Source organism: Pectobacterium carotovorum (genome assembly GCF_033898505.1).
Lineage (GTDB): Bacteria > Pseudomonadota > Gammaproteobacteria > Enterobacterales > Enterobacteriaceae > Pectobacterium > Pectobacterium carotovorum_J.
Window position 1 is genome coordinate 56,748 of the sequence record NZ_JAXAFK010000008.1, and the last position, 41,081, is coordinate 97,828.

Annotated in this window: 44 protein-coding genes (1 of these 44 only partly in view); 23 read left to right on the plus strand and 21 right to left on the minus strand. The window is 50.1% G+C overall.

The genetic code is table 11. The features are described 5' to 3' along the window. From R9X49_RS22220 to trbC, 20 genes are all read left to right on the plus strand, one after another. Positions 1–1,122 carry the 3' portion of an LPD7 domain-containing protein gene (locus R9X49_RS22220; RefSeq protein WP_319850441.1) on the plus strand. It extends 3,102 nt beyond the left edge of the window, so only the last 1,122 of its 4,224 coding nucleotides appear in the window; the start codon falls outside the window, past its left edge; its stop codon occupies positions 1,120–1,122. 7 nt (positions 1,123–1,129) lie between these two features. Then, positions 1,130–1,609 (plus strand): hypothetical protein, encoded by a 480-nt coding sequence (locus tag R9X49_RS22225; RefSeq protein WP_319850443.1) that lies wholly within the window; start codon positions 1,130–1,132, stop codon positions 1,607–1,609. A gap of 16 nt (positions 1,610–1,625) precedes the next feature. Further along, positions 1,626–2,342 carry a DotI/IcmL/TraM family protein gene (locus R9X49_RS22230; RefSeq protein WP_319850444.1) on the plus strand — a complete coding sequence of 239 codons (717 nt, stop codon included), beginning with the start codon at positions 1,626–1,628 and terminating at the stop codon, positions 2,340–2,342. 17 nt (positions 2,343–2,359) lie between these two features. Next, a complete protein-coding gene (locus R9X49_RS22235) occupies positions 2,360–3,364 on the plus strand; it encodes a DotH/IcmK family type IV secretion protein (RefSeq protein ID WP_319850445.1) in 1,005 nt (334 codons plus the stop codon). A gap of 2 nt (positions 3,365–3,366) precedes the next feature. Then, a complete protein-coding gene (traO, locus tag R9X49_RS22240) occupies positions 3,367–4,632 on the plus strand; it encodes a conjugal transfer protein TraO (protein ID WP_319850446.1) in 1,266 nt (421 codons plus the stop codon). Positions 4,633–4,641: 9 nt separating this feature from the next. Further along, positions 4,642–5,457, plus strand: a complete 816-nt coding sequence (locus R9X49_RS22245) for a hypothetical protein (RefSeq protein WP_319850447.1) — start codon at positions 4,642–4,644, stop codon at positions 5,455–5,457. Next, positions 5,457–5,984, plus strand: coding sequence for a conjugal transfer protein TraQ (traQ, locus tag R9X49_RS22250; protein WP_319850448.1), 528 nt, complete (start codon positions 5,457–5,459; stop codon positions 5,982–5,984). The genes R9X49_RS22245 and traQ overlap by 1 nt, the downstream gene beginning before the upstream one ends. 24 nt (positions 5,985–6,008) lie before the next feature. Continuing rightward, on the plus strand, positions 6,009–6,392 hold the full coding sequence (locus R9X49_RS22255; RefSeq protein ID WP_319850449.1) for a DUF6750 family protein: 384 nt from the start codon (positions 6,009–6,011) through the stop codon (positions 6,390–6,392). 68 nt (positions 6,393–6,460) lie between these two features. After that, positions 6,461–6,667 carry a hypothetical protein gene (locus tag R9X49_RS22260; protein ID WP_319850450.1) on the plus strand — a complete coding sequence of 69 codons (207 nt, stop codon included), beginning with the start codon at positions 6,461–6,463 and terminating at the stop codon, positions 6,665–6,667. Further along, positions 6,661–7,614 (plus strand): hypothetical protein, encoded by a 954-nt coding sequence (locus R9X49_RS22265; protein WP_319850451.1) that lies wholly within the window; start codon positions 6,661–6,663, stop codon positions 7,612–7,614. Before R9X49_RS22260 ends, R9X49_RS22265 begins: the two co-directional genes overlap by 7 nt. 22 nt (positions 7,615–7,636) lie before the next feature. Next, entirely contained in the window at positions 7,637–10,714 is a 3,078-nt protein-coding gene (locus tag R9X49_RS22270; RefSeq protein ID WP_319850452.1) for an ATP-binding protein, read from the plus strand. Positions 10,715–10,727: 13 nt separating this feature from the next. Continuing rightward, positions 10,728–11,924, plus strand: a complete 1,197-nt coding sequence (gene traW / locus R9X49_RS22275; protein ID WP_319850453.1) for a conjugal transfer protein TraW — start codon at positions 10,728–10,730, stop codon at positions 11,922–11,924. Then, entirely contained in the window at positions 11,921–12,433 is a 513-nt protein-coding gene (gene traX, locus R9X49_RS22280; protein ID WP_319850454.1) for a conjugal transfer protein TraX, read from the plus strand. The genes traW and traX overlap by 4 nt, the downstream gene beginning before the upstream one ends. A 53-nt stretch (positions 12,434–12,486) precedes the next feature. Beyond that, a complete protein-coding gene (locus tag R9X49_RS22285; protein WP_319850456.1) occupies positions 12,487–14,631 on the plus strand; it encodes a DotA/TraY family protein in 2,145 nt (714 codons plus the stop codon). A gap of 87 nt (positions 14,632–14,718) precedes the next feature. After that, the gene (locus R9X49_RS22290; RefSeq protein ID WP_319850458.1) at positions 14,719–14,970 is read left to right on the plus strand and encodes an antitoxin; all 252 of its coding nucleotides are present in this window, start codon (positions 14,719–14,721) and stop codon (positions 14,968–14,970) included. Continuing rightward, on the plus strand, positions 14,967–15,254 hold the full coding sequence (locus R9X49_RS22295; RefSeq protein WP_319850459.1) for a type II toxin-antitoxin system RelE/ParE family toxin: 288 nt from the start codon (positions 14,967–14,969) through the stop codon (positions 15,252–15,254). Before R9X49_RS22290 ends, R9X49_RS22295 begins: the two co-directional genes overlap by 4 nt. 17 nt (positions 15,255–15,271) lie before the next feature. Then, positions 15,272–15,952 carry a plasmid IncI1-type surface exclusion protein ExcA gene (excA, locus tag R9X49_RS22300; protein WP_319850460.1) on the plus strand — a complete coding sequence of 227 codons (681 nt, stop codon included), beginning with the start codon at positions 15,272–15,274 and terminating at the stop codon, positions 15,950–15,952. Positions 15,953–16,045: 93 nt separating this feature from the next. Further along, positions 16,046–17,308 (plus strand): conjugal transfer protein TrbA, encoded by a 1,263-nt coding sequence (locus R9X49_RS22305; RefSeq protein ID WP_319850461.1) that lies wholly within the window; start codon positions 16,046–16,048, stop codon positions 17,306–17,308. A gap of 4 nt (positions 17,309–17,312) precedes the next feature. Beyond that, positions 17,313–18,353, plus strand: a complete 1,041-nt coding sequence (locus R9X49_RS22310; protein WP_319850462.1) for a DsbC family protein — start codon at positions 17,313–17,315, stop codon at positions 18,351–18,353. A 10-nt stretch (positions 18,354–18,363) separates the two neighbouring features. Beyond that, a complete protein-coding gene (trbC, locus tag R9X49_RS22315) occupies positions 18,364–20,694 on the plus strand; it encodes an F-type conjugative transfer protein TrbC (protein ID WP_319850464.1) in 2,331 nt (776 codons plus the stop codon). 149 nt (positions 20,695–20,843) lie between these two features. Here the strand turns inward: trbC and R9X49_RS22320 are convergent, their stop codons facing one another. From R9X49_RS22320 to mobA, 3 genes are all read right to left on the minus strand, one after another. Next, positions 20,844–21,104, minus strand: a complete 261-nt coding sequence (locus R9X49_RS22320) for a hypothetical protein (RefSeq protein ID WP_319850465.1) — start codon at positions 21,102–21,104, stop codon at positions 20,844–20,846. Between the two features lie 108 nt (positions 21,105–21,212). Further along, positions 21,213–23,144 carry a TraI/MobA(P) family conjugative relaxase gene (gene traI, locus R9X49_RS22325; RefSeq protein WP_319850466.1) on the minus strand — a complete coding sequence of 644 codons (1,932 nt, stop codon included), beginning with the start codon at positions 23,142–23,144 and terminating at the stop codon, positions 21,213–21,215. Further along, positions 23,145–23,489: a plasmid mobilization protein MobA gene (gene mobA, locus R9X49_RS22330; RefSeq protein ID WP_043139551.1), complete on the minus strand. Its 345-nt coding sequence runs from the start codon at positions 23,487–23,489 to the stop codon at positions 23,145–23,147. A 279-nt stretch (positions 23,490–23,768) separates the two neighbouring features. Here mobA and R9X49_RS22335 point away from each other — a divergent pair, with 279 nt between their 5' ends. Next, a complete protein-coding gene (locus R9X49_RS22335) occupies positions 23,769–24,092 on the plus strand; it encodes a molybdopterin-guanine dinucleotide biosynthesis protein MobC (protein WP_319850467.1) in 324 nt (107 codons plus the stop codon). A 162-nt stretch (positions 24,093–24,254) separates the two neighbouring features. Here R9X49_RS22335 and R9X49_RS22340 read toward each other — a convergent pair whose 3' ends face one another. Both R9X49_RS22340 and R9X49_RS22345 read right to left on the minus strand, forming a co-directional pair. Next, positions 24,255–24,395, minus strand: a complete 141-nt coding sequence (locus tag R9X49_RS22340; RefSeq protein WP_319850468.1) for a hypothetical protein — start codon at positions 24,393–24,395, stop codon at positions 24,255–24,257. Between the two features lie 248 nt (positions 24,396–24,643). Continuing rightward, positions 24,644–25,066, minus strand: a complete 423-nt coding sequence (locus R9X49_RS22345) for a hypothetical protein (RefSeq protein ID WP_319850469.1) — start codon at positions 25,064–25,066, stop codon at positions 24,644–24,646. Positions 25,067–25,846: 780 nt separating this feature from the next. On the opposite strand from R9X49_RS22345, the gene R9X49_RS22350 reads away from it, so the two are divergent. Beyond that, complete coding sequence (locus tag R9X49_RS22350; RefSeq protein WP_413775909.1) at positions 25,847–26,227, plus strand: hypothetical protein; 381 nt, start codon at positions 25,847–25,849, stop codon at positions 26,225–26,227. 37 nt (positions 26,228–26,264) lie between these two features. On the opposite strand, the gene R9X49_RS22355 is transcribed toward R9X49_RS22350, so the two are convergent. The 10 genes from R9X49_RS22355 to R9X49_RS22400 form a co-directional block, all read right to left on the minus strand. Continuing rightward, complete coding sequence (locus R9X49_RS22355) at positions 26,265–26,501, minus strand: hypothetical protein (RefSeq protein ID WP_319850470.1); 237 nt, start codon at positions 26,499–26,501, stop codon at positions 26,265–26,267. A 33-nt stretch (positions 26,502–26,534) separates the two neighbouring features. Beyond that, positions 26,535–26,798: a hypothetical protein gene (locus tag R9X49_RS22360; protein ID WP_319850471.1), complete on the minus strand. Its 264-nt coding sequence runs from the start codon at positions 26,796–26,798 to the stop codon at positions 26,535–26,537. 487 nt (positions 26,799–27,285) lie between these two features. Further along, complete coding sequence (locus tag R9X49_RS22365; protein WP_319850472.1) at positions 27,286–27,588, minus strand: TrfB-related DNA-binding protein; 303 nt, start codon at positions 27,586–27,588, stop codon at positions 27,286–27,288. Between the two features lie 155 nt (positions 27,589–27,743). Then, a complete protein-coding gene (locus R9X49_RS22370; protein ID WP_319850473.1) occupies positions 27,744–28,832 on the minus strand; it encodes a phosphoadenosine phosphosulfate reductase family protein in 1,089 nt (362 codons plus the stop codon). Continuing rightward, on the minus strand, positions 28,832–29,347 hold the full coding sequence (locus R9X49_RS22375; protein ID WP_319850474.1) for a replication protein B: 516 nt from the start codon (positions 29,345–29,347) through the stop codon (positions 28,832–28,834). The genes R9X49_RS22370 and R9X49_RS22375 overlap by 1 nt, the downstream gene beginning before the upstream one ends. A 35-nt stretch (positions 29,348–29,382) precedes the next feature. Further along, positions 29,383–29,724, minus strand: coding sequence for a hypothetical protein (locus R9X49_RS22380; protein ID WP_319850476.1), 342 nt, complete (start codon positions 29,722–29,724; stop codon positions 29,383–29,385). 479 nt (positions 29,725–30,203) lie between these two features. Beyond that, positions 30,204–30,371 carry a hypothetical protein gene (locus tag R9X49_RS22385; protein ID WP_319850478.1) on the minus strand — a complete coding sequence of 56 codons (168 nt, stop codon included), beginning with the start codon at positions 30,369–30,371 and terminating at the stop codon, positions 30,204–30,206. A 407-nt stretch (positions 30,372–30,778) separates the two neighbouring features. After that, positions 30,779–31,675, minus strand: coding sequence for a DUF4942 domain-containing protein (locus tag R9X49_RS22390; RefSeq protein ID WP_319850479.1), 897 nt, complete (start codon positions 31,673–31,675; stop codon positions 30,779–30,781). Between the two features lie 646 nt (positions 31,676–32,321). Further along, a complete protein-coding gene (locus R9X49_RS22395) occupies positions 32,322–32,825 on the minus strand; it encodes an antirestriction protein ArdA (RefSeq protein ID WP_319850480.1) in 504 nt (167 codons plus the stop codon). A 573-nt stretch (positions 32,826–33,398) separates the two neighbouring features. Beyond that, positions 33,399–34,631 (minus strand): hypothetical protein, encoded by a 1,233-nt coding sequence (locus tag R9X49_RS22400; RefSeq protein WP_319850481.1) that lies wholly within the window; start codon positions 34,629–34,631, stop codon positions 33,399–33,401. Positions 34,632–35,026: 395 nt separating this feature from the next. Between R9X49_RS22400 and R9X49_RS22405 the strand changes: the two genes are divergently transcribed. Beyond that, positions 35,027–35,530: a hypothetical protein gene (locus tag R9X49_RS22405; RefSeq protein ID WP_319850482.1), complete on the plus strand. Its 504-nt coding sequence runs from the start codon at positions 35,027–35,029 to the stop codon at positions 35,528–35,530. Between the two features lie 44 nt (positions 35,531–35,574). Here the strand turns inward: R9X49_RS22405 and R9X49_RS22410 are convergent, their stop codons facing one another. The 6 genes from R9X49_RS22410 to R9X49_RS22435 form a co-directional block, all read right to left on the minus strand. Further along, positions 35,575–36,363 carry a hypothetical protein gene (locus R9X49_RS22410; protein ID WP_319850483.1) on the minus strand — a complete coding sequence of 263 codons (789 nt, stop codon included), beginning with the start codon at positions 36,361–36,363 and terminating at the stop codon, positions 35,575–35,577. Between the two features lie 298 nt (positions 36,364–36,661). Beyond that, positions 36,662–36,847, minus strand: coding sequence for a hypothetical protein (locus R9X49_RS22415; protein ID WP_319850484.1), 186 nt, complete (start codon positions 36,845–36,847; stop codon positions 36,662–36,664). Then, positions 36,840–37,577: a plasmid SOS inhibition protein A gene (locus R9X49_RS22420; RefSeq protein ID WP_319850485.1), complete on the minus strand. Its 738-nt coding sequence runs from the start codon at positions 37,575–37,577 to the stop codon at positions 36,840–36,842. Before R9X49_RS22420 ends, R9X49_RS22415 begins: the two co-directional genes overlap by 8 nt. Beyond that, a complete protein-coding gene (locus tag R9X49_RS22425) occupies positions 37,574–38,017 on the minus strand; it encodes a conjugation system SOS inhibitor PsiB family protein (protein WP_319850486.1) in 444 nt (147 codons plus the stop codon). Before R9X49_RS22425 ends, R9X49_RS22420 begins: the two co-directional genes overlap by 4 nt. A gap of 36 nt (positions 38,018–38,053) precedes the next feature. Further along, entirely contained in the window at positions 38,054–40,120 is a 2,067-nt protein-coding gene (locus R9X49_RS22430; RefSeq protein WP_319850487.1) for a ParB/RepB/Spo0J family partition protein, read from the minus strand. A 73-nt stretch (positions 40,121–40,193) separates the two neighbouring features. Then, the gene (locus tag R9X49_RS22435; RefSeq protein ID WP_319850488.1) at positions 40,194–40,550 is read right to left on the minus strand and encodes a hypothetical protein; all 357 of its coding nucleotides are present in this window, start codon (positions 40,548–40,550) and stop codon (positions 40,194–40,196) included. Positions 40,551–41,081: the final 531 nt, after the last annotated feature.

The window sequence follows — 41,081 nt, forward strand, 5'->3', positions numbered from 1 at the left end:
GAAGCATCGGTACCAGTATCTCCTGCACCTGCTTCTGGTGTAGCGGAACCAGCACTTCCTGATGCTACATCCAGGCCGAAAGAAGCACAGAATCAACCAGTCACACCGGAATTAAGTGTCCTAGATAAAGAAACCTTGCGCACCGGCCTGACTGGCAAACTGCTCGATGCCGGAACGGCACCGTACAAATTTGATAAATCAAACTCCGAAAGCTTTTACGTGCAGATGCGCACTAAAAGCGGCAACAAAACATACTGGGGCGTCGAGCTGGAACAGGCGTTAAAGGATAGCGGTAATCAGCCTGGCGATATGGTCAAACTACAGTATCTCGGGAAGAAGGCTGTCACCATCAATGTGCCGGTGAAAGATGCCGAGGGCAATATTCAAGGTTTTGAACGGCTTGATACGCATCGTAACCACTGGACAGTAACCCCTGCTCTCGACAACCAGCTCTTGGTAGCTGACAAGCATGCAGTGGCTCCGGCGGAACTGGCTGCTTACGACGGCAATGCGTTCTGGAAACTGCAGCAGCAGATTATTCAGAATAACAATCTACCACTTTCCTCTCCCGCCCCCAGCGGACACGGGTTGCTTTACACCAGTCCTGATGGAAAGGGTCAGGTTGCGCCTGAGGTACCGCCAGTAAACGCCCCCGTTCCGAATCATTCTAAAGCTGCAGGTTCTGTAGTTATGGCGGCGCTGGATGATAAGGGTGAATTACTGGCGCATCTGGTGAAAGGCCACGGGGATTATCTGCAGGGGGTTATTCGTCATGAAGGTGAATTGAAAAATGTCCTGGCACGAATCTGCACGACAGAGAAAGGCAATACGTATCTTGCCTTAAACAGCGTACAGGACAACGGCTTACTCCAGCTCATTGGCCACGCTTCAGCTGTTAACACGCTCAAGAACGCTGAAGTGAACCACGACACCTTTGCATTTCAGATGAAGGGCAAGGACGCGCACAAATTTGCGGTTCCCCTGATTTCTCCCGAAAAGATCCCGCCGGCACTGCACAGCAAACTGGGTTTCTCGCAGGCATATGCGCCACCTAAATCCGAGGAGCCAGTTCCGACATCTCATGTACAGGCTAAGCCGGCTATTCAACCACAACCGATGTGAGGTCATCATGCACAACATACGTCGTACCCTTTGTTCCACATTAATCTTTCTGGCGTGCATCCCTTTTGCTGATGCAGCTTCCTGCAGAGCTGGTACTGCTGCGCAGGTGGGAAGTCAGGCCGGTTACAACCGAGCTAAAGAAGCAGCCGAGGCATGGTCGCAGCGGCAGAATAATGTTTCAGCTTCACTCGGAGATTGTCTGGGAAATATTTCAACGACTATTACCGCACCAACATTTCCTAATCTGGCAGATGTATTGAACCAGATTGGTCAGAAAATTTGCTCTGCAGCGCGCGATAAAATTAATGATTATGTTCCCTCAACAATCGACCCTTGGGGTGATTTACCATCAACTGCAAGTTTATCGGCTTACAGCTCATACATCCCGGTTACTCAGTCCCGTTCTGCAGTTCAGCTGCAGGTAACACCGCAGGCGGCTGCGGGTGATTCAGGGACAGGCTCATCATCCTTCATATCCCTGAACTGATGGAAGACACGCAGAAATGAAAAAGAAATCAGCCTCCCAAAAGGAGGCTTCGCCTGTGGTAGATGAAGGTCTGCGCAAATCTGACGATCCGATGATTCCTTTTATGGATGCGTTGGCGTTACAGCAAAAAAACATGCTTAATGCGGGCTTCGCAAGTAAAGCTCTCCAGGTTGCTCTTATCGCCTGTACAGTCAGCGCTCTCCAACTTCCTGTTAACGCATGGCTGGTCTACAAGGTAGCTAACCCTCCGACCAAATATTTTGCGACCAATAAGGGTAGTATTCTGAAGCAGGTCCCCACTGATGAACCTGCCTACAAAGATGACGATGTAATTGACTTCGGGGATAAGCTTATACGATCAGCTTTCCAGCTCGATTTTAAGAACTATCGGGTACAAATAAGCGATCAGCAACAAAAATTCTCTGAGGAAGGTTTTGCCAGCTACTACAACGCGCTGACAAACTCGAATCTGTTCTCCAAGGTGAAAACTGAAAAAATGCTGATGTCTGCAAACGTCACCCGCAAAGGGATGATTTACCGGCGTGGTCAGGAAAGTAAAAACGGACCGTATATGTGGGATATTCAATATCCGGTCACTCTGAGTCTTGACGGTCAAACTCGAAGTTTACCTTCCCAAAATTTTATCTTCACCATTCGCATCCAGCGTACGGATATCTCGCTCAAGCCAGAAGGTATTGAAGCAATGTCGATTATCACCCGGGACGCCAGCTAACTTTATTCAGGTAAAAAATGAAATATTTGATTATTCCGGCTGTAGCGATCGCGCTATCAGCTGCGCCTGCGCTTGCCGCTGACTGGGCTCCAGCCCAAACAGCAAACACCCCAACAACCGAATTACCGGCCGCACCTGCTGCAACAGCTCAGATCAATAACCGGCCACCGCAAGAAAACGTTCAGGCGGATATAACAGCACCTCTTCGACAATCTGCGCCGCCAGCCCCCCCAACTTCAGCTCAAGCCTGGGCGATGAGCCAGGCTAATCCATTAGGGGATCAGCAGGGGATTGAAATGGTTGGGGAAGTGATGGATGGCGCAAGTCGAGGTCGCGCCTGGAGTGCTGCAGATATCGTCCCCCGAATCTCAACCTTAACCATTAACCTATCACCTGGAGCTTCTTTACCTGTGTTAAGGACCACAACATTTCAGGCCAGTACAGTAATGTTCACTGACAACACTGGTGCGCCCTGGCCTCTGGCCGCCCCGCCCTACAGCGGGAATCCTATCGGTTTTGCGGTCAATTTCATTCCAGAAAGTAGTGTGATGACCGTACAGGCCAAACGTTTATATGATCGTGGAAATGTAACGGTCTATTTGAAGGGTCTGGCGGTACCGATAATTATCGAACTTAACAGTGGTGAGGCCAGTAACCAGGCGAAATCACGCGTAGTAGACAGTCGCCTGGATCTTCGTATTCCTCAACGTGGGCCGCAGGCTAAAAAACTACCTACGGGCCAGACAAAAATCGGCCTGAATAATCCAACACTGCAGGCATTTCTCGATGGCGTACCTCCGAAAGAAGCACGCCAGCTCAAAACACAAGGTGAGTTACCTGACACACGGGTATGGCAGATAGGTGACGATCTCTATGTCCGCACACGCAGCGAAATTCGGGACGAATTTGAGCTGACACAGGCCTCCGGCGATGGTACCTGGCTCTATAAATTGCCTCTCACTCCTGAAATTGCCTTTTCCCTAGCCGGTAAAACTGTCTACTTATCAATTTCTCTGGAGTAATTATGGAAGCAGATAAAGACGTTGGCCGAGACGTCAAAAAAACCGGCATTATCATCGTGACTGTCATTTTTCTGGTACTTGCGATTGGGTTCTTACTGGTTTCGTGGATGAGCGCACCGCAGTCGGTATCTAAAATCAACGTGGATAAAGCTGCAGGAGGTTCAGGAAAAGCAACTCAGGAAACGCCGCGGTACCACAAAATACTTCGCGAGAACAATGAAGCAGGCGCAAAACAGGCTCAGGCCGTAAACTCCAGCTTCATTGCTTCAATAGGCTCCGGTACCGTTCGTCAGGTTCCCCCAATAGCTGCGACCCCCGCTCCGCCGCCTGTGCCTAAGCAAGTTCAAGAAGCTCAGTATGCTCCGCAGCAACATGTGCCTCAGCAAAGTCTGGATCCGGATCGTAAAAAAGCACTGGAAGCGCTGTTGAAAGAACTCGTAGCACAGCGAGTTGCTCCCACTGGTGAACTGGCAAGTATCGCCGGCAATATGACCGTAACCGCAGGGGCACAGTCTGGAAATGCCGGAGAAAGCAGAAACGTTAACGCCTATTCAGGATGGACGGAAAGTCTGGCACCCGTAACTGTGCAACCAGCGTCTTACAACTCGGGCCAGAATGCTAATCGTGTATTAATCCCAGCGGGAAGCCGCCCCGGAGCGGTGATCGATACTGAGCTTGACTCCGACAATACCAATTCGGATGTGCTGGCTCATATCCCCGCCGGTCCTTATAAAGGAGCTCAGTTAATGGCCAGAGGGATTCAGCTTGCAGGAGACGGGGTTAAGATTCATTTCAACCAGATGACCTGGAATGGAGACACATGGCGCGTCGATATTTCTGCGGCTATGCCTGATACGCTCCGCAGCTCCGTTGCCTCAAGCGTGAGTAATCGATACGGCAGCCGAGTTTTACTGCCGGCAATCGCTCACGGACTTGGTCTTGGCGGTCAGCTCTATGCCAGCGCCAACACTCAGGTCCTGAGTAATGGTTACAACCAAATTGAGGGCCGAGTTGGCATGCCAAATGGTGAGGCTATCGCCGGTACGATTCTGGGCGGTACAGCTCAACAAGCAGGCCAGGTCATGGCAAATGATGCTCAAAAATTACCTGTGAAACAGGTGATTGTTGATCGTGGCCAACCCGTAGCGCTTCTCTTTATGTCTGCCGTTACAGAAAACGACCGAATCACCAACTCTACTCCAATCAGCACAAACACAGGTACTCGCCAGCCTTCGGCAGGTTCTTTACTACCTGCAGTCCAACCCTAAGGGACCATCATGAAAGAAAGTTTTTTTGATCCGGACCTGGTGCCGGAGGAGACCGTATTACCTGAAGTTAATACAATTCGCACGAATGAGTCGGAGACCCCATCAGACACGGCGCCGGTAAAAGAATCACCTACAGCACCTAAATGGGGGCTGTGGGGTTATGACCTTAAAACTTTGCTGCTTGCTGGCGCTGCTGTGATTGCTCTTCTGGCGTATGCCTTTTGGCCAGATGAACCGCCAGCCCAGGCGCTTACTCCGGATTCTCCCCCTCCTGCTCAGCAGGAGGTGAACACAGGACAAGGCCTAAACTTATCCAGCAAACAGGACGATGAACTGAGTTCAGCCACTCCTGATGGAATCACAGAGCCGGAGCCATCCCACTCACTGGCAGAAAACACTGACCGGGCACTTATTGGGGCGACAGCTTCCGTTGATAACAAGGAATTCAGGGAGCTTAAGGAGTACGGCGAAGCCAACCGGCAGGCAATAAAGCTCCTGAATGACAGGATAAGGGATAGCGAAAAACGCCTGGCTGATCTTGAGGCAAAATTAAATACCCTTAGCACAAAGCAGGCTTCAGCTCCTCAGAAGGTCTCCACTACTACATCCCCCCACCGAGTGAAAAACGTATCAGCGGCTGTTAATAGCGGCCTTAAAAACTGGCGCATTAACACCGTATATCCGGGTATGGCCTGGATCACCCACAACGGTAGTACATGGTCCGTCCAACCCGGGGATCAAGTAAATGGCCTGACAATCCGCAGCATTGATGCTGAGCGCCGAATCGTCGTAACCAGCAAAGGCGTAATTCGCCAGGGGGATTGATGGACGCCATCCAAATCCTCGTCCATGTAGCTGACAACCTAAAGACCAGCGGCATACGTCTCATTCTGGCGCTGGGGTTATTTTTTGGCGCTTTAGGCTGTCTGGCCACATTGATATCGGTCGTTAAGAGCTCCCGCAGCGGTAAACCAGCAAACGGTATGAAAGCCCTGGTGTCATTTTGTCTGGGCGGCGCTCTCATCGCCATGCAACAAATGATGAACAAGGCGGCTCACACCCTGAGCTTTGGGGATGTGTCATTCGATTCCATAGCCTATGCACCCGAATCTATGGGGCAGGCAAAACTGGCCATCGATGCCGTCTTAACGCTTCTGCGTGTTGTCGGGGTTTTATTTTTTTATATGGGTATTAGACGAGCCCGAAGGTCCCTGGTTGATGGCCATACCGGCTTGTCAGCCCGTGAAGATGTTTCCTCCGGAATAGTTATGGGAGTAGTTGGCATCCTGCTGGCGTGTAATCCCGAACTACTTAATGCACTGCAAAAAACACTGGGTTTAACCTGGAATTAATTCAACAACAAAGAGGTAGTAATAATGAGTAATTTTACAATGTTAGTTTCCGTTCGCATCCAGATGGCACTGTCTTCACTGCGCGAACGTTTAGGAGTGGTCCTTACTTTATTGCTTGGACCGCTAACTTTACCCGCGTATGCAGACGATGACCTTTTCGGCATGTTTGACGGGGTTGCGGATAGCGCTGATAACTCAGGTAAAAGTATCCTCAAACTGTCCAAGTTCGGCGGTATTGGCTGCGTGGCAGTTGGGGTGTGCCTCTGGGTCGCTAAAAAGAAAAACCCTCAGATTGGTTGGGGATGGATTCTGACCTTTATGGGGGCTGGTTTCATCATGATTGCTCTCGACCAGTTCATCAAAAAAGGTCAAACAACTATCAAACTGAATCCAGTTGATGTCGGCTAAATCCTGAAATTATCGCTCCGGCCGTGCGCCGGAGCTTCGCTCACTAATTCGGAGAAATAACCTCATCTATGAACATCGAAATTTATTATTCAGAAGCCCATGACCGTATTTACGCAGCAGACAAAGGAACAAAACAGGAAACAGACGTAACAGAGCAAGTAGTCAGAGCCGTGATGGGGCAAATTGGCGGTATAGGCTATAAAATCCCGGTTCAGAACCAGGGGAAAATCGTAGCTGAAATAGGGATGTTTCTGCCGGAGCAGACTGAATGCTAAAGCTTCCTGAAAGGTTATACACAATATGCCCCATTGAAATTGAGGCATGCTTAGACGATGAAACAGATAATAAGCCGGATTTACTGCTTATTAAGCCGCCTGATAATGTTGCGTTTTGTTCATTCGTCGAACCCATAAGTGAAGAATTTCTCTTATGCGGGATCAAACGCGATGCATACGGTAACGACAGCGAAATTTATCTTCTGCCAATAAATTGCCTCTCCGAACATCTGATGAAGCTCCGTTCTTCAGCTACTGATAACGAGCTTGTAGAACTTTTACTTAAGCGATGCCGGCGATGGCTTCGTATGGGTCTGGAATATCTACGTTTAGCATTCCCGGTAAAGCAGGAAACGTTCAATGTTGGTCAACAAATCTGGGGCCATGATATCGCTGCGCCTTCTCCTGTTTTAACTCAGCGCGCACACCAACTCTCAGGCGGCAAGTGTGCCACCTGCGAGTATTACAGCAGACATAACACCCTCATGTTCAGAGATGGCAATCTGGATAATCACGATGATGCAAATCTTGCCGTGGTTTGCCCTGTTTGTGCCTGCAGTCGCCGTCTGAACAATTTGGGGGCAAATGATGGTGTGATGGTTTATCTGCCTGAACTAAAACCTGCTGACCTCAGCCGTTTGTTAAGAACAGTAATCGCTGCGCGACAACATGGAGATGCCCGTCAGAAGAAGGGTGCCACGGCAGTTCTTCACTGGCTAATAGAGCATCGAAAAGAGGCTGAGGCTTTCTGGGGTACGAGCCATCCTGGTGAGTTTGGGCAGGCGCTTATACAGGTTCCCGAGGAGAAAAGAGAAGATCTACAACAGCGATTAAGACACATTGCTCTTATTCCAAACCCAGACATCCTTTCCGATCACATAGAACAACCTGCTGTTAAGCCAACAGCCTGGCAATTTCTGCTAGATGAATATCGTAGTCATCCCTGACAGTCCACCTGAGAGTATTACAATGAAAAATCCTTTAGTCTCTGCGCTTCAATGTGTTGAAGAGGCGTTGGCCTACGCCTCTCGATATGCACTGGGACATGATTTCACTCGCTACTGCGACTTACGCACCACAATAGGACTGACCGACGATGACAAAAAACGTCGGCCGGATATGGATGCCCCTTACATCTTCCTGACTGAGCAAGGCCATTACGCAAGTGTCTTTGAGGTTGAGGGAACCTACTGCCAGTTTAATGAACAAGAGGCTTTAACGGAGCAAGAAAAGAGAGATACATCCCTTTTCAGTAATTATATCGACCGCCTCCAAAACCTCCTAAACAGTGAATTTAAGAATCTTGGCCATAAGCTCAGCTTTGTCTTTGAAAAGGACCCTGATAAAGCCGAAGAAGAGTTGCGTAAATTACTGGCTCACCAGTATCGATCACTCAAACGTATGGGGTTGGATTTAACCGATATACTGGACGAGCGAATTGAAAAAATGGTGCCGTTTGTTGCCCGCGAGCGCGCGTTTATGGTGGTATACACCGCACGTGAGGCATTAGCCCCGATTGAAATAAAAGATGAGGAAAAACGCAGAGAGAAAATACTCAAAAACACACCAGGTGCACGTTATGGTCAAAATCCGGCTTTTCAGGAACTTGAAGGTTTAAAAATCCGCCACGATACGTTCGTCAGCACTCTTGAAAACCAGTTTGGGAAGGGTGATTTCGGCACGCGTATTCGATTAATGAACGCTCGTGAGCTTGGCTTTCATCTTCGTGAAGAAGCTGAGAGAGAAAGTACTTCATCAAACTGGCGGCCTTTTCTGCCTGGAGACATTAAATGGCCTCACGGCTTACCAAAAGGTGATGATCATTCTCCCCTGCTTGCTCCTCATCTCAATTACCAGCTGTTTAACAGTAAACCTAAAGTTGAAGGTGATTTCATTCATCTCGACGGTTTCTGGCATTCAACATTAGCTATATCGCTCGGCCCACAGCAGCCTGAAACTTTCAGCCAGCTTTTCAGCAAAATGAGTCGTAGCCTTCCCTGGCGTATACGAATGGATTTGATGCCAAATGGTCTCAACGTGCTGGGCGGGAAGAAACTGGTGCTGAGCATGGCAGCGCTCCTGCCACCTATTCGCCCTATCTACAACTCAGTTCAGTGGCTGGAAAATACCGAGAAATCAGAACCGATATGTGTAATGACTATCTGCGCATCAACTTGGGGGCGCACAAAAGAGATCGTTAAACGAAACAGAACTCTTCTGAAGAAGGGTCTTCAATCATGGGGTATTTGTGAGGTTACAGATACATTTGGCGATCCTGTTCGCGCTTGGGTATCAACGATGGTCGGTGCCAATGCTCTGAGTATTCCATCATTGATGTTTCCTCCACTTTCAGCAGCTCTGGCCCTTCTGCCATTGCAGCGACCGGCAACGCCATGGGCGGACGATGCAAGCATTATTTTTGGCACACCTGACGGTAAACCATTCCCGGTAAAGCTTGCGAGTAATCTTCAGACCAAGTTTACGGAGATCGTAGCCGGTGAACCGGGAACGGGTAAATCCGTCGCGCTGGGTTCGTTAAGTGAGGCGATTCTTTTTTCAGGTCAAAACAACCTGCCATTTTTATCTTACATAGATAAAGGGTTCTCAGCACAAGGGCTGGTCAAGCTGATTCGTGATGCGCTTCCATCTCATCGGAAACACGAAGTGGTTGGTCTGATACTGGAAAACAGCCGTGAGTATTGCAAAAACCCTTTTGATGTCCAACTGGGAATGAAATACCCGCTGACTCCTGAGAAGGAATATCTGGTCAATATTTGCGAAACGCTCTGTGTCAATCCGGAGACAGGTATCCCTCCCAATGCTCAGGATTGCCGCCAAATTCTCAGCAAAGTCATTGATATGACATTTGAATTTAATGCTGATAAGTCACCGGTACGCTATGCACAAACACTCGAACCGGAAGTAGACGAAGCTCTGGATAAAACGGGGATACGCCACGATTACGATGAGACATGGTGGACTAAAGCTACATGGTACGAAGTTCGCGATCTGCTTTTTAATAAAGGAGAGATTAAAGCTGCGACAAGAGCACATTACCAGGCAATGCCTGAGCTGAGCGATCTGCAGCTGTATCTCAATGACGAAGATGTCAAAGCCCAGTATGGAGATATCACGCGTGAAGCTAGCGGTGAAAAACTTCTGTCTTACATTGGTCGCTGCCTGGCTGACGCATTAAGTTCCTACAAAATGCTGGCAGGCCGGACGGTATTTGAACTTAACCCGGATACCCGTGTTATCGCAATTGATCTTAACAACGTCGTAGGCGGTAAAACTCGAGCAGGGCAAGTTAAAACAGGTCTTATGTATCTCTATGCTGGCCAACTTGCTGCCGGGCACTTTGAGCTGCCCCAGTACCGCAACGAGCTCATGAGTCATCTGCCTGAAGCATACCGCCCCTTCCATCACGAACGTCTTATACAGCTGGCGCAGGAGGTAAAAACCAAAATCTACGACGAGCTACACAATGCGAAGGATATCCCGTTCATTATGAACAAGCTGGTTACTCAGGATCTTGAAAACCGTAAATTCTTTATTCGCACCGTTTTAAGTTCTCAATACCTGAACCACTTCCCGCACGAAATTCTGAAGTCTGCGAACAGCCTATACCTGATGCAGGTCAGCCATGAAGATTTACCCCTCCTGACTGAACATTTTGGTGTGCCGGCGCATACGGCTCAGGCTTTCCGGTACATAGGTTCTGGTGCATCCCCTGACGGCAGCGGAACCCATTTCCTCGCAGTATTCCGTCTGAAAACGGGCCGGGTGGTGCAAATTCTCAAAAACACGCTGGGTCCGAAAGAGCTCTGGGCGCTGAACTCCACACCGAAAGATGCTGCGCTGCGCGATCAGCTGTATGACTTGTTCGACGGACGAACGGCCCGCGCCATTCTGGCCGAAGCCTTCCCGACTGGTAGTGCAATAAAGCTGATTGATTTACGCCAGAAAGAAGCCAAAGAAACCGACCATGGCAACGTGATTAACCGTCTGGCCAGCGAGCTTATCGCAGCTCGCGGCCTGCAAATCTAATACAGAGAGTCCCATGAAAAAACTCATACTGGCTGCCTGCATAGGCGGTGTGATGCTGCCTGTGTATCAGGCGTTCGCCTATCCCGTTGAAGTCATGTCCAGCATGCCAATAACTACCGAGGTCGTTCCCCAGCTATCGACAGCTAACGGCACGCTCGGCAGTATTCTCAGCACCAATCAGCAGATTGGGGGCGCTGTCAGCTCCGGAAACGACAAAATTGCCGCAATGATCCAGCAATCGACCGAGAACATGCAGAAATACGCGACATATGCCCAACAGATTCAGAATCTGGAGGAAGCCAGACGCAGTTACACCGTTCCTGACTCGATCTGCAGCGAATCATCGTCGGGGCAAGCAACGCAAATTTCTCGTCAGGCCGGAGCTAAACAGGCGAGCCTATCCCGTGGGGGGGGAGTTAACAACTCTGCAGTCAAAAAAGCCCTTTCATCAAAACCTGATGCGCCAGAAAAAGACCTGTTTGCCACCGCTGACATCCACCGCAACTATTGCACCAAAGAGGACGCTGATGCCTGGGGTGACCTCTGTAACGGCGTATCCGATCTGCCTGGAGGCGATAAACAAATCCGCTCATTACTGGCTGGCGCTGGCCCGGAGGATAAAGCCCCGGAACTCACATTTAGTCAGGAGCAAACCGACGCTGCAATGATGTACCTGAAAAACTCATCGCGCCGTAGCGTGGGACGAGCGCTGAAAAAAGGTGAAGTCAAAACCGACAGCGGTCGTCAGTACATAGGAATGATGACAGAGCACGATTCGATCCAAAGCGCTGCTGAACAGCCTCAGCTGGCCATGGTTGCTGCCAGCCAGCCCAACGAAGCAACTAAAGATGTACTGGCAGAAACCCTGCAAACGCCATCCAGCAAGGCATGGTATGACGCAAACGCCTCTGAAGAGGCAAAGCGCACCGGCCTGATGTCTCTGCGTGAATTTGAGTCCTTTGAAGTTAATCGCCGCTATGCCAATACCGATTACCAGACAGACCTGCAGGGAATGGATGGTGATAACCTGGTACGCGAATCCATCCGTGTCCAGAGCCTTCAGAACGCTCTTCTTCTGGGAATTAAACAGCAACTGCATGAGAACGCGATCCTGAGTGGGCAACAGCTCAGCTTACAGGGTGCTCAATACTACGAACCACGTCTGGCAGAGAAACTGCAACAGGCCGCTGCGGGGGCAACTCGTCAATGAAGAAAATTGGAAAAAAAGCATGGTTCACCGCCAACCTCGTCCTCCCGCTCTGGGAGGCAGGTCGCATGGTTCACGCTGCCCGATACGCAGCAGAGAAAAATGCGGAACGATTTCGTCGCCTAAAACCTGAATCAACCAAAAAAGAAACCGAGACGCTCAGTTTTGATGAGGCCGTAGCCGCCAGCGGCCAGAGTCGTGAGTCGCTGATACGGCGTTATCTGCTGGCTAAACGGATCTGGTTAATGATGTTCTTCATGACGGCCGGGATTCTGATACTACTCCCGATCATGACCCTGGCATCTGGACTCCCTATGTATGGGGTATTCCTGTTTCGCTTGCTGAGCATGATATTCATGCTGGCAGCTTTTGCCGGCATGCTATTCGTAAACGCGATGAAAAATCAGTTTCGAATATGGCAACTGCTTAACAAGGAGTTAGGTCTATTTACCCAGTGGCGAGCCTCGCAAGCTTGGATTAAAGACGTATTCACCTGGCGTTCCCCTGCCTGATTTCACCTATGCCGTCCTACGGACGCGCATTCTGCTCGTTTTGGAAAAACTCTATGAAAAGACTGCTTCTGTTACTGACCGCTCTCGGAGCGGTCAGTTTGTCGTTGCCAGCTTTTGCAGACAGTATCAATTACGACACTATTACCGGCGCCGCGACACGCAACTCTGACTTATCTCGTCAGTTGCTTATCATGGTGTTTGGCGATGTTGTAAATAATCCTCTGCAACCGCAAAACGTCAGCTTTATAGGCCTGTTATATGGCGTCTTTAACGCCATTATCGCTGGCTTGGCATTTATCTGGTTTATGGCGATCACACTGCGTGCCACCGTACTGACTGGTAATCGCGGGAGAGTATTTGGACAGGGGAACACAATGATGGCGCCGGTGTCCTCACTGGCTGGCTTCATGGCCCTGGTTCCAACGCCTTCCGGATGGTCCATATCCAATCTGGCATTTTTGTGGATGGCCTCGATTATGGGTGTTGGCAGCGCCAATCTCCTTACCGACAAGGCTGCTGATGCAATCATGGATGGTCAGTCCCTTATAATGCAACCCGTCGCCGGTGAGACCATCACTGCTGCGCGCGGTGTATTTGATATGTATCTGTGCAAGGCTGCGTTAAACACTGAACAGGCTGAAATGCACCAGGTTGGGAGCAGCAATACGCCCGCAATGTCTGAGCGACGCTCCTCCGATGGCCGCGAGATTCGTATTACGAACGGCAGCGCAATATGTGGGAGCGCAAAGCTTCCAGAAACAAAAGACAGTGACTCATGGTTCTCCTTTAGCGTACCGATAAATTCCGGACCTATTGAGAATGCTCAGATGAACGCATTTTCAGAGATCAATAACACACTCTCCAGCAGTGCCGAAAATTTTGTGAGCGCGTGGAAAAGCTACCAGGAGGGCGGCCAGTCCAAACTTCCTGATGTAGAAGCAGAAATCCAACAAGCTGCACGGCGCTATGAAGACACCATAACCGCGGCAGCATCGAGCGTAAATAATGAAGGTACAATTCGCAATGAACTTGCTAATTACCTGAAACAAAGCGGTTGGATTGCTCTCGGTGCCTGGTATCAGTCTTTTGCCACAGCAAATCAGAAAGTAAATTCAATTGCCCACAAAAGTCCTGTCGTAACTGGACAGTCAAATATCGGGGAGGTCGGTGTAGGAAAGCTTCTTCAAGAGATACGTACTGCGCTGGCTTCACAAAGAAAGAACTCAAGCTATACGCCTCCGCTTGGTTCAGTTAATGCTTCTGGTAATGGCAATATTGATGACGTACAAACTGCAAATGATGCGCTAACGAAAGTCATGTCCAATGGACAGTGGTTAACCAGCGAAATAATCCAGAACGTAATGCAAGATGGGCCTGACTCGTCTACACAGGTCAATCCATTACTTAAAATGAAGGCTATCGGTGATTATACGTTAATTGGAGCACAACTCGCCTTCACCGCTTTTACTGCAGCGAAAGCGGCCGTTGATTGGGCTTCTGCTGACGGGAACGGAATTGCGAGGATAATTAACACTGTTTCTGGTGTTGGATATATAGCTAAAAGCATAATGAGCTCTGTTTCCCCGGTGGTGTACTTCATTCTCTTCATACTATTAAGCGTTGGGTTTTCTCTTTCGATATTCCTGCCATTCATACCGTTGATATATTGGATCACAGCCTGCACCTCCTGGCTTGGTAGCGTGTTAATCGGTACAACAGCTGGGTCTTTGTGGGCCGCTACCCATATTGGAACGGAAGAGGATAAAGGTAGCCGCGCTAATTATGGCTATATATTCCTCATAGATGCGGCTATTCGTCCATCCCTTATGGTGTTCGGGTTCTTCTTTGCAAGTCTCGTAGTTGTTGCCATAGGTACGCTTCTGAACATGCTAATAACCCCAGCCCTCGCAAACGTACAGGCTGATTCAGTAACCGGTCTGGCAAGTATAATCGGGATTTTGATGATTTACGCTCGCCTATGTACCACGTTGGTTTCGTCGGCATTTAGCCTTCAGGTTTATTTACCGGATTACGTGATAGCCTGGCTTGGTGGAAGGGAAGCTGCTCAAATGATGAAAGGTGCCGTTGAATCAGCACGCAGTATGTTTGCAGGATTTGGCAGTAAAACTGGACAAACGCCTGGTCTGAAAAAAATCGACTCGGTAAAACCAGGGGACGATGCTAACGGGTTTAAATAATCCAATTTTCGCCGAAAAAAAGACCTATATTTAGGTCTTTTTTGTGCTACATTTATATCAGCACCTTCATCTGATCCTGAGGTAAGCATGCCAAACACTATTCATAGCGACACAACCGCAAGTGTCAGCGAACTGAAGAAAAATCCCATGGCCACGGTCAAAGCCGGCGCGGGTTATCCGGTGGCGATAATGAACCATAACCGGCCTGCTTTCTACTGTGTACCTGCTGAACTCTATGAAAAGATGCTGGAATATATCGACGATCAGGAACTTGCTGCGCTGGTTGAAAAGCGGAGCAAGCACCCCCTGCATGACGTTGAGCTGGATCAGTATCTATGACCTATAAGATTAAGTTCAGGACTGACGCACTCAAAGAGTGGAATCATCTTGATAAATCTATTCAGCAACAATTTGCTAAAAACCTAAAGGCATGTGCTGAAAATCCGCATATACCTTCGGCAAAACTGAGAGGAATGCCTGACTGCTACAAAATAAAATTGCGTGCATCAGGCTTCCGGCTTGTTTATCAGGTTATTAACGATGAATTAATCATTGCTGTCGTTGCAGTTGGAAAACGGGAGCATAGTCAAGTTTACAATCTGGCCAGCAAACGGCTCAGATAGATATCAGGAAGATAAATATGTCAGTAAAATACTATGATACTTACAGAAAAAATTGGCCTGTAGCTGTCGCAGGGGTTCTATCATTTGGATACTTGTTCATTGGTTTGCCGATACATATATTTCTGGCTGGCTTTACCTATGTTTATCGCGATGAGATATTCAATGGCCTGCGTCAACAAGATATTCCTTTGGCGTTATTCCTTTGGATAACTCTCGCTTTAGCTATGACACTTATTGTTTTCTCAATTAAAAAGCAGAAGAAAAACATTAAAGCCTTCACCAAGTTCTTCAGCGAATCAGGATTGAATAACCCTTCGCCACAAAATATTGCCATGAATCGTACGGGCTGGGGTTACCTGGGGCTTGATACGCAAAAAGGGACCATTCTCTACATCAGCCACCCAGAGACGTCCATTCTGAACTTCTTTTTCCCACGCGACGTTCGGGTAATGGGGTTTGGAATGTATGACTGGAAATCAGTCGAACTTGAAGGCAACAAGTTGACAATTTATACAGGTAATCCAGAACTTCCAACGGTCTCTATTACTTCCGGTAAAGCAGCAATGCTTTACGAAAAAATCAATGCCATGCGCCATCAGCAGTGGAAATACGAGTATGCGGTGCCCGGATGCGTTGAGCATCAGGCTAATAAAATCGCAGAAGCAAATGGCCTGAACTTGATCCTACCGCCACAGTAACACTCTTCCGCAGCAACCCTCCGCGCATATCTACTTCGGGGCACCCTGTTCAGGGTGCCTCTTCTTTATATCTGAATACTACAGGGTCCTCTCATGACACAACCTGTCCGTAAGGACGTCCAGTCCAATAATGACTGGACGATGGCCGCTGTCGGCCTGTTTATCACACTAATGGTAACAGCGTTATTTTTTCGGCAGTTAACCATTGAATGCACCACTACCCTTCTCTACTGGTTATGGAGCCTGGCTGACTTTCAGCAATTTCATAATGCAGCTGCATGGCGAATCAACCTGCTGGCCACTACGCATAACAATGCTGAGAATGTTTCATGGGGTAAATTTTTCACTGTCATGGATGCCACGGCAGGTATTTTGCTAATAGCCCTGATACCACTGGCGATCATCGGCATTATTGCCGTTCGTCGGCATCAGGCAAGCCGAACCAGCCGCGATATATCAATCAATACGCTCCCACGAATCATGGCGCAGTTCTCCCCTGCCATTCTGCCGGCACTGAGCTATGGGGATAGGAAAACGCAGCTATTAAATGTGGATCCAGCTGAACATCGCAGTGCTCAGACGCCTGATGAATTTGTCATCGAGCACAAGCTTGTTGTTAATAACCGCCTGAAGAAAGATCAGGCAGAAAAACTCTTCATTGCGCAGCTAGGTACGCCGCTGCAGCACGATAAAAAAGACTTTGACCGCTTCAACGATCATGAACGCGCTATGTTTGCGATTTTCGGGTTGCAACACTTCCTTGATAAACGTGGTGAAGCGGAGCAGCTATTAGATGCACTCAACCGTTCCACTCTTAAGTCAGACCGCAAATACCGCAACAAAATTGGATATCCCAATCTGGCGATGGCCACTTCCGCATTTCGTAAAGTCACAGAGACGCCAGCAGCGCAAAAATGGATTAAACAATACAACTATGCGCGTACCTCCATCACGGCACTGCACGATAACGACCTGCATCTCCCTATCAGAAGATACCGCTGGCTGAAGGGCCTTGACCGTACACTCTGGTATGCACTTGCTTCCACTGGCCGGCCCTGGCCATTCGTCGAAGGTGCTGGCGTGGTAAGCCAAGCGCACTGGGAGAAACTGGCGTCACGGTATCGGGTCAGATTAACCAAACCGATCATGTCACTGGCCATCGAGGGACTTGAAACAGATCTGAGAAATCTCGGAGCTGTCGTAGAAGAACCCGCCCCGACAAAACCTTCTCTTCATGATGTTGATGACGCAGATGAAGACGAAGACGAAGCAGGAAATAACCAGTTAATGAACTCCACTACCGACGAACAGCATGTCCATCGGCACGTACATACTTTCCGCCCAAAAATGAGATAACCCCATGTCAGAACAAATCGTAAAACAAACAACTACCGAAATTCATGGACAACACCTGCAGGTTCGCCTTAACGGCCGCAGCCTGTTTAATCTCTCCGGCCCGATGAGTAATAGTTACCAGCTGACACTTGAGCTGGATAATGGGCAGCACACTATCTGGCTGCGTTACGCTTCTAAAGGGGCTGCCAAACTGTTCTCTTCAGATGATCAAAAGCTCGCTGAAAGTATTATGGACGCCACAGCCAATGCTCTGCAGAGCATGGCTATTAAAGAAAAACGCAAAGCTGGCTATAGCTGGTTGATTCCGGGGGCTATGGCTGTGTTTCTCGTCGGTGCATGGACCTCCTCGCTCTGGCATTCATCTTCTTCAGTCCAACCGCCGGTGTGGGTAATGCCCCCCCAGCCCCCGGCACTATCACTTGAATCAACACCAGTCGAATCACCGGCACCTGCGCTCGTAAAACCGTCGCCTGCTGTATCTGTTGGTTCCACTGTACCAACTCCAGCGGCAGAGCCTGGTTCGCTTTCAGCTGAGGAAGCAGCTGAAGCCCGTAATCTCCTGGCTACACGTCTGAAGAACGGTGCGGCAAAGCAGGAATTTACTATTCAGCTCTCATCTGGCCACCCACGAACGCTATACATTTTTGCCGATCCGGAATGCCCGAATTGCAAGATTTTTGAGCCGACCGTGCAGGCTTTCTCCTCGCAGTACAACATTGAAATTTTCCCGGTGACGCTGATAGGTAAAGCCCGAACAGCAGAACAAGTCGTCCCAATGCTGTGCGCGCCCGCAGATAAACGGGCGGATATGTGGCGCAGCCTTTTCGATATTGGCGCCGGCATGCTGAACCCGAATGCGAAATCTGATACGCCAGCCTCGAGTTGTGAAGCAGGGCAAAACGCCCTAGCCCGTAACGATATGGCTTTTGAACTCTACAAATTGCCTGGCACGCCGACCGTCATAACCGATGACGGGCGCCTGGTTCCATTACAAGCCATGACAAGCGATGCCGCGATGCAGGCTTTCATGAATAACGCGCAATGAGGGATATAAGATGGATCTAAAAAGTCGCCATGGGCCGTTAGAAAACAGGCTCGTTAGCCGGCAAGTACAGGGGCGCCTGGCAGAACGAATAATGCTTGCACCGTTCTCTGTACAGCTTTTCCTGGCGTGCTCACTTATCTTTGGTGTGGTATGGCCAGCCACACTTCTGCTGTCTTTGCCATTTAACATCATCCTGCTGGTCGCATTCAGCGATCAGCGTTTTAGATTACCCCTCCGAATACCGATGGATGTTGGAGGCTTCGACCTCTCCACTGAAAGAGAAGAAAGCTGGAATATCCCTTTTTTGAAACTCAATCTTCCCAAGATAATCGTGAAGAAAGCGAAAGGAGTCCTCTGTCTTGGCATAGGACGTGGCCGTGACCGCGGCAAAGAGTTGTGGCTTGAAAGCTCTGATGCTCTGAGGCACATGCAGATCATGGCCACAACTGGCGGCGGTAAAACTGAAACCCTCTACTCGCTGTACTTAAATGCGCTGTGCTGGGCACGGGGATGCTGTATTTCAGACGGTAAGGCGCAGATCGATCTCGCTGTGGCAACATGGTCAATGGCCAGACGTTTCGGGCAGGAGGACGACTGGCACGTACTTAATTTCATCACTGGCAATGACGACCGCTTCAAAAAACTGATGATCGGGGATAAATCCCGCCCTCAGTCCAATAGCACCAACCCGTTCGCCTATGGTAGTCCGACATTCATTATCCAGCTGATGGAGTCACTGTTGCCAGCGGGAAACGGCAGCGATGAAGGATGGAAGGATAAAGCCCGAGCCATGATGAATGCCCTGATCTACGCTCTGTGTTATAAGCGCGCGCGCGATAACACTATGCTGACTCAGGGCGTCATTCAGTCCTATCTGCCGCTTATAAAATTCGTCGGGCTGTATCGTGAAGCTCTTGAAGAGGGATGGCACGAAGAGGGCTATAAGCCCATGGAAAATTATCTGGCCAACCTAGCCGGCTTTGATATGAAACTCATCAACCGCCCCGGAGAATGGTCCCAGGGCGCGCTTGATCAGCATGGCTATCTCATCCAGCAGTTTACCCGCATGCTTAGTATGTTTAACGATACCTATGGCCACGTATTTCCCAAGAACGGCGGTGATATCGATATGCAGGATATCCTGCATAACGATCGTACCCTGGTAGTGCTTATTCCGGCGCTGGAGCTTTCTGATAACGAAGCAGCCACCCTGGGTAAGTTGTATATATCTGACATTAGGATGAACATCGCAAAGGACCTGGGTAACAAAATTGAAGGTTCCCCAGAACACACACTCACAGTGAAGAAATTCGCCAGTAAATTCCCGTTTATGCTCATCTGCGATGAAGTTGGTTACTATTTCGCACCAGGGCTGGAAAAACTTGCGGCCCAGATGCGAAGCCTCAAGTACATGCTGGTTATTCTGGCGCAGGACCTGCAGGCGATGATGCGTCACGGGAAAGAGGTTCATTCAGTTAATGCCAACCTCGGGACCAAACAGTTTATGAAAACTGAGGATACCGAAGATACGCTGAAGATGATCCGGGCTGTTGGCGGGACCGGGCAGTACGCTGAGCAGCGCACCATGAGCCGAACCGGCATGGGAGGCTACGAGGACGTAGACCGCGTTGAGTTCAGAGACAGGGATAACATCCAGTTGGATGAGCTTAAAGCACTCAAGGAAGGACAGGGCATCATTGTCTTCGAAGATCGCCAGGTACGTAGCAGTTCTATCTACATTCCTGACAACGAAAAGATTTCAAAGCTGAGCGTCAAAATTAACCGCTATGTTCCTTTACGGCGTCCTGACTTTAGTGATTTATGCAATGAAGTACCTGCAGCTGTGCGCCGGCGACCAGTCTCACAGGATCGAGTTTCTAATATTATCGATATCTGTCGCTCGACTTTACCAGGAGCATGGAATGGCCGCCTGAATGCTCGCTTAGCCGATAAGACGCTGATGGCCATAACCAGTGTGGCCACAGACCTCGATAACCGAGACGACCTTAATTTTACGCCAGAACAACGTGGCATTCTTTTATTCGAAACGGCTATTGAAGCCCTGGAGCAAACCGGTGGACGCTATTACTGGCTTAAAGAGCAGGAATCCATCCGTATTTCCAAAAAGCGAGTCGAGGAGGCGCACAGGAACAGTGTCGGCATTACGCTTCCTTCTACTTTACAAAGAGAGCCGGTACCGGACCAACCACCGCCGGTCGGTCAACATTTATCCCAACCAATTTCAGATAGAAACCTCGGTTATGACGACTGGTATCAGAACATTACTCAGCACGATTATAGTGACGATTTTACTCGTACCGCTGACGACACCAGGTACTGAATTACACATCACCACGGGGTTCTCTCCGGGGAAGAGTTAAGAATCCAATTAGCTATAATCAAAAAAGCCGGAAGGGTGCCCCCCTCCGGCTTTTTTTTCGTCTAGGTAATTAATGGTGTTGGCCTGAATTCACGGAATGAAAAGGGCACCTAACCAATCAGTGATTTATCTACATGAGATAAACTATCCTTGCTTAATAGCTCGAAGCGTTTGCCAAGAACGTCAAAGCGTTTCTCAATAGACAACTCCCATACTGGAGTGAGGATTTTCTGGCAGAAAAGCCCGGTATCAAACGCATCCTGCGCCACGGCAAAATACATAAAGCTGCCAGCCAGTGCATTGCTAATACGTGACACCTGGTCAGCTGTGCGGTAGCAAACCTTGTAATATGGAGCCAGAACATTTCTCATTGTCTCACCTCAGTAGCTTTGCATTAATGCGCAATCACAATCTCAGATTTACGTTATCTGCGTGTTTAAGTTTCTCATCCATTCGGAAACCGCATTCCTGACCTGGCGTTAGTTCTTAATATTGGGCTTAGGTGGTACATGTGGCCGCATATTTCCGCCGGCTAAATATGCATCATGCAGCGCTTCAGGTGAGACATAATAACCGGCAAGCTGGCGCTGAACAGGGTGCGTAAGCGGAACTGTTTTACCTGACGATGCGTTGAAATGCGGGATGTATTGAATGGTCCCGTTAACGAAGGATTTATCCCCTCTGATCTCCACTTTCTCTCCACTCTTCTCACCGCAGATGTGCAGCGCCATAGCGATGTTTTTACCCTTCTCTGCCGGTGCATCGGCAACCTCAATAAGCAAACCACGATCAAGCAATACAGGCTTACCACCGGAGTTATATACAACGGCACCGTCACGGTTAACCTGTGTTTCATAACCGCGGATTTGAGCAGGACGGATATCATCAGCAACAGAATTGAGAATGATGTTGCCAGAGATTGCTGCCGTGCGATTGTTGCGCTTCTCCCGATATGCCCAGCCACGAAGTTGCGAGATAGCAGCAGCGTCATGTTTGGTGGCCTGCATCTCTACCCATGCTCTATACGACAATGGTCGATAACCCGGCACCTCTTTAAGCGCTTTACGCTCTTCACGAATTTGCAAACGCAAAGCGGCCATATCTTTCATTTTTTCGACTTCCAGCGCGCGGAGCATCAACTTACGAAGCAGAGGATCACGCTGTGAAATTCGGACATTATTTTTCCGGATACGATAGCTTGCGGACAATTCTCGGAACCGATTTCTTAGGGTGTCGACGGAAATTCCAGGGCGAACAAACGCAGTTTTATATGCTTTATATCGCGCTATTAAATCCTGACGAGCTTCGGCGCGCTGAACACGGCGTTCAGAGCGGGCGCCCATATCACGACGATGAAGACGATCGTTGTACTGGGATTGAATATCTACCGTACTCAGCAAACGTTCTCTACCCACGTTATCAGTTTCACGATGAATCGTGGCAGGAATGAATTTACCGATCAATTCCTGCTGACTGTCCAGAGTAAGTTCTGGATGGAGATCGCTGGCTTTGATAGGTGCCTGGACATCACTCCCCATATCATAAATAGCCAGACCCTGACCTTTCGGACGTAACTCCAGTCCGGCTGAAACTAATACATTATGAACGTCATCCCAGGTGTAGTCAGGTTGAAGAAACACGCCATCAATTTTTCCGCGGCAATTATCTACGGCATAAGAAAACAGGCTTTCCGTATCACCAAAGTGCTCCAGCTGGCGCGCAGCTGAAGGTGCTGATTTATAGAAGCTGCGGTTACGAACGATCGCGCCGTCTTCGTTAACTTTGTAGGGACCATTATCATGTTTCCATCCGTTCTTCAGCTCGAGCTCACGGCAGCAGCGATCCAGGGTGAAGTGATCGTTATACAGTGATGCAGCTTTATAACTCACTGGGTTGATGCGGTTCACCGTCAGATGGCAATGCAAGTTATCAGTATCATCATGAATGGCGAAGACATACTGATGCCCTTCCATACCCATACGTTTCAGGCAATGGCGAGCCGAATCAAAAATCTGATCTGGCGTAGGTCGTTCTGATTCCGGCCAGGACAGAATGACATGATATACAGGGTCGTTACAGCGGGTGTTTTGCATGGCAACCATATCCATTTCCGTGGATGCCGTCGACAGAGAGAAGCAGTTGGTTTCACAAATGACTTTATCGCAACGCACCTGCTGGCGTCCGTCAGGGAAAGTTGCGATAACATCCTGTGAATCGGGTAGCGCATTACGCGTTGCATACCCTACCAGGTCGTTGAATATCTTATCCTCAGAGCGAGATTTTCGGACGAAGGGTTTTTCAGGCGATAGCGTTTCGCTCATCTCAACATCATCACGCAGGATGGTATATGAGACGAGTTGAACAAAACTGGATTTACCATCACGACGGCGCTCAGCCACTACCGCAAGCATCTAGTCCTCTGTATTGTTCAGGCTGTCAGCCCTGAATTTCATTAACGTCTTCTGCAACTGAGCCAGTGTCTCGGCAAACTGCTTACTCAGCTCTGGAGTCATCATTCCCTGCTTTTGCATCTCTGTATAAAGATGTTTTTGCAGGCCCCCCAGTTTCAAGATTTCATTCATCTGCCGGGTATCACCTTTTGCGACAATACGTCTTCCGAGAGCGGCTCGCCGCAAAAACTCACCTGTCGAGATGCCCGCAGCTTTAGCACTTTCCTGTATCTGTGCTTTCTCTTCAGGGTAACAACGAACACTGCCCAGCAGCGCTGATCGCTGGCGTCTTTCACTCTTACTCATTTTCAATTCCTGCACAGCCTGACAGGCGGAACGATTAATAGGGTGTCGGGACGGAGTCCTGACCAGGGCGTTTTGTGGGACCGTCTGCGTGCAGGCGGTGCTACAAAACATACCCTGTCCCACGTTTGCCACTAGTTTTGTGTTCATGAGTTGCAGTGTATTTGATTTCGGCGGTGCCGTCACTGGCTTACGCCATGAAAAACATGGATTTGCCACTCTGGCAGGCGAAAAGGTATAATTTTGGCTGAGTAATTTCGTTGTCTAGGAAGGAAGCGTTGAATGTCTGATAAAAAATGGTATAGCGAAGAAGATATTTCCCAAGCTAAAGATTCCCTTAGTGATCTACCGGATCTCTCAAAGAAACGGCTTACTAAAACTGATGTTCTTGAGCAGCTGCGTGACCAGATTATCGAGCTGTCAGAAAAAAAAGGTTATAGCATCGAAGATATACGGGATGCGCTTTCAACGGCAGGCATCCCAACTAGCGTGAAAGCAATTCGGGAAATATTGAATAGCAAAAAGAAACCTAAAAACCGTGTCAGCAGAACCAGAAAAAATGATCCATCTGAAAACACACCTGATCCAATGAATAAAACTGCCTGACCTAAACAGGGGAGCCCCTGGGGGCGGACGGGTGAAAGGTAAACGCTACGAATGTGGCGATTACCTTTCGGCGGGCGGGGGTGATCAGTTTGTTCAGGTTCAACACCTGAGCAAACTGAAAGGACCAAAATTTGGCGGGGAATTATCCCCACCACAAGAAGATTAATATTTTAGTTCCTTCATTTTTTCAGCCATTTCCCATAGTGCGCGATTCAGCTTTACGTCACCATCAATTCCATTAACTGGGCGGGTACGCGGGAATTTTCCTTTGGCTGTTTTCCCCCACACGCCGCCTTTCGTCATGTTCTCCTGAACGCGCTGGCCGGGCGAGTGTCTTTCATGGCAAAGGGGATTAGGGATGAGTTCATGAACTAAAAGAGAAACGCCAGTAAGAAGTGGTGGGCTATGCCCATTTCCTTTCGGGATCTGTCTTGCGGAAACTGCGGGGGCGACACAGGCAAACCCTGCTGTAAGCCCCTGCGCCGATGGTGGGCTATACGCCCGGCATATAGCCGGGCAGAGAGTTACCAGTCAAAGGTCGGAACACCTTTTTATTTTTGCTTTGCGTACACCTCCCGCTCTATCCGTTGAATAATTTCGCTATGTTTCATGCTTACGCGGTCACGAAAACGGAAGTAGCGACCACGGTAATAGGCGTAAATATCGGTCATGTCCTCCACGTGCATCTCTGCAAGTTTGAAAGACTGATCGTCTCCTTTTCCGTACCAGTCGATCGGTGGCATAGCCTCAAGCTGGTCGTTAAAAATTTCCGCTGTGATTTCTTCAACTGGCTTTCGTGCGGCTTCGCGGATCATTTCAATTGCTTCATTACGGGAAACCAGTACGTACTGTTCGTCCTGCATGTTAATAACATCCAGCGGCTGTTTACCGTAGCGAGTCACGAACTGTTTACCGTCGTGAATGGCTTCCTCAAAAAACAGCTGCCCTTTCGGGTAAAAAACCATATCGTCCATAACTTTCTCCTCGTTGGTTGCCTCCGGCTCCCTTCTGGCGTTTCCCTTTTATTTCCTTGTTCGGAAGCGGGGAGCCTGGGGCCGTGACTTCAGACCGCCCCGGCCGCCCGGGCCAAAAACAAGGGCGATGCAGGAAGCCGCAGCGCAAGCGACCGGAGGGAGTGCGAACGGGTGAGTGCAGCGGGCTTTAGCCTTACCTTGTTTATGGACCAGGACGGGGCAGCGTCTGTCACGGACCCAGGAGCACCGCAATGTGAGGTAAAAGGGAAACACCAGAAGAGCCGGGCTTTAGTCCGGCTTCCTTTGCGGCCGCAACGCGGCCAGTGAAAGCGGCGCTGCCGGTACGGCAGCTGCAAGCGTGGTTTTCAGGCATCGCTTGCTATCCGTAAGGACGGAGACGCATGCGGCTCCGCGGAGCGCGGTGGACATTCTGGCCACCACGCGGAGTGCAGGCGACGACCCGGCTACGACGGGGAGCCGAAGGGGCCAGAGCTTCGTCGTTAGACCTGCCTTTTTGTCTTTAAGATCATCTACCAGCTACCGTAGTAAAAATTCCCGCCCTTGCTCCATTCAGAAATTTGACAGTACTATGCTCCCAGCGGCCCTCCATCATTTCAGACAGATCGTAAAAATGAAGGCAAACGCAGTTCCGGAACGGGAAGTGTAAAACTGGATCAGAACCTGACGAGGAACTACGTCAGGAAATTTTGCGCAGATCTGACCAGGACAAATCAGTTGCAGCAGAGGTTGAGTTTGGACTTCCACTTTATGAAATGTGACTTGTTGAACTTACGAAACAAAAACTTTGCGAGACTTGTGATATCTGTAGATAGAAAACCCTTTTTTCAACTCCGAGATAACGTTAAAATAAGTGCAATTTTTGCACTTTTTGAGATTAAAAAAATGACCGGATGGGAACTAAAACTGTGGAGAAAAGGGATGTACTGGTCCAGAGAGAAAGCGGCGAGAGAGCTTGGGATCTGCCTTCGGACATTGCATGACTGGGAGAATGCTAAAGAAGTTTCACATCTCACAGAACTGGCCACCATCGCCTTGAGCACTAACCAATTACTGCCAGACTGGCGAAAGCACCCACGTAAACATCCGCGAGAATCTATGCTCACGATGCTTGAATCCCTGCATAAGATTGAAAAAAAATGAGCAGTGCCGCAGCACTGGCTCATATTACTCAATCATATTAGCATCGGCTAAAGTCCAAATTTCTCTCAAAATCGGTCAGAAAGCCCTCCTCAAACGTCCATGCTCGCCAATACAGCACCCCTTCTCTACGAATTTCAATTTGTTCGTCTCCATATTTAGTGACGTTAGAAACTCCTACGGTCGTGCCCTGCTTCAACATTGGTTCCCATTTAGCGATTAATTGCTTCGCTCTGGTTCTCACTTCACTTGTATTCACGGTGATCTCTTCATCCATCTGAAATGCCGCCCTGTCCGGACGGCAATTAAATCAGGCGCAAGCCCTTTTCAGCTCCAGTGACCGTAACACATGACCCAGCTCGCTCATCTGCATGGCGGGAATTCTTACGGGTTGCCCTTTACTACACCGCCGAGCAATGTCGTCCCCGCGATCGAGCATTTTTGGATCCAGTTCACTGGGCGCTATCTCATCGCGAATAAAGCGAACTTGTTTACGCGGCGTCTGGCATTCTTCCGCCATCAGCTTTACATACACAACAGTTGGTGTAATGATTGATCTCTCATGATGTTGCATGGGTTTGTCTCCATGTAGTTTTGATGAATGCCGGTCTAGCTTTCTCAGGGGTAAACCGGCATGAGAAGCAGGGGAAACCCTGCTTTTTTTATTTCTGATTGTTCAGAAACAAGCTCAATAATCTCCAACTAACACAGCTAAAATCATTTAACTAACAGAATTAAGGGTAGCTTATACAAGCCAAAAAGTAAACATTTAGTAAAATTAAATGATACTTTTATTCAGGCTTTGAATGATGTTTGCAGCGGGCAATAGCTCTTTTTAGAGCATGGCAAGGGATATGCAACTAGAGGTTACGTCAATAGGAATTGTCATTTGAGGTCTGATGCCAATCATTGGCCGATGACGTCATTCTCCCAATCTCTGCCAGGCCGACTACGGCAAAGTTCAGGAATTAATGTGTTGTGCTCAAGAGGACAAGCAGAGGTCGAACATGATCTTATTAAAAAGGCAGCAACGAATTGCTGCTGACAAATAACCGAGCGGTTTACTTACTATTCAAACTATACTTGCTCGCCATCTTTCTAACTTCTTTCGCCTCTTCCCTGGGAAGCCAGACCGACACGAATTCCATGTCGGGTTCCGAATTAACTTCTTCAAAAAGCTTCCGTACACGCACGATAGCAGCGTTAACTGTCTGCTTACTTCTGTCATATGTTGCACAGACATCAACTTGTTTGCGCCCATCAACTAAAACATCATGAGCAATATCGATCGTCACCTTGCTGCATTTTCCTAGTGAAGGCAGCAGGCGATCCCACTCGTCCCTTGAGATTCTTTCTATGGCCATATATTTTCTCACAATCTGCAATCTAGCGAATATGAACGCTGATAAATAAGGGTAATACGGCAAACAGTATAGCGAGCAAAGCTAAAAGTCAACTTTAAGTATCATCACTAGATATGGTCAGATTAATTAACATGCCATTTGAATTAGCATGTTAATTACGTTGGACCACACCCTGTTTTCTTGTACGCCCCGGATGGAAGTTGCCACTTATCTGGAGACGTTAGAACAGGAAGCAAATACTCACGACGAACGGCCTGCACAAGCGCCTCACCGTCATCAATATCGAGCGGTTTAGCTTTTACTGATAACTCTCGGACGGAAATACGATTACGACTACGACTAATTGTCGTACCAAACCGCTCTTCATAACCCATGATGTCATCGACACTGCCTGGGAAATAATGCCGCAGCGTTGCCCACAGCACCGCATCAATGAATATGCATTTCATGCACGACGATCGATCCCAGCCAAGTCGGTATGGCACAGGGGCCAGAACACCGTACCGCTGCAACACCTCCCACACGCGTTCTTCTGACCAGTCAAGCACAGGACGCCATGCGTCAACCAAACGGGACTTTCTTCCGGAACGGCGATCGCATGCATGCGGTTCTAACTGGTTATATCTACCGCGGTTCATACTTTCTTCACGACGTTCACCTGTAATAAAGAGCACTCGCTGACCATCGAAACGGCTTTGATTGTTGAGCGCGCGTCTGCCAACATCAATTTTCAGCGCAGAACTGCACCAACGGGTTTGTAAATTGGACGATTTCTGAGGAAACTTTAAACGTGTCCCTGGCTTCGCTCTCATTGTGTCACGTGGCAATACCAGTAGCCCTTCAGGGGTCTGCACATGATGCGGCCGACTGTATGCATTTTCCTTCAGCATCTCCCCTTCAAATCCCCCTTCCAGCCAGGAAAAATAAATAGGTAGTCCGAACGTCTGCGCCAGCTTTGTGTTGTAGTCAGCCATGAACGGCCAGTCCATCAGCGTAGAACCTTCTCTGCCGTCTACATCATGATGCCAGAGCTCAACCCGTGCCAGATTAACGCCCAGATCAATCAGGTGCAGCAGACAGGCTATCGAATCTTTCCCGCCGGACATGCAGATGATAATGCTATCGTAGCTATCCAGGTCGATGACCGGCGCAGAAAAAAACGCCCTCGCTGCAGGAATCGTGTCGCAGGATAGCAGTTGCTTACGCAGGCCAGGGATGATTTTATTGTCATCATAGCTATGCATCACACGTTCTCCAGTTCAGCCAGATAGTTTTCTGCCCGGACAGTTGCCAGGATTACTGGCATATCCGCAAACAACGAGCACAGCTCATCTAATGCCGTGATAATGGCCTTTCTCAGTTCGCTGTCTTCTTTGTCAATACTGGAGATTGGCAGCTGAAATTCCTTATCAGACAGCCCTGCATGCCGATACAGCGTCCGGCGTTCACTGACCCGCAAGCAAGTCAAGAACGTCATCAGTCTGCTGAACGCCCTCCTGCTTTTTGAGAACGCCCCTCGCAGCTCGTCAAGCGATTGCACGATTTGTTCGCGCTCTGCCATAGACATGGCATCGAATTCCATCGCGGTATGGTGCATTTTAAGCCCTGCATGAAAACAGACCGTAACTCGATAACGCGGGAGCAGCTGGTCGTAATAATCCCGCGTTTCGCTGTAACGATTATCCGCGAAATGCTTGCCGATCACATTTCGCAGGCCAACTGGCAGATTGTTGATGGTATTTACAGTGAAAGCAGTCATCTCAGAACCCCTCGTCAACTGAATTATTAGGTCGGCTAATCGTGATGCGGGCAAGGTTCGCCGCGGTCGTTCTGGCACGTCTCACAAGTAGATGTGTCGTAGCAGGATGCTGCAAACCCCCATCCCTCTAACCATGCGCTGACCAATTCAGGAACGTCAGTTAACATATGTGGCGGTTCAGTCTCACCTAAACTGAAATCGCGGTACCCTGCAGCTTGCGCCTCAATCACCGCTTCAAGCTCTTCGCTATCAGCTTTTCGCTCATCGATAACGCGCATTACGGCCGCCTTACCCCATTGAATTCGGATACCCAACCCCCGCATCGGCGGTAGCTCACTCAGTTGGCCATAGTTAAAATTTGCGCTCTGTGTATTCATGCTGCTATTCCTTAGTGCTGTCCCTATTACCGCGCCTGGGTTTTAGTACCGCCAGGCGCCGAAAATTCATCTAACTAACTGTATTAATTATAGATTACCCACCTAAAAAAGTCCATTTTTAGTATCATCCATAGAGACTATTTGTGATTTTTATTAGCCAATTGCGATACATCAGGGACGTGAGCAGTGCGCAACGTCCCCCACAAATGCGCGCAGCGCATAACAGGCGGAAATGTCGCTAAAAATGACTCCAAGGGTTATTCCGCCGGAAGCCCAGCGAAGCTGGTTACAGGCTCATATACCGCCCCGCGCCGACCCTCACCCTGCCAAGCCCAGCTGACGTTCAGGCGACACATAGCCCCACATTGGCTCGCCGAAGGCGTCCGGTTGATTCGGGCTGGCTGGCGCTCGCGACAGCCAGGGCGTGATTTACCGGATGCTGTGATGGCCTGCGGCCAGCACATGCAAGCCAGCTCCCCTTATTCACAGCGGGTATTGATGATCGACACACGATATCTAACGAAGCGGGTTATCTCTGGCGGGATAGCAGGCGAGTGTTCCTTAGCGACCGGCAGGCTGTATCGACGGTCAGTGAGAGCGGCGCTGGCGTACGCCAGCTGCATAGCGGGGATGTTGACGTTCGCCATCTGGTAGTAGCCGGCAGGCCCGAAACCCGCTTGCGGGGTTCGGCGGAGATTAGCCGGTGCGCAGCAGCGGGTTAGCGGAGTTGGCAGACGACCCGCTTTGCGGGAAGCCGAAGGGGGCCATGGTTCTCATGTGTTTTCATCACGCATTGATCAGCAGCGCGCAGATATTCCGCAGAATAAGACACAGCAGAGATAACGGTATGACAAACAGGCAGTATTGTTACTGACCTTTGTGGAGGTTGAGACGCTGAACTGGCACGGCCGGCGCCGAAGGCGCCGCTCGTGCTTGCGCAGCAGAAGGTGTTTGCGGCGCTGAGAATAGCCCCTATGCAGACAAGAGCACGCTTTTTCGTTGTAACGTAAAGGCTGGCATTCCATGCACCCCTGCCAGCCTTAAGCGATAGTTCTTATGCAGCAGGCAACGCCTGCGGGTAATGGCTGCTTAACACATCATTCATCATGTCGACCAGTTCCGGCCGCAAAAAGGTGACATGGCCAGAACCTTTTTTGAAATAGCGCACACTAAAATACTCGCATTCAAAACGCTCACCATCAAAGCCGTGCTTTCTCACGTAGTCACTGAATCCGACGCCGGCACCGTCGCGAAAATCGGGTACCGGCTTTTTGTCCAACAGGCAGAATGCCTTCTCTAAATCATCGATACGCGCCTGTGCGCCTGTGCGAACAGATGCCCCCCAACGCTGAACATCCAGTAATGAGTTCATAATGATTTTTTTGCCAAACATGCGCGGATTATTGGTTTTATAATCCCATGACAGCTTTTCAAACAGTGACAGAATGCCTTTTTCGACCATCAGCGACGATTCGGCGCGGAGCTGCTTGAATGATGCCAGTACGTTGTCCAGCGTCGCTTCTGGCATGTTGTCGGTATACAGGGACGAATGCCACTCACTGCGCTGATCGCTGTTCATGAGTGTTAACATCCCGGTGTCTTTCATCAGCTTCTGCCAGAGCTTCCGATCGACTTCCCGTTTCACATTTTTCATCCAAATTTCTGGCCGATCGCAATACTGCACGCTCTTTTCAATCACAGAGGCGAATGACATCGCACCGCCATACTCACACCCCGCCGCATTAAATTCCCCCAACGCTTCCACTAATGCAGACATAGCGGTTTCAACCGCCCCTAGCCCCGCCTGCCGGTGAGCGATGATCTTGTCTATGGCCACTGACGGAATTACCCCCTGTCCTGACTGCGTATCGATGCCGATGTCAGATACGATGTCGTGAAATGATGTTTCTGTAGGCTTCGCCGTCGCGCCGTTGATGTGTTGTTGCAACATGTTGTAATTCCCCCTGTTGGATTAAATAGATGTCTCTGTGAGTATTCGCGTCGCAAACGGGGGAACAGCACGGCGGTGAGCGCTGACAAGGGCGCGCAGCGGCATCGCTTCCCTTGTCAGCATAGAGAGACGACGTGGTGGGATACCTGCGACGTGAATCCCACGGGACATCAACCAACAAGGGAACGATGCGCAACCAGGCACGGCGCAGCGAGAGCAAACGGCGTGCCGCCTTAGTGACCGGCAGTGTTATCGCCGGTCAGTGAAAGCGGCGCTGGCGAATGCCAGCTGCAAGCATAAGGGGTTGCGTCAGGATGGAAACCCGCTGACCCGAAGGGTCCGGGCAGAGACAGCTTGCTGGCTCGGTGCGCAGCATGACAGCCGACCGGACGCCCAAGCCACTAACACTGTCAAACGTATAGAGACATAAACCAGGAAAGGAAGAAGCCAGAGGCATAAGCAGAAGGAAATGAAAACGTTACAGCAATGGCAACACAGCCCACTTCGCTGGCTCCGGAGCTGGACGTGTACGGCCGGCGCCGCAGGCGCCGGCCGTACACGCGTAGCGGAAGGTGTTGACGGCGCCGAGACTGACGCATGACCTCCCGATAGCGGTATCCTGCCCCGCAAAGCGGGGCTTACTCGACTATCGCGAGAACACGAACCCATTGCACCATGTCAGCCCATTCAGGAAGAGATCGCGCCCGAACGACTCATAGTCAAAATAAATCTTCAGGGATTCCGGCATACTATCCAGCAAGCCATTATCCTGAACGTAATCATAGGCGTAATCCTCTTCGCTGCCCGCCTCCCCTATGTAGGCCTCCTCAAACTCGCTGTAGTCCGTTCGGCCGGAGTAATCAGCCCACTCGACATACGCCGCCTGTTGCTGATTCTTGCTGGCCTCGTTGTATCCGTCGATAAAATCCCAGTCGATCGACGACTCCGAGGCAAACCGTTCAGGTATCCCCTCATAGTCCTGAAACATGAATTCCGGATCAGACTCATCGGCATGCAGCGCTCTGCACGCTTCATAGAATTCATCTTCATCGCTGTAATCGTCCAGATCCAGCCACTGGCCGGCGATGCTGCCACAGTTGTATTTGTGATAAGTGCCAACATAAACGGACGGTGATGTAAAATTGCTCATAGTATCCTCGCGGTGTCATAGAAATCGAAACCGGCTTACGCCGTGCCGATACGACAAGCCCGACGGTCAGTGGATAATTCAAGGGCAGCAACGAGGCCGCAGCGCAGCGGGGGCGGGCCGGGATTTGCACGGTGAGAACGCGAATATTGAGCGGGCGAACGACGGGAAAATAACGGCACGAACACGCGAGAACGGGCGAAGTTGCTGGCTCCGCCCTCCCTTGAATTATCCACAGTCGGGCTACAGTAGCGGCACGGCGTTAGCCGTCACGACACCGCACTACCAGAGTTGTTTTTTACCCCTCCCGTTTCTGTTCGACAGAACGGGAACGGCATAAAAGCAAAGGGAACGGCACGTCAGCGAGGAAGCCAGGTGAGCGATATGCTTATGACGCACTGGCTGGCAAGTTCATGCTGGATCTTAGTGACCGACTTCCTTATTCCGGCCTAGCAACCGCTGACTTTCGGATTTTGCGGCGGCTGAGGCAGCGTAACACTGCCCCAGCGAGGTGGGATTTAACGAATTTCGTTCAGCAGGTCAGGATGACGGTCATAGGTTATTTATGATGATCAGTTACCGATTGTCTGGCACCGTTAGGATCGCGTCTGCCAGAGCCTCAGCCAAACCAAAATTCCCATTGAGCATAGCGTCATTCATATCTCTGAGATTTTCCTCACGGTCGGGAAAATCGGTTGTTTCGTTATTCGCTTCGTATACCAGTTTTTCTAACGCGCTATTTGTACCGGCTCTGACAGTATTCTGAGCGTTGATGATCTCATTAGCCTGTAACGCTGCGACAGAAAAGTCGCCGTTAATCAGCGTTTTTTCGAGCAGTTGCATGGCGATGTCTCGGTTCGGATAAAACCAATATTCCGCGTGAACTCGCGCAATCAGCGTGTTCAGATACTCCGATCTGCCTGCGGCCAGATTGTCCTGAAACTCTATAATTTCCGTCGCTTGAGCACGTAGCAGTGAATGATCGCCGTTTTGCATCGATTTAAACATACGGCCAATTTTTCGCGCTTTCTCTGGGAAATCAATCGGAGATTCCAGTACCTGCCTGATCATGGACTGCAACGCCTCCGGCAATCCCAGCAACAACAGTATGTCATCTGCGGACGCTCTGCCCCACGTTCCGTGAGGCGTTACACTCAGATTGAATTTAGAACAGTGGTTTTCGGTTCTCGGACGATCTGAATTAACGTTATAGGTAACGGTATAATCCGTTGATTTGTCGGTGCTGCGAACAGGGTCGAGACGTGTGACATTAATAGCCAGATGATTCATGACCATCACGCGCTCGACTTCCTGATGTAGTTGGGTTTTATCATGCAGCGGAAACCACAGGTTACTATTGCTGCCACTGAGAAGATCATGACTGCAAAAATGGAACCCTACGCCGTTATCAAGTTCGCTGACAATCAGTGTGCAGGTTTCACGAACGGGCGTTTCCGGTGCCATTACCTCCAACCAATACCCCCAATCGTCAGCATTTACGGTCACTGCCGATGCAGTCATATTTTGGAGCATGTCCAGCGCTACTCCGCCCAGTTCTCCTGCATGTTGCAGGCCATGCATACGCTTGGCGATTGTGTACACGCGGGAACACGCGGCATTGAATTCGGGACTATTGTTTTTTTCCAGCAGGCCGAGCCGGATTTTAGAGGCCAAAGCAGCCAGTTCCCCTTCATAATTTGCCAGCTCTAAATGCAAGCCAGTTTTGCCATTCTGTGGTTTGGTTTTCAGCCCACATCTCTCCGAGGGCTCTGGCGTGGCGGTTTTGACGTTGACGTTTTGTGTGTTCATCCTACATTACTCCTCATCTGGGTGAATTCCCATCTCTCGTCGGGACTGTCGCGGCAAAGGGCCAAGTAGCTCCAGCCGGACAAAAAATCCAGGGCGCGCTAGCGGCTTTGCATTACCTGGATTCTTTTGGCTGGATTGTGCTACGCCCAGCCCTCCGCGCCAGTTCTGACGGGAGTGGAAACAGATGAGCAGGATGAACACACCCGACGCGACGGAACGGCGTGGCGTCCTTAGCGACCGGCAGCCTTATCGCCGGTCAGTGAAAGCGCAGCTGGCGTAGCCAGGTGAAAGCGCTGGGGGTTGCGTCATGGGATGGAAACCCGCTGCCCCGCAGGGGCCGGGACGAGACAGCTTGCTGGCTCGGTGCGCAGCATAACAGCCCGCCCGGACGCCCAGTGTCAGAAAAGAATCACGCAGGAAAACAGGGACAGAATCAGGAAACCGGTACATTGGAAGATGATAGAATTGAGGCATGTATAACGCTGGCAGGAAAAATATCAATGACCCCAACACATACTCATGTCGTCATCGGAGCTGAACACCCCACGATCGGCTACCTGTATCTGGATTGCATACCTGAAAGCTCAGTCGGTTACGTAGACATCTATGAAGTCACAGATCGTCTAACGTACTGCGAAATACGTAAAGCAGGCTGGAGAGAGCATGAGCCGACATGCGACGGCCAGGCCTGGGAAGAATGGAGTATATTGAATCACCTGAGCCGAATTTACTGGAGTGATAACGACAACATACGCAGCCTTTGCAAGAAGCACGGCGTAGAAATCAGCGCATTAAGAGATTGGAGTTTCAAAGAGGCCATCTGGAGAGATATCCCTGTACTCGCTGAATGGAATTCCGCCCATACAATATATAGCGCCAGCTCACTGGTTGAAGCCTGAGAGAAAGACAGGCCGCGGCGGCGTTGCCGCAGCAGCCCGTCTTTTTAGGCATTGCCGCCCTGCGCTCTATCCGTATAACGAATCCACTCAGCGCACACGGCATCCTCTGTATCGAAAATCATGGTCAATATCCAACCGCTCCCCGCAGGCGGTTCGGGATTCCAATGCAGCGCAGGGAATTCGGCGCTCTCACCATAGGCACACCCTTCACAGAATACATCGCTCATGTACGTGAATTTCGTTTCCATCCCGCGAGCGCCGTACCACTCCGCATATTGTTCGGCTGTACCGCCAATTTCATCGAAAGGCGTCGTTAGACGATCGGGATGACGCCAGCAGCCGTCTTTATCACGCACAGGCAAGACTGGAACGATTCTTTTTGCTTTTTCTGCACACACAGAGCAAACACCGCTGCCAGCCTTTCTATCTAGTGAATCCCAATGGCAAGGCCTACCTGTAGTGTTGTCGATGCATGCATGATCATCTGTACAACCACAAACCGTACATGTGGCCTTGTTGAGAACTTGGCTAATACGGGTTAATAGCGCAGCATCTTGTTCTGAACATTCTATGTCTCTCTCCGACACAGAAATACCGAACAACTTGCGCGTATCAGCAATGCATTCGTTCCACGTTAGTAGAACGTAATCCACAGCATCCCCCTCTGGGAATGTGTTAAGCAGCTCGAATGCCGCTTCCCTGGTAAACTCATTTGGCAGCACTGGCGGGGCTGTCAGCTGGTTTTCGAGTTCACGAACACGGTGTTCTAACCGCTCATTCTGAGATGCCAACAATGCCAACGCATCCTCGCGATTTCTAAATTTTCGCGTCATATTTTTCACCAATCTAACGTAATATCGGTTTCTTCGACTCTCTGAATAATTGCATTCAGCGTCACGATTATGTTTGTTGATACGACTCGGCGGTAATTACTCCCCACCTCTCCCCAGTTGCGCTTACCTTTTCTGGGCGTAAATAAACGTTCCCAGTAGCCGCCGTGCGTGGTTTGCCGATATTTCACCCCATCAATGCTGACACTGTGATTTACCGTCCCGCCCCGTTTGCTGTGTATACTGACAACTACCGACTGACCGGCATGAATAAAGCAAATTTGATGCATGAGAGCTGGCCTTATTCGTCATCAGTACACAAGAGAGTCATCTCATCGATGCACGTCCTTACGCTGTCAGCTAACTCCTCCAGTCGCGCCAGCATTTCGGGATCATAGTCAGCCCACGGTGCAGCCATCGACTCTACCTTGCTGTGCATGACATCGAGGCTACGGCGCTGATTAGCAGCCAGATTGCGCTTACTCATGACTCCCCCCTCCGTGCTGTACACCCAGCTTGTTCGGGACGAACAGGGATTCGGCGGCCTTAAGAAACGGCGTTCTTTCAGTAGACATCCGGCTTGCTTCGCAGATGACATACCAGAGCGGCTCTTTCATCCAGCGGAGCTGCTTCAGCTCTCGCAATGAAGGGAACCGCGACATCCAACGCCAAAAATGAACTTCGAGTTGGTCAGAAAACAATTCCTCTTGCCAGCGGTCATACCAAGACTTAATGGTGTCCGGTGTCTGGAAATTGAGGTCAATAACAGCACGGTCAACAAGATTCAGGTGCAACAGGGTTTTCTGTAGCGTCTGCTTGCTCTGCATCCGTTCGCGCTTGCTGTATGACAGATCAGCGCGTTTCTCATGTCTCTGCCGATTCTTAAAGCACACTTCAGGGAACAGCTGATCTCTCACCGAGCCGCTTAACGGATTTGGACAACACTGCCCGCCCGAGCTGATGAGAGCATCAAATGCCCGTTCTGTGTCTTTGAGATTGACTTTGCGATCTGTTGGGTCGATATAAAAACCGGTTTTCCACATCTCAGAACGGCGCGGGCGGCTCTTTCCGGTCAGCGCACGGAAGAAAGCGCGCGCGTGCGGGTAATCAGATAATCGCTTTCCATCCTCTTTTCGCTGCTCTACTTCGACAATCGCCGCCAACGCCGCTTGCCTTTGCGGTGACAGTGTCACGATAGATAAGTGAGACGGGATCATACGGCAGCCCCCTGTTTTCTCATCATCATGATCACTTCATCGCGTGATGATGCGCCCGCGATAACACATTCATGCAAATGCAATAACACGTCATTCAGGATGGCAGGCTCAAACTGTTCCCGCATGTAAACCCATACCGTACTTTCCGCATCCGGCTTTATGTATGCCGACCACAGCGGTATATCGTCATTTCCGCTGCACACGTTCACAATCAGATCATCTACTTGCGCGTGTGCCAAATGCAGGTGAACGGGCGAACATCCTCCGAATTCCCCACGCAACTCAGCTTCACAGCGCCAGTATTCTGGCAACGGCAGATGTTTAATAACCGCATTACTCAGGCGGTGACGGTAGTCTTCACCACGCTCGGCATACTGCTCATACTCGGAGCCACTCATCTGAATGAGGGTTAACAGGGTTAATTCTTGCTCTTTTGTCATGTGTTAACCGCCGCCCTTACGGGCGGCGTCTCCGTATCAGGCAGCGAGGGCGGCGATGGTTGGCTGGGTATCCGCTTGTTCAGCGACGTCTGTCGCATCAGCGGTTTGCAGGATTTCAGGTTCCTGCGGCGCGGTGTCACGCAGCAGACAGGCAGGCAACCAGTCTGTTTTGGCGATCTCGTTTTCTGCCAGCTCGGCCGCATCACTCTTTTTCATTTTGAGCGCGGAGTCTGCGAACGCTGGCAAAGCGGCATCACGTAAATCATCAGCGATCTGGTCTTTGCCCATACGCCCGAAATAGTTCGCTTTGGTCGGTTGCCACCAATCTGCGATGTTGAAATCAATCGCCGACTCGATACGTTCCAGCTTACCGCCGATTTTCCCGCCACGATCTGCTTGATGCTGTACACCGTCCAGCGAACCCGCCATGCAATAGGCCAGCAGTGCCAGTTGGCGTTCTTGCGTCCAGTCCATGAGCCATGCAAAATCGGCTTTCCAATCATCAGGGAAAGCAGCCATCCATTTACTGTGCATGTCATTCAGTGCCAACACAGCTTTACTTTCTATTGCATCATAGGCATTGGATATCAGGCTGTTACGATTGACATTCACGGAGCCGCCCAACGTCTTTGAATGGTACGGAGTGTCACCAAACACCGTTTTAATGGTGTCATGCAGCATCGCAGCGATAACAACGTCAGGGCGCTGTGACAGCGCGGCCTGCACGGCTAATGTGCGCTCAGATGACAGGCTGCAAATCAGCTTCGCCGACAAACCCTTTTTAGCGGGTTGCTGCGTGGTGTTTTGCTGCTCGTTACTGTCATTTTCATCATTCTCAGAGCCGGATTGAGACTTGATATCTTTCTGCGCAACGACGAACTGAAATTTGATTTCCCCGTCATCGAGATACGCAATCACGCCGCCATGCTGGCGCTGTTCGTCTGTCCAGACAGCACGCGCTGCCAGCGCTTCATCACTGAATGCCTCAAGTTGAGTATTCAGCGCAGCGATTTGCTTTTCAGTTTCCCAAACTTCATCGGAATCGGTCATATTCGCCAGATACAATTCCGCCTCATTCAGCTCTGCCTGCAACCGTTCTTCTTCTTTTTCTTCGGCTTCGGTTAATTCGCTGCCGTGAGGGTAAATCTGCGTGAATTCATCATCCCAATGCGGAACTGCATTAAATCGCCCCTGCCCCCATTTCCAGCCGTCACGCGCTGCGGTTTCAGTCGCGGCTTTATTGAGGGCGTCTAATGCCAGCGTATCCAACAGCACAGCATCGGAGAGGAAACCGCTCTCAGAGAACAGATCATTACGGATAGCGCCGCCTGCGGCCTCATACGCTTCCTTACCGACGATAGCAAGACGAGGGTTACCATCGGCTTTCACTTCGCCTTTCAGTGCAGCTTGACGCAATAAATGAGGCTGACGGTCATATGCACTACGACTGGCATTTTCCCAGACTTGCAGTTGGCGTTCAGTGTCGTCAGTAGACGCCAGCGCGTGTAGCTGATCGATGTCGATCTTGTCTTCTGCCAACTGCTCCAGCAGCTCAGGGTGCATCACTGACAGTTTCAGCATTTTCTGGACGTGCTTTGTCGGGTATCCCATGAATGCCCCGATTTCCTGCGCGCTTTTGCCCTCATCGCGCTCGTCGGCGAATGCTGAGATTTGGTCAAACGGGTGCATGTCGTGACGCTTGGCGTTTTCCATGTAGGAAATCCGTTTTGCGATTTTTTCAGGGACAATCAGCGCGGGTACAGCGTAATCCGCGCTGATTCGCCCTGACTCCCGCAACAGTTCCAACGCACTGAATCGCCCCTGCCCTGCGGCAACGCCGTGTTTCCCGTCTTCTGTAACGTGTACTGCTAGGTTTTGAATAACGCCGGCTGATAAAATACTTTCGGCCAGATCTTCAATTTGAGCCTGTGTGTGCTTCTTTTTACGCACATTCAGCTCAGAGCGAACCAGCGAACTCAACGGCAGCATGACGCGCTCAGCGTTTGCCAGCGCTGCTTCAACGGCCTGTTCGGCAGCGGTTTTTTTGGCGCTTTTAGTTTTTTGACCCTTTTGGACAGATACTTTAGACTGTGTAACGGACATGATTGACTCCTGTTCAGTTATGATTGTCGGTCATTCGGGGGGTTCCAGCCCCCGAATGACACCTTTACTACGTTCAGTGCTTAACGATTTCCTTTGGGATCGCGACACGAGCAGGCATCACAGTTTCATCCGCCAATCGCCCTTCCCGCACCTCCCCAAATCCATCCAGCACAGTAAGCACTGATGGATCGGCATTTGGCACCATGACCCAGCTGTTACCGATTTCTTCATCGGCTGCTGCCACTGGCCATCCGTCTAACACCCATACGCTAATCGCATCAATGCAATTGATTGAAAATTGCTCTGCGTCTTTTGACACCTCCTGTTCTGCTGGTTTAATGGATACGATCCCGTGATACATCACGTATGAAGCCAGATCGAAAATTTGGTCGTCCGTCAGCTGCGCTGCGTTGACTTGTTGTGTTTTCATACTGCTATTTCCCCTAGTGCTGGCACTATGCAGCGACCGGATTTTTATCACCTCCAGACACTGCAAAAATTCATCTAACTAACTGTATTAATTATAGAATAACCAAAATGAAAAGTCCATTTATAGTCACATTTATAAGGACTTTTTTCCTATTTTTCTTAGCCTCTTCGCTCACTTTAGGGGCGTGAGCAGTGCGCAACGTTCCCCACAAATGCGCGCAGCGCATGACAGGCGGAAATGTCGCTAAAAATGACTCCAAGGGTTATCCCGCCGGAAGCCCAGCGAAGCTGGTTACAGGCTCATATACCGCCCCGCGCCGACCCTCACCCTGCCAAGCCCAGCTGACGTTCAGGCGACACATAGCCCCACATTGGCTCGCCGAAGGCGTCCGGTTGATTCGGGCTGGCTGGCGCTCGCGACAGCCAGGGCGTGATTTACCGGATGCTGTGATGGCCTGCGGCCAGCACATGCAAGCCAGCTCCCCTTATTCACAGCGGGTATTGATGATCGACACACGATATCTAACGAAGC

Bases quoted from the DNA above. Each gene is read 5' to 3' on its own strand.
- R9X49_RS22400 (WP_319850481.1), bottom strand. From the start codon at position 34,631: ATGAACACACAAAACGTCAACGTCAAAACCGCCACGCCAGAGCCCTCG.
- R9X49_RS22305 (WP_319850461.1), top strand. From the start codon at position 16,046: ATGACACAACCTGTCCGTAAGGACGTCCAGTCCAATAATGACTGGACG.
- R9X49_RS22225 (WP_319850443.1), top strand. From the start codon at position 1,130: ATGCACAACATACGTCGTACCCTTTGTTCCACATTAATCTTTCTGGCG.
- R9X49_RS22395 (WP_319850480.1), bottom strand. From the start codon at position 32,825: ATGAGCAATTTTACATCACCGTCCGTTTATGTTGGCACTTATCACAAA.
- R9X49_RS22230 (WP_319850444.1), top strand. From the start codon at position 1,626: ATGAAAAAGAAATCAGCCTCCCAAAAGGAGGCTTCGCCTGTGGTAGAT.
- R9X49_RS22380 (WP_319850476.1), bottom strand. From the start codon at position 29,724: ATGAATACACAGAGCGCAAATTTTAACTATGGCCAACTGAGTGAGCTA.
- R9X49_RS22340 (WP_319850468.1), bottom strand. From the start codon at position 24,395: ATGACGAAAGGCGGCGTGTGGGGGAAAACAGCCAAAGGAAAATTCCCG.
- R9X49_RS22265 (WP_319850451.1), top strand. From the start codon at position 6,661: ATGCTAAAGCTTCCTGAAAGGTTATACACAATATGCCCCATTGAAATT.
- R9X49_RS22390 (WP_319850479.1), bottom strand. From the start codon at position 31,675: ATGTTGCAACAACACATCAACGGCGCGACGGCGAAGCCTACAGAAACA.
- R9X49_RS22320 (WP_319850465.1), bottom strand. From the start codon at position 21,104: ATGAGAAATGTTCTGGCTCCATATTACAAGGTTTGCTACCGCACAGCT.
- traX (WP_319850454.1), top strand. From the start codon at position 11,921: ATGAAGAAAATTGGAAAAAAAGCATGGTTCACCGCCAACCTCGTCCTC.
- R9X49_RS22355 (WP_319850470.1), bottom strand. From the start codon at position 26,501: ATGGATGAAGAGATCACCGTGAATACAAGTGAAGTGAGAACCAGAGCG.
- R9X49_RS22430 (WP_319850487.1), bottom strand. From the start codon at position 40,120: ATGTCCGTTACACAGTCTAAAGTATCTGTCCAAAAGGGTCAAAAAACT.
- R9X49_RS22365 (WP_319850472.1), bottom strand. From the start codon at position 27,588: ATGGCCATAGAAAGAATCTCAAGGGACGAGTGGGATCGCCTGCTGCCT.
- R9X49_RS22235 (WP_319850445.1), top strand. From the start codon at position 2,360: ATGAAATATTTGATTATTCCGGCTGTAGCGATCGCGCTATCAGCTGCG.
- trbC (WP_319850464.1), top strand. From the start codon at position 18,364: ATGGATCTAAAAAGTCGCCATGGGCCGTTAGAAAACAGGCTCGTTAGC.
- R9X49_RS22345 (WP_319850469.1), bottom strand. From the start codon at position 25,066: ATGGACGATATGGTTTTTTACCCGAAAGGGCAGCTGTTTTTTGAGGAA.
- R9X49_RS22415 (WP_319850484.1), bottom strand. From the start codon at position 36,847: ATGAGTAAGCGCAATCTGGCTGCTAATCAGCGCCGTAGCCTCGATGTC.
- R9X49_RS22285 (WP_319850456.1), top strand. From the start codon at position 12,487: ATGAAAAGACTGCTTCTGTTACTGACCGCTCTCGGAGCGGTCAGTTTG.
- R9X49_RS22335 (WP_319850467.1), top strand. From the start codon at position 23,769: ATGTCTGATAAAAAATGGTATAGCGAAGAAGATATTTCCCAAGCTAAA.
- R9X49_RS22435 (WP_319850488.1), bottom strand. From the start codon at position 40,550: ATGAAAACACAACAAGTCAACGCAGCGCAGCTGACGGACGACCAAATT.
- R9X49_RS22290 (WP_319850458.1), top strand. From the start codon at position 14,719: ATGCCAAACACTATTCATAGCGACACAACCGCAAGTGTCAGCGAACTG.
- R9X49_RS22360 (WP_319850471.1), bottom strand. From the start codon at position 26,798: ATGCAACATCATGAGAGATCAATCATTACACCAACTGTTGTGTATGTA.
- R9X49_RS22385 (WP_319850478.1), bottom strand. From the start codon at position 30,371: ATGGCGAACGTCAACATCCCCGCTATGCAGCTGGCGTACGCCAGCGCC.
- traI (WP_319850466.1), bottom strand. From the start codon at position 23,144: ATGCTTGCGGTAGTGGCTGAGCGCCGTCGTGATGGTAAATCCAGTTTT.
- traQ (WP_319850448.1), top strand. From the start codon at position 5,457: ATGGACGCCATCCAAATCCTCGTCCATGTAGCTGACAACCTAAAGACC.
- R9X49_RS22310 (WP_319850462.1), top strand. From the start codon at position 17,313: ATGTCAGAACAAATCGTAAAACAAACAACTACCGAAATTCATGGACAA.
- R9X49_RS22420 (WP_319850485.1), bottom strand. From the start codon at position 37,577: ATGATCCCGTCTCACTTATCTATCGTGACACTGTCACCGCAAAGGCAA.
- R9X49_RS22255 (WP_319850449.1), top strand. From the start codon at position 6,009: ATGAGTAATTTTACAATGTTAGTTTCCGTTCGCATCCAGATGGCACTG.
- R9X49_RS22410 (WP_319850483.1), bottom strand. From the start codon at position 36,363: ATGACGCGAAAATTTAGAAATCGCGAGGATGCGTTGGCATTGTTGGCA.
- excA (WP_319850460.1), top strand. From the start codon at position 15,272: ATGTCAGTAAAATACTATGATACTTACAGAAAAAATTGGCCTGTAGCT.
- R9X49_RS22270 (WP_319850452.1), top strand. From the start codon at position 7,637: ATGAAAAATCCTTTAGTCTCTGCGCTTCAATGTGTTGAAGAGGCGTTG.
- R9X49_RS22375 (WP_319850474.1), bottom strand. From the start codon at position 29,347: ATGACTGCTTTCACTGTAAATACCATCAACAATCTGCCAGTTGGCCTG.
- mobA (WP_043139551.1), bottom strand. From the start codon at position 23,489: ATGAGTAAGAGTGAAAGACGCCAGCGATCAGCGCTGCTGGGCAGTGTT.
- R9X49_RS22245 (WP_319850447.1), top strand. From the start codon at position 4,642: ATGAAAGAAAGTTTTTTTGATCCGGACCTGGTGCCGGAGGAGACCGTA.
- R9X49_RS22295 (WP_319850459.1), top strand. From the start codon at position 14,967: ATGACCTATAAGATTAAGTTCAGGACTGACGCACTCAAAGAGTGGAAT.
- traO (WP_319850446.1), top strand. From the start codon at position 3,367: ATGGAAGCAGATAAAGACGTTGGCCGAGACGTCAAAAAAACCGGCATT.
- R9X49_RS22260 (WP_319850450.1), top strand. From the start codon at position 6,461: ATGAACATCGAAATTTATTATTCAGAAGCCCATGACCGTATTTACGCA.
- traW (WP_319850453.1), top strand. From the start codon at position 10,728: ATGAAAAAACTCATACTGGCTGCCTGCATAGGCGGTGTGATGCTGCCT.
- R9X49_RS22370 (WP_319850473.1), bottom strand. From the start codon at position 28,832: ATGCATAGCTATGATGACAATAAAATCATCCCTGGCCTGCGTAAGCAA.
- R9X49_RS22425 (WP_319850486.1), bottom strand. From the start codon at position 38,017: ATGACAAAAGAGCAAGAATTAACCCTGTTAACCCTCATTCAGATGAGT.